The following is a 41,157-nucleotide window of genomic DNA, read 5'->3' as shown; positions in this document are numbered from 1 at the left end:
GGTTTGGATCGTCTCCAGATCGCCCAGCATCCGGCCCAGCAGGCGCGTCAGGGTGGGCGTCCGCTCGGGAGAGAAGGCGACGCCCAGGGCCTCGTCGAACGCATGGGGGGCGGCGGGGGTCTCGATCTCGTTGTCGGCGCGGGCCTGGGCCCAGCGCGGGCTGTCCTTGAGGGCGCGGGTGGCGCGATAGACGGCGATGTCGTCCTGGTCGCGCAGGGAGCCGGGCTGGGGCGGCGGCGGCAGGAAGGCGGCGGCGTTCGGCGCGGCGTCCTTGGCCAGATAGCCGTGCGGATGGTCGCGGAATCCGGTCCAGAAGGTCGGGGCCGAAACAGGGGCGGTCGCGCAGCCGGCGACGGCGAGCGCCAGGGCGGCGGCCGTCAGGCGACGGCTGCGGGAGAAGACAGGCATGAGACTTTGAACCTTGGAGTTTTCAGGCGAGCTGGGCGCCCGGACGGCCGTCCTCGACGACCCAGGTATTGAGGGTGGACAGGGTCGCCCTGGGGTCGCGGACGTCGCTGATGGCCTGGTAACGGGTGGTCATCCGGTCAGGCGTAACGTCCATCGACACATAGCCCCGCACGCGGCTGTCGAAGAATTTGATGTGCGGGTTGGACGGCATCGACGCCATCAGGGCTTCGTAAGGCGGGCCGCCCGAGGTGATCGACGTGCCGACGAATTCGGTGGCGACCGTGGGCGACGACTCGTCCTGGCTGTCCAGCTTGACGTCATTGGCCCAGAACGAATGATAGTCGCCGCTCAGCACCACGGGATTGCGCGGCTTTAGCGTCGTCAGGGCCTGGGTCATCCGGTCGCGCGCGACGGGATAGCCGTCCCAGGTGTCGGTCCAGTAGCGGGTCTCGGCGTCGCCGTTGCCGAACCGCAGCCCGGCCATGACCAGGTCCTGGCCCAGGATGTTCCAGCGCGCCTGCGATCGCGCCAGGCCGTCGTACAGCCAGCGTTCCTGTTCGAAGCCCAGGAAGATGCGCGCCGGGTCCAGCCGGTCGGGACAGGCGGCGTCCGTGACCACCTGGCCCTTGCCGCCGTTCGGGCCGTCGCTGCAGGCCTGTTTCGACCGGTACTGACGACCGTCCAGCATGAAGAACTCGGCCAGCCTGCCATAGCGGACGCTACGATGGATCGGCATCTGCAGCCGGGCGTCCAGACGCGTGCGGCGAATGGGCATGGCCTCGTAGAAGGCCTTGTAGCCGGCCGCGCGGCGACGCAGGAAATCGTTCGGCGTGACGCCGGGGGTCTTGGACCAGACGCCGGAATAGTCGTCCTGAATCTCGTGATCGTCCCACACCGCCAGACAGGGAGCGACGGCGTGCAGCCGCTGCAGGTCCGCGTCGGTCCGGTGCAGGGCGTAGCGGTTGCGATAGCCCGCCAGGGTCGTCGCCTCTTCCAGCCCATAGGGCCGCACGACATTGGCCGCCTGGGCGCCGGTGCGGGTGTATTCGTAGATATAGTCGCCCAGGAACAGGGTCAGGTCCGGCGTCTCGTCCGCCATATGGCCATAGGCGCTGAAATAGCCTGACTCCCAGTTCGAGCAGGAGGCGACAGCCAGACGCAGCCGGTCGACCTCGGCGTCGGGCGCCGGGGCGGTGAGGGCGCGGCCGACGGCGCTTTGCTGGCCCTGGGCGGTGAACCGGTACCAGTAGGGTCGGCCGGGCCTCAGCCCCTCGACCTCGACATGCAGGCTGTGGGCGTCGGCCCCGTCAGCCACGACGTCGCCCGCCGCGACGATGCGGCGGAAACTCTCGTCCGTTGCGATCTCCCAGCGGACCGCTACCGGTCCTCCCATCCCGCCCAGACCGTCCGGCGCCACCGGATCGACGGCCAGACGGGTCCAGATGACGAAACCGTCCGGCGCCGGATCGCCGCTGGCGACGCCCAGTGGGAACAGATAGGCGCCGCCCGCCTGGGCCTGGCCGAAACGCAGCACCAGGGGCGCGGCGACCAGACCGCCCAACAGCAGGCGGCGGTTCATCGAAAGGGCGGCATGTCGCATGACGGCGGGCTTTCTGGAGAAGGCGAAGGTGCGACGGACCGGCCTGGGCCGGTCCGTCCTTTCTCTCGGTCTTAGAAGTCCATCGTCAGGCGCGCGCCGATCGTGCGGCCCTGATTAGGCGAGGTGGTCGGACGCGCGGAGCCGTTGAAGCCGTTGCGGGTCTCTTCGTAGTAGGTGTTGAACAGGTTGCGGCCCCACAGGCCGACCCGCCAGTTGGCGTTCTCCGGGCCTACGCTCAGATTGGCGTTCCACAGCCAGTAGCCGGGAAGCACCGAGCTCGAAGCCGCGTTGTAGATGGCGTCGCGCTGATTGTAGTTGGTCTCGGCCCGCAGGGCCAAGCCGGCCATCGACCAGTCATAGGCGATCGAACCGCCGTAGTTGAACTCGGGGAACTGGAGCGGTTCGCCCGAGCGGTCGTTGGTGATGATCACGTCCCACGGGCCGTTGGCCGGGTTGGCCGCATCGGTCGCCGCGCCGTCGATGGCGTAGTATTCGGTGTATTCGCCGGTCTTGTAGCCGAAGTTCTGGCTGATCGTCAGACCCGTGATCGGCGTCCACACCAGCTCGATCTCGCCGCCGTAGATTTCCGACTTGGGCACATTGGTGATCTTGCCCAGGCGGCCGGCTTCGCGATCATACTCCAGGCCCTGAACCTGCTGATCCTCATAATCGTAGAAGAACAGGGCGCCGTTCACCCGCAACATCTTGTCGAACAGGTCGGATTTGACGCCGGTCTCGTAGGCGATGACGATCTCGGGCTTGAACGGCGTGGCCGAGGTGGCGTTGTAGGTGGTGAAGCCGCCCGATTTCACCCCGCGCGCCACATTGGCGTAGAACAGGGCGTTGTCGGTGAGGTCGTATTCCATGCCCAGACGGCCGGTCACTTCCGACAGGTCGGTGTCGTAGGTGATTTTCGGACCTTCGGGGACGTTGATCCGCCGGGTGCCCGAGGTGGTCAGGCTGCGTTCCTCGTACTCGTAACGCAGGCCCGCGATCAGGCTGAGCCGGTCGGTCAGGGCGTAGCTGTTGTGGGTGAACAGGCCGATCGCCTCGACGCTCTGTTCGTACGGCGTGTTGATCAGGGTGCGGTTGGCGCCGCGGAACTGGGTGTAGAAGCCGCCGTCGATGCTCTCGTCCGCATAGTGGGCGCCGACCATCCAGTTCAGACGACCGCCGTCGTTCGAGGACAGACGGACCTCCTGCGAGAAGGCGTCGATGTCATTGTAGAAATAGACGTCGGATTCATTGAAGCGCGTGCCGTCCCAGTCGTTGTATTCCGACCGTTCGAAGTTCTGGTAGGCGGTGACGGTGTTCAGCACGGCCCAACCCAGGTCGGCCTTAACGCGGGCGCTGAGATCCAGGCCATTGTTGTCGCGTCCCGGCTTGGAACCCAGGGCGCGGCCGGAAACGGCAGCCATCTCCGGCGACAGCTCCCATCCCGTGATGCGCCAGGCGGTGTCGGCCGGATAGGTGACGCTGCCGTCGGCGACCGTGTACGGGCCGCGCAGGCGGAAGCCCAGGCCGTCCGACTTGTCGACCGAATAGGTGGCGGCGAGATCGACGGTCACGTCCTGCGAGGCGTCCCAGGTCAGGCGGCCGCGGATGGCGGTCTTGTCGAGGTCGCCCAGCTTCTGGCGCGTGTCGCGGCTATACTGCCAGGCGCCGCCCTGTTCGGTGACGGCGGCGAGGCGGCCCAGCAGGCCGGGGACGACCTGGCCGGAGACATAACCCTCGACCTTGTAGCGGTCATACGAACCATATTCGGCGGTCAGGCCGGCGTGCGAGGCCGCAGTCGGGGCGTTGGTGATGATGTTGATCGCGCCGCCGGTCGTGTTGCGGCCGTACAGGGTGCCCTGCGGCCCGCGCAGGACTTCCAGACGCGAGATGTCGAACATCGCGCCCTGGGTGGTGATCGTATAGGGGTGCGCCACCTCGTCGACGTAGACGCCGACGGTCGCGGCGTTGTTGCTGGAGTATTCGCGGGTGCCGATGCCCCGGATGCGGAAGCTCGGCTGGCCGCTGCCGAACTGGCTGTCGACCTCCAGGTTAGGCACGACATTCTCGATGTCGTTGATGACGTTGACGCCCTTTTCGTTGAGGTCGCCGCCATCGACGACGCTCAGTGCGATGCCGACATCCTGGCTGGACTGTTCGCGACGCTGGGCGGTGACGACGATGTCCTGCAACGTCGATGCGCGGGTCTCGGAATGCGTTTGGGCCGAGGCGGGCATGGCCGCCAGGGCGAGGACGGCGCCGGAGGCGCCGAGGAGAAGACGTTTCATTTTTTGACCATCCTTCGGGCGACGCGCGGGGACACCCCCTCCCTCGCGCGCCGAAGCGTTGCGGGATGTCATCGAACAATCGCTTCCTCCGGTCGTGGACGAGGCGGCGGCAAGCGTCGGGGAGGGAGGCCGAAGCCGCCTCGCTGCACCAGAAAAACAACTGTTCGACAACGACGCGGCAGATAAACCGGACAGGCTATGCTTTTGTGACGCTTTGCTGAAGTGTTTCTATACGGACATGCTGGAATGAGGTGTCCGCCCGGATAACGCGTGTTCTATCTCGTGGGACGTGCGACCAGCTGGGTCGCCGCCGTCAGAAGGTCCTCCGCCGACAGCGGTATCCCCGTCGCCGAGGACACCAGGGCGCTGCCCTTGATCCAGAGGGCGAAACGGGTCGCCGCGAGGCGGGTCAGGGCGAACTCGGCGGGCCAGACGCCGGTGCTGTTGTAATAGGTGCCGCCGCCCTCTGGACCCCGCAACAGCATGGCCAGATCCCGCAGCGACGGGTCGCGCCGCGCCTCCACACAGACGCTGGCGATCAGGCGGGCGTACCGGACATAGAAGCCCTCGTCGTCCGGCCGGATGGAAACCGTCGGCGCCATCAGCCGCGTCCAGTTGTCGGGATCCGCCGTCGCCGCGTCTGCGTCGGGCCTCTGTCCGGCGAGGTAGCGAGGCATGTCGCGGAACACGCTGTGCCACACCGCATCGAGAACGAAACGCCGCATGTCGGGCCAGTGGTAGGCGATGGTGGAGGTCGAGGTGCCCGCCACCGCGCTGACCGACCGATTGGTTATGGCGGTGATCCCGCCCGCCAGGATCTGGTCCGCGGCTATGTCCAGCAGCTTGCACCGCATCGAGTCCGGCTCCAGCCCGTCGGCGGGGGCCTGGGGCAGGACCAGGTTCTCGCGATACCAGAAGGTCGCCGTCGCCGGCCGCTCGGGACGGTCCAGCATGTGGTCGATCAGAGCCCCCAGGCTCTCGGCGGCGATCACCTCGTAGTCGGTCCGTCCCGCCAGGGCGCCGGCGTAGAATTGTTCGATGGTCAGATAGGCGACCAGCGGCGTGGCCAGATCGGCCAGTCTCGGGTCGGCGCTCAGATAACCCCGCCATGCGTCGCGTCGCGCGGCGGTCCATCGCTTCATCAGGTCGCGCCGCTCCGGGCCGACCTCCGCATCCAGCAGCAGAGCCTCCCATATCCGCACGAAGCCGGCGTCGCTCCCGGCGCGGAGACGAAGATAGTGTTGCGCCAGCGCCAGCAGATTGTCGCGCTCCAGGGGCAGGCCCGCGACCGCCGCGAAGAAGTCGGCGTGAAAGGCGACGTCCTGCCGCAAGGCCTCTTCCCCGACCGCCTGAAGCAGGCCCGACTTGGCGCCGAACAGGTTGACGATGACAGTGGTGCTCTTGCCCACGGCCTGCGCCAGATCGCGCAGGGTCAGGCTCCGCACGCCTTCGGCCGATGCCCGATCGATGGCGACATCGATGATCTGTTTGGCGTCGACGGCGCCGCCGGAGGGGAGGGAGCTGGACATAAGCCCCCAATGGAGCGTGGATCGGGACGTGTCGAGCCGGGTCTTGCGCGGATCCTGGATCAGGCGTCGAGCAGCGCCGCGATCGAAACCGCCTTCACCTTGCGGTCCGCCACTTCGCTGAACTGAAGTCCCGTGGTTCCGAAATACTCGCCCTGATTGGCGGCGCACCAGTCGGTCGTCACGATCCGAACCCTGTCGTCCTCGATGGCCGCCGTCATTGGGGCGCTCGCAGCGGCCCCATAGAGAAAGTCCCCGCTGCGCTCTTCCAGCGGCATCGGCCGATCCTGATTGGCCCGGGCCATGAACCCTTCGACCTGGGCGCGGGGCGCGTCGGCGACCATCAGACTGCCGTCGAAACGGACGATGGAATCGAACACATATCGGGAGACCGCCCCCGCCGGCGCGCCCATGCCCAGGGTAGTGTGGCCGATGAAGCCGACGTCGGCGCCCGCCGCATCCGCCAGGCCCGTCGCCACCCGGCGTCCGGTGTCGCCCAGCGACAGGGCGCGCGGGCTGGCGCCCAGAACGACCCGATCCTCGTCGGTCAGATGGGCGGCCAGCGTCTCGGCGATCAGGTTCCGCAGCCGGGGCGAGGCGGCGGCCTCGGTCGCGACAGGCCGCGACGCGACCGTCACCGTCCCGTCTTCGAGATATTCAGCGACCGTATAGGCATTGGTCCACGAGCCGGTGTGGGCATAGGCGCTGCGTCCCTGGCGGTGCTGGAACAGCAGATGATTGTGGCCGCCGATCATCAGGCTTCCATCCGGCAGAAGCGGCAGAATGGTCTTGTCGGCTGCGACGCCCGCGTGGCTCAGCACCAGGCGCAGATCGGCGCCGTCGAGCAGCCCCGGCAGACGGGCGCCGGCCCATTCGGCGGGGTCCGGTATGGACAGCTGCGCGCGCGACGCCTGGGGATAGGTGTTCAGGGCGTTGGTCGCCATGCCGACGACCCGCAGCGAGCGTGAGCCGAACGCCACGTTCGCGACCGGCTCGGCGTAGCCCGCCTGAGTGCGTGTATCGACGATGTTGCTGACGACGACGACGCCGATGCTCCGCATACGGCCGACCACCTCCGCCAGGTCCGGCGTCAGATCATTGTCGTGATTGCCGATATTGACCACGGTGGGCGCCAGGCGCGCCGCCTCCGCCAGGAAGGCCCAGTCGATCGCGCCGCCCGAGCGCACGGCCACGACATCGCCGTGCTCGAAGATATCGCCGTCGATCGCGATCACATGCGGAACGGCCTGGGACCGAACCTCGCCCTCGAATGCGGCCAGCAACTGGCCGATCCGCTCATAGGCCGAATGCATGTCCGAGACCGCCAGCACTCGGCCGACGACGCCATGTCGTCTCAGGGCGGACAGTCCCGGCGCCAGAGCCGAAGCCCCGGCGATTTGAAGCAGCCGACGGCGTGAGGGCGTGACGAAGGACATGGTCGATCCAAACAATGTCGGGAAATGCGGAACCGGGCCACGCAAGCTTTCAAAATCGCATTATCACCGAAGCTGCACAATACCGGTCTCGGTCGGCTCGTCGTGCCGGCATACGATTCTGACCCCCCTGTGTCCGCGTCTTCAAAGGTTCAAGTTTTCCGCGCGGTCTCCGCTGGCGACTCGCCGCGAGAGGTCCTACGGGCTCGCGCGACATCTCCTCCCCATGTCGCCAAGGATACATTTTCATGCTTCGCTCAGTCTTCCTCGTCGCCACCGTCAGCGGGATCGCCCTGCTGAGCGCTGGCGCGGCCAGCGCCCAAACCGCCTCTCCCGCAACAGAGACGACCGGCGTCGACGACATCGTCGTCACGGCTCAGCGCCGCAGCGAGAACATCCGCGAGGTGCCCTTCGCCGTCACCGCCCTGAACACTCAGACCCTGAAAGAGATCTCGGCCGGCGGCGCCGACATCCTGTCGCTGTCGGCCCGCGTGCCCAGCCTCCAGGTCGAGAGCTCGAACGGCCGTTATGCGCCGCGCTTCTACATCCGCGGCCTCGGCAATGTGGACTTCGACTTCACCGCCTCGCAGCCGGTTTCGGTGGTGCTGGACGACGTCGTGCTGGAAAGCGTCTATCTGAAGGGCTTCCCTCTGTTCGACGTGCAGCAGCTTGAAGTGCTGCGCGGTCCGCAGGGCACCCTGTTCGGCCGCAACACCCCGGCCGGCGTCATCAAGATCGACTCGGTCAAGCCTTCGGACGACTTCACCGGCTTCGGCTCGCTGACCTACGGCAACCTGGGTTCGGTGCGCGCCGAGACCGGCGTGACCATGCCGCTGACGGACACGCTGTCGATGCGCGTGTCGGGTCTGTGGAACCACCGCGACGACTGGGTCGACAACGCCTATAATGCGTCCTTCGCCGACGCCGACGGCGACGACCTGGGCAATTTCGACGACGTCGCCGCACGCGTCCACGTGGCCTGGACGCCGACCGACCGCCTGTCGACCCTGCTGACCCTGCAGGCGCGCGACTATGACGGCACCGGCACGATGAACCGCGCCAACTCCCTGACCAAGGGTTCGAACGAGCTGAACGGCAATTTCGACCGCGAGACCGTCTATTACGACGGCGGTCGCAACAACTTCCAGAAGCAGAAGACGACGTCGCAGTCGCTGCGCGTCGCCTATGATTTCGGCGCCGCCACCCTGACCGGCATCGTCGGCGCCTATCAGGGTTCATCGTCGGGCGACGGCGACATCGACGGCGGCGTGGCCAGCGCTTCGGCGACCGCCTCGTACAAGACGCCGTTCAACTCCGAGAGCGGCACCCTTTCCAGCGATCTGAGGCAGAACACCTACGAGCTGCGCCTGGCCTCGAACGGCGACGCCCGCCTCGGCTGGCAGGTCGGCGCCTTCTACTGGGACGAGCGGATCAACCTGGTCACCGGCACCTTCAACGGCGTCGGCGGGCTCCAGCCGACCAAGGTCACCGACATCACGCAGAAGTCCGACAGCTGGTCGGTCTTCGGTCAGACCAGCTATCGGGTGACCGAGGCCCTGAAGCTGACGGCGGGCGTTCGCTACACCGACGACAGCCGCGACTATAACGGCCGGATCGTCACCGGCACGCCGGTGGGCGGCCAGGGCGCCACTTCGGTCGGCGACGAGCAGGTCAGCTGGGACGTCAGCGCCCTGTATGAAGTCAACGACGGCCTCAATCTGTTCGCGCGCGTGGCCAAGGGCTATCGCGGCCCGTCGATCCAGGGCCGCAACCTGCCGGTCCTGACCACCGCCGACTCGGAAACGGTCATGTCCTACGAGACCGGCTTCAAGGCCCGTCTGTGGGACGGTCGCGCCCGCCTGAACGGCACGGCCTACATCTATGAAGTCGACGACATGCAGTTCACCGCCATCGGCGGCGCGGACAACACCAACCGCCTGATCAACGCCGACAAGGGCGAGGGCCACGGCGTGGAGCTGGACGGCGACATCTATCTGGGCGCGGGCTTCAGCCTTTCGGCCGGCGCCGCCTGGAACCACACCGAGATCAAGGACAGCGATCTGCTGGTCGCCGTCTGCGGTTCCAACTGCACCGTCACCGACCCGATCGTGATGGTTGGGACCACCCGTCGCGCCAAGATCGACGGCAACCCCTTCCCGCAGGCGCCGGAATACACCGCCAACCTGACGCTGAACTATGTTCTGCCGCTGGGGGACGACACCGAGTTCTTCGCCTCGACCGACTGGGTCATGCAGAAGGACTTTAACCTCTTCCTCTATGAATCGGTCGAGTTCATGCAGGACACCGCGTTCGAAGGCGGCCTGCGCGCCGGGTGGCGTGACCTGAACCGGGGGCTGGAAGCGGCCGCCTATGTTCGCAACGTCACCGACGAAGAGAATGTCATCGGCGCCATCGACTTCAACAACCTGACCACCTTCGTCAACGAGCCCCGCACCTACGGCGTTCAACTGACCAAGCGTTTCTAAGCGCCGAGGCGCGCCGCCGGCCCCGGCCGACGGCGCGCCCGTGCGTTCCTGATGAACTAAAGGCCACGCTGCGGGTTGGATTCGGAGTCGCTGTCGTCTGCGAATCCGGAGGAGACCCCATGCATGCCGCATCCGCCTTCCGCGCGAAAATCGAACCGTTGCGCGGAATCCTGATGGCCTTTCCCATCGCCCTCTTCACCTCGGCGGTCGTCAGCGACATCGCCTATCTGCAGTCCGCCCAGATGCAGTGGTCGAACTTCTCGGCCTGGCTGATCGTGGGCGCCCTGGTGTTCGGCGGTCTCGCTGGCCTGTGGGCCATCGTCGATCTGGCCCTGGCGTGGCGCGGGCCGACGCGGAACGCCGCTCTGATCCATTTGGCCGCCTTGGCCCTCGCCTGGATCTTCGGCCTGATCAACGCCTTCAAGCATAGCCAGGACGCCTGGAGCTCCGTCGGCGCCTTCGGCCTGACCCTGTCGATCCTGTCCGCCGTCCTGGCGCTGGTGGCCGGCTGGTTCGCTTACTCGACCACCACCGTGCGGGAGATCGCGTGATGATCAGGACGCTTTTCTGCACCACCGCCATGGTGCTGGCACTCGCCGGCTGCAGCGGGTCGGATTCAGACCTGAACCAGACCGGCGCCAATCCCGATCTTCCGGGTCAGGACGAAACCCTCGTGCCGCCGATGAAGATCGCCACGCCGACGGGCTGGAACGGCGAGACCCCGGTGGTTCCCGACGGCTTCGCGGTCACGGCCATGGCGACCGACCTGAAGATTCCGCGTCAGATCCTGGTCCTGCCCAACGGCGACATCCTGGTCGCCGAGGGATCGGGCGGCCATGCGCCCAAGCTGCGACCCAAGGACTTCATCGCCGGGGTGATCAAGGCCAAGGGCAAGACCAGCGTGAAGGGCGGCGACCGCATCACCCTGCTGCGCGACGCCAACGGCGACGGCCAGCCCGAGGTCCGCAGCACCTTTATCGACAATCTGGACGCGCCCTACGGCATGGCCTTCGTCGATGGCGCTCTTTATGTCGCCGAACAGGGGGCGCTGCTGCGCTTCCCCTATCAGGACGGCCAGACCCGGATCACGGCGCCTCGACAGGAGCTGACCGAACTGCCGTCGGCCATCAACCACCACTGGACCAAGTCCCTGACCGCCAGCGCCGACGGCCTGACCCTGTATGTCGGCATCGGCTCGAACAGTAATGTGGGCGAGCGCGGCATGGCCGTGGAGGAGAACCGGGCGGTGATCTGGGCCATTGATCGCGAGACCGGCGCCCACCGCACCTTCGTGACCGGGATTCGCAATCCGACCGCCCTGGCCATCGAACCGAACACCAGCGCCCTGTGGGCCGTGGTCAATGAGCGCGACGAACTGGGTCCGCAACTAGTGCCGGATTATCTGACGTCGGTGCAGGAGGGCGCCTTCTACGGCTGGCCCTATTCCTACTGGGGTCAGAACACCGATCCGCGGGTCCATCCGCAGAAGCCCGACCTGGTGCAGACGGCGATCAAGCCGGATTACGCGCTTGGCTCGCACGTGGCGGCCTTGGGGCTGAGCTTCGCCCGTGACGGGGGCTTCGGCGGCCGTTTCAGCCAGGGCGCCTTCATCGGCGAGCACGGCAGCTGGAACCGTCAGGATCTGGCCGGCTACAAGGTGGTCTGGGTGCCGTTTGCTGGTGGTCGTCCCGCCGGTCCTCCGGTCGATTTCCTGACCGGTTTCATCAAGGACGGCGAGGCGCGGGGTCGTCCGGTCGGCGTGACCTTCGATCCTCAGCGCCGCATCCTGCTGGTGGCCGACGACCTGTCGAACACCGTGTGGCGGATCGCGCCGCGTCCGTAAGCGGCGATGGGCGAGGGCGGCATGGCGGACGGTCTGGACACCTACAGGGCCAAGCGGGACTTCAGCCGCACGCCCGAGCCTGCGGGCAAGGCCAAGGCGGGGCGCAAGGGTCGGCTGACCTATCTGATCCAGCGCCACGCCGCCACCCGGCTCCACTACGACTTCCGCATCGAGCACGAGGGGGTGCTGAAATCCTGGGCCGTGACCAAGGCCCCGTCGCGCGACCCGGCGGTGAAGCGGCTGGCGGTCGAGGTCGAGGATCACCCGCTGGATTACGGCACGTTCGAAGGGACCATCCCTTCGGGCAACTACGGCGCGGGCACGGTCCAGCTGTGGGACCGCGGCGAATGGGAACCGCAGGAGCCGGATATCGACGCCGCCCTTAAGCGAGGCTCGCTGAAGATGATCCTGCACGGCGAGCGGCTGAGCGGCGGCTGGGCTCTGGTGCGGCTGAAGTCTGACCGGGGCAAGCCGTCGAAACGCAACAACTGGCTGCTGATCAAGGAGAAGGACGAGGCCGCCGTGCCGGGCGAGGGCGACGCCAATATGGAGATCGACGCCTCCGTCGCCACGGGCCGCAGCCTGGCCGAGATCGCCGAGGGCAAGACCCAGTGGACCGCCTCGCGGCCCGTGGCGCGAAAGGGGCCGAAGAAGCCCAGGGCGAAATCGGGCGAGGCGACATTGGACGCGCCCCCGGCCTTCGTCCCGATCCAGCTGTGCAAGATCGTCGATCATCCGCCCGGCGGCGCCGGCTGGGTGCACGAGATCAAGTTCGACGGCTACCGCATCCAGATCGCCACCGGCGGCGGGCGGGCCCGGCTCTATACCCGGCGGGGCCATGACTGGACTGACCGTTTCCCGCAGTTGGCGGCCGACGCGGCGGCCTGGCCAGACGGGGTGGTGGACGGCGAGTTGTGCGCCCTCAGCGACGACCACACGCCGGACTTCTCGGCCCTTCAGGCCGCCATCGCCGACGGCAAGACCCAGGACCTGGTCTATTTCGCCTTCGATCTGCTGAGCGAGGGGGAGGACGATCTTCGGGACCTGCCCCTGTCGCATCGCAAGGCGCGGCTTCAGGCCCATGTCGATCGGGTCCCGGCCAAGGCCCGGACGCGGCTTCGTTATGTCGACCACTTCGCCTCGACGGGTCAGGCGGTGCTGGAAAGCGCCTGCCGGATGGATCTGGAAGGCGTGATCTCCAAGAAACTGGACGCCCCCTATCAGACCGGCCGATCCTCGACCTGGGTCAAGTCCAAATGCCGGGGCCGCGATGAGGTGGTGATCGGCGGCTGGTCGTCGGAGGGTGGGACCCGGTTCCGGTCCCTTTTGGTCGGCGTCGCCGAGGACCAAGGCTTGCGTTATCTCGGCCGTGTCGGGACGGGTTACGCCGCACCCCTTTTGAAGACCCTGCTGCCGGCCCTGAAGGAAGCGGCGGCGGACGCCTCGCCCTTTGTCGGCAAGGGCGCGCCGCGCGGCGGCAAGGACATCCATTGGGTCAGGCCGGTCCTGGTCGCCGAACTGGAGCATGGCGGGCTGACCGAGGGCGGTTCGCTGCGGCACGCGGCCTACAAAGGACTGCGCGAGGACAAGGCGCCTGCTGAGGTGACTGCCGATCCGCAGCCGCCTTCGCCTAAAAAGTCCGCGCCCGGCAAGCCTTCGCCGACGCGGTCCGGCAAGGAAAAAGTCGTCGTCGCCGGGGTGACCCTGTCCAGTCCCGACAAGATCCTGTGGCCGGCCGTTGATGGAAGGCCAGCCATCACCAAGACGGACCTGGCCCGCTATTACGAAGTGGCGGCGGAGCGCATTCTGCCACACGTCGCCGACCGGCCGGTTTCGATCATCCGGGCGCCGGACGGGATAGGCGGCGAGACCTTCTTCCAGCGCCACGCCATGCCGGGGTCGAACCCGCGCCTGAAGCTGATCGACGTGCACGAGCGCAAACCCTATGTCGCCGTCGTCGATGTCGGCGGCCTGGTCGCCGTCGCCCAGTCGGGCGGGCTCGAGCTGCACCCCTGGGGCTGTCGGCCGGGCGATCCGGAAACGCCGGAACAGGTCACTTTCGACCTCGACCCCGACGAGGGACTGGATTTCGCGGCGGTCATTGCGGCGGCCAAGACGGTGCGGGCGACGCTTGAGGCCAAGGGGATGCATCCCTTCGTCAAGACGACCGGCGGCAAGGGGCTGCATGTGGTGGTCCCGATCCGGGCGGACGGCCGCAGCCGCATCGAATGGGATCAGTGCAAGGCCTTCGCCAAGGCTGTTGCGGAAGAGGTTCGCCGCGCCGATCCGGATAAATTCACCACCACCCTGGCCAAGAAGGCGCGGGGCGGGAAGATCTTCATCGACTATCTGAGGAACGGGCGCATGGCGACGGCGGTCGCCCCCTGGTCGGTGCGGGCGCGGCCTGGCGCGGGGATCGCCTTCCCCCTGTCCTGGGGCCAGGTGAAGACGGGCCTGGACCCGCGCGCCTTCACCCTGCACGACGCCCCGGCCCTGCTGAAGAAGGCCGATCCGTGGAAGGATTTCCGCGCTGGAGAGGTCAGTCTGCGGCCGGTGCTGAAGGCGATGGGGCTCTAGATCACGCCGCCTTCTTGCGCGTCGCCGGCTTCTTCTTGGCCGGGGTCTTGGCCTTCTGGGCGGGCTTCTTCGTCGGCTTGGCGCCGGTCGCCGACCCTTTCAGACTGTTGCGCAGGGCCTCCATCAGGTCGACCACATTGGTGTCGTCGGGCTCCGGCGCCTCGACCACGCCCTTGCCGCCCTTCTGCTTGGCCTTGATCATGTCGCGCAGGGCGTCGTCGTAGCGGTCCTTGAAGACGGCAGGATCGAACTCCGTCTCTTTCTGGGCGATGATCCGGCTGGCGATCTCAACCATGTCCTTGTCCGCCTTCACCGCCGGTATGTCGTCGAAATAGTCGTCCGCGGCCCGCACCTCGTCATGGGCGCGCAGAGAATAAGCCACCAGCCCCTTGTCGCGCACTTCCAGGGCCAGTTGTCGCTCGCGCCCCCGCAGCACCAGGGTGCCGATGGCGATCTTGCCGGCGGACTTCATCGCGTCCCGGATGACGGCGAAGGCTTCGACGCCGACCCCCTTTTCCGGCACCACATAGAAGGGATCGTCCCAGTACAGACGGTCGATCTCGGCCTCGTCGACGAAGCTGTCGATACAGATGGTCCGCGTCGTCTCCAGCTTGACCTTGTCGAAGTCGGCGTCGTCGAACAGGACATATTCGTCCTTGGACACCTCATAGCCCTTGACCAGGTCCGAGCGCTCGATCGGGCCTGTGTCCGGGTCGGTCGGGACCATGCGGATCCGGTTGTTGGTGTCCGGATTGATCAGGTGGAAACTGACATGGGCGCTGGACGAGGTGGCGGTGTAGAGGGCGACCGGACAGGTCACCAGCGACAGTTTCAGATGCCCCTGCCAGGTGGGTCTTGCGGCCATGGTCGTCTCTCCCTGCGTCGTTCGATCCCCTAACGTCGCGCCGGCGAGACGGTTTCTTCAGCGCAGGGTGCGGACGGCGAGCCGGCCCTGGCGATGGTGGGGGATGACCACGGCCTGCCCGTCCACATGCCGGATGTTCAGGTCCACCACCGCCTCGCCGATCTCCAGCCGGGTGATCTTCAGCCGCTCCAGCCCGGCGGGCAGGACCGGATCGGCCATGTCGATGGTTCCGGTCCAGGCGTCGATGGACAGGCCCAGCGTCGCCTGCAGCATCAGGAAGACCGATCCTGCGGCCCAGGCCTGGGGCAGGCAGGCGACCGGATAGGCGATGGGCGGCTCGCCCGGGGCGCGGGGGAAGCCGCAGAAGAGCTCGGGCAGCCGCAGGTGGAAATGGGCGGCGGCGGCGTAGATCTCGGCAAGGATCTCGGCGACGGCTTCCCGCTCGCCGTAGTTGGCCATGCCTGCGGCGGCCATGGCCGTGTCATGGGGCCAGACCGAGCCGTTGTGATAGCTCATCGGATTGAACCGCGCCTGACCCAGCTCGAGCGTGCGGATGCCCCAGCCGGTGCGGAACTCGGCCGACAGCAGACGTTTGGTCACCCGGCGGGCGCGTTCGACCGACGGCAGGCCGGTGAACAGCAGGTGGCCGGCGTTCGAGGCGACCGCGCGACACTGTTCGCCGTCGCCGTCCAGGGCGACGGCGTAGAAGCCCTCGTCCTCCATCCAGTATTTGTCCTCGACCAGGGCGCGGACCTGTTCGGCCCGCATCCGCCATTCGGGCGCACGGCTGTCGTATAGCCGCTCGCCCAGATCGCCCAGGGCACGCCAGGCGGCGAAGGCGTAGCCCTGGACCTCCAGCAAGGCGATGGGTCCCTTGGGGAAACGGCCGTCGGCATGGAAGATCGCGTCCTCGGAATCCTTCCAGCCCTGGTTCGACAGGCCCGTGTCGGCCCCGCGCTGATAGTCGATCAGACCGTCGCCGTTGCTGTCGCCATAGTCGCGCATCCAGTCGGCGGCCGCGATCAGATTGGGCCAGAGCTTGCGGATCAGGTCCAGATCGCCCGTGCGGCTGGCGTAGGCGCCGGCCAGGGCGATGAACAGACAGGTGGTGTCCACGCCGCCGTAATAGAGGCCGAAAGGCACCTCACCCAGGGCGCTCATCTCGCCTCCCCGGGTCTCGTGCATGATCTTGCCGGGCTGGCTGTCCTGGAACAACGAGGTCTCGGTCGCCTGACGCGAGGCCAGATAGGTCAGCACCCCCTTGGCCAGGGATGGGTCCAGCCACAGCATCTGCCAGGCGGCGATGATCCCGTCTCGCCCGAACGGGGTCGAGAACCAAGGGGTGCCAGCGTAAGGATAGGGGCCGGTCGGCAGGTCGGTGGTCAACAGGGCCATGTCGGCCCGCGACTGATCCAGCCAGTCGTTGAACCGGGGACTGCGAGGCCCGCGCAGCGAGGCGCCGCGCCGACGCTTGGCCCGCATGGCCACCCGCGCCTGGATGGCGTTCTGGCGCCAGCGCCGCGTATCCGGCGCCTCGCACGAATCCACGCCGCATTCGATGAACAGGTCCATCGACCGCCCCTTGGGCAGGCTGAACATGAACTCGGCCCGCTGTGCGGTCAGCCGCGCCGGGGGTTCTGAAAAGGCCAGGCAACTTGATCGCTCGATCCCGTCCAGGCCGGTGTAGCGGAAGGTGACGCGGCGCCCGTCCATCGTCGGCGCATGCAGGTTGCCGGTCTTTGCCCTGTGCGTCCCTCGCACCTGGAAGATGTCCGCGAAGTCGGCGCCGAAGTCGAAGGCTAGGGGCAGCAGTATGTCCTCGACCCCGTGGTTGACCATCTGGATGCGTTCGAACATCCGCCGATCCCACAGGAAGCGCCGGCGCTCGATATGCATGACCCCGGCGGGGGCCGACCGGCCGCCCATCGGCGGCAGCGGACGATTGGTCGTGTGGCAGGAGAAGAAGACATTGTCCTGGCTGACGCCGGACGACAGGCGCGACGGCTTCAGCAGCCCGACCGTCATGACCCAACGCGACAGCACGCGGGTGTCGCCGGCGAACAGGCCGTCCGCCCCGCCTTTCATGTCGCCCCAGCCGTCGGCCACGAGGAAGGCGTCGCCCGCCTTCAGCGCCATCAGCTGCTCAAGGCCGGACGCCTCGACGGTCTCGCCGGCGCTCAACAGAGTGGAATAGGCGTCGTCCATGCGGTCTCTCTATGTCTTTTGAGGCCAGTTCGAACGTCTCATCCTATTGCGGCGCTCAGAGGCCGCTTGGATGATCAAATGAAACAGGCGGCGGAGGGTTCACCCCCGCCGCCTGAATTTCTTGGGAAATCGGATCGCTTCAGGCGATGGCCGCGAAACTGCGGTCTTCGTCCCGCGCCCGCAGACTGGTCACGACATCCTTGACCGGCGGTTCGGCGAAGGGTCGGCGAGCCAGCAGATCGCCATAGACGTCCAGGTAGCGGCGGGCCATGGCCGTGGCGGAGAACCGCAGGTCGAACCGGGCGCGTACGGCCTCGCGGTCCAGCAGGTGCACGCGCCCGGCAGCGGCGACCGCCTGTTCCATCGTGTCGACCAGGAAGCCCGTCGCCCCGTCCTCGACGATCTCGGGCGTCGAGCCGCACCGGAAGGCGACCACGGGGGTCCCGCAAGCCATGGCCTCGATCATCACCAGACCGAAGGGCTCGGGCCAGTCGATCGGGAACAGCAGGGCGTCGGCGCCGCCCAGGAAGGCGGATTTCTGATGGTCGCCGATCTCGCCAATGAATTCGATCAGCGGATTGCCTTCCACCATCGGGCGGATGGTCTCTTCCCAATAGCGTTTGTCAGCCGCATCCACCTTGGCGGCCATCTTCAGCCGACGGCCCAGTTTGGTGGCGATTTCAATGGCGCGGTCCGGCCGCTTCTCGGGCGAGATACGGCCCAGGAAGGCCAGATAACCCTCGGACTGGGGCGAGAACAGATACTGCTCGCCCGGCATCCCGTGATGCACGGTGGCCTTCCAGCTGGCGAAGGGAAGAGGCTTGCGCTGATCGTCCGAAATCGACACCAGGCCGAACTCGCCCCAGCGCGCATAGACGCCGGGCAGATCCTTCATGTCCAGCCGCCCGTGCAGGGTGGTGATCGTCTTGTCCGCATACTGCCGAAACAGCGGGAAGTGGACCATGTCGGTATGGAAGTGGATGACGTCGAAGTCGCCGGCCCGGTCCAGAACCTCGCCCAGCATGGACAAGTGGGCGGCCAGGTCTGATTTCAGCGGGGCGGGATCCAGCCGGATGGCCTGGTCGCGAACCGGAACCAATCGGGCCCGCGTCTGGGCGTCGGCGCTGGCGAACAGGGTCACGTCGTGGCCCAGATCGACGAGGGCGTCGGTCAGATGAGCGACGACGCGCTCCGTGCCCCCATAGAGCTTGGGAGGAACGGCCTCGTAAAGCGGAGTGACCTGCGCGATCTTCATGATGTCTGTGCTCCGACCCGTCGAGCCGGGCCGTACGCATCAATGTTTCTGGTCGGGCGAAGTTCCGATGCGAGACGGATTTCTTTAATGGTTCCGGTAGCTTAAGCGTATTCAGAAGGCGATTTTATGTACGAATTCGCGCAGATGGCGATTGACTCCGCTCCCCTCCTGATCCCCCGCGCCAAGGCGCAGCGTGGCAGACGGCTGCCTGGGCTGTCGAGGGCGGCGATGGGTTCGCGCCTGGCGACATCCGCCGGACGCTATGAACCGTAGAGCTTTTTGCGTGTTGTGAGGAATGTCTGCGCCGTCAATCAAAGCAGCGCAGGGGGAGACGAAGGCGATTGACTGAATCTGCAGCTTACGATCGGCGAGGGTCGGACCAGGTGAAACTGGACGCCCAACGCATCGAGGCGGAAGTGCTTGGACTGGACGGCAGCACCGATCCCTTCGTTTCGGCAGTCCGCGCGACCCGCATGCCGATGATCATCACCAATCCGCGTCACCCCGACAATCCCGTGGTGTTCGCAAACGATTCATTCTGTCGTCTGACCGGCTATCCCCGCGAGGAGATCGTGGGCCGCAATTGCCGTTTTCTGCAGGGGCCGGAAACGGACCCGGCGACCGTCCGTCGTATCCGCGAGGCGGTGGACGCGGTCCAGCCTATCGAAGTCGACATTCGCAATCACCGCAAGGACGGTCGCCCCTTCTGGAACCGCCTGCTGATGGCGCCCGTGTTCGACGCGAACGGCGCGCTCACCTACTTCTTCGCCAGTCAGGTCGATGTCACGATCGAACGTGAGCGTCTCGTTGGTCTGCAGACCGACAAGGCGGCGCTCGAGGCGGAACTGACCGCACGGCTGAGGGTGGATCGCGAGCGTGACCGGGAGTTGGACCTGGCGATGCGGGCAGGCGGCCTCGGCGCCTGGAGCGTGGATGTGCAGACACGCACCCTGGTCGCCTCCGAAGCCTACAAGACCCTGATGGGCTGGCCCATCGAGAAGCCCTTTACCTACGAAGACCGTCAGAACCTGATCCACCCCGAGGATCGCGACGCCGTCCGCGCCCAGAGCGAGGCGACGATCAGAGAGGGCGCGGACTATCATATCACCCACCGCGTCATCACTCCGCTCGGCGGCGTGCGCTGGATGGAGGCGCGCGGGATACTGGTCTTCGGAGACGATGACACGCCTCTGCGGATCGCCGGCGTGACCACCGACATCACGGATCGGGTGCGGTCCGAACGCCTGAGCTCCGCCATGGTCGAGCTGTCGGACATCCTGCGCGATCTCGAGGATCCCGAGGACATCATCTATGCCGCGGCCGAGATCCTGGGCCGTACCCTCGAGGTCAGCCGCGCGGGATTCGGCATCGTTGACCGGGACCGCGAAACCATCACCATCGCGCGCGACTGGAACGCGCCGGGGGCCGAGACCCTCTCCGGCGTGCTGAATTTCCGCGACTACGGATCCTATATCGAAGACCTGAAACGCGGGGTCACCGTCTCCTTCTCCGACGCCCGGGAGGACCCTCGCACCAGGGAGACGGCGGCCACGCTGGAAGCCATCAAGGCGCGCGCCGTCGTGAACATGCCGCTTAAGGACCAGGGCGACATGGTCGCTCTCGTCTTCCTGAACCACGCCACCGTCCGCGTCTGGCAGGAAGACGAGCTCCGGTTTCTCAGCGACGTCGGCGAACGGACACTGGCGGCGCGGGAAAGGCGTCGGGCCGAACGTCATCTCGCCAAGCTGGCGGCCTCGCTGGAACGGAAAGTCGAGCAGAGGACCGCCGAACTGATGGCCAGCGAGGCGGCCCTGCGGCAGTCGCAGAAGATGGAGGCCGTCGGCCAGCTGACGGGCGGCATAGCTCATGATTTCAACAATCTTCTGACCGGCGTCACAGGAAGTCTGGAGATCGTAGCCAAACGCATCGCCGAAGGCCGGGTGTCCGAAACCGGCCGGTTCATCGCGGCGGCGCAGGCGGCGGCCCAGCGAGCCACGGCCCTGACCCATCGCCTGCTCGCCTTCTCGCGCCGCCAGACCCTTGAGCCCAAGGGTACGAACGTCGAGGTCCTGGCCCGTGGCATGGAGGATCTGATCCGTCAGACCATCGGCCCGGCCATCCAGTTCGAGACCCTCTATCACGCGGGGCTCTGGCCCGTCCTCGTGGATCCAGGACAGCTGGAAAACGCTCTCCTCAACCTGTGCATCAACGCCCGCGACGCCATGCCCGACGGCGGACAGCTGACGATCGAGGTTTCCAACCGCGTGATGAATCCCGCCGAGGACGCGGACTTCCATCTGCAGGCAGGGGAATATGTCCGCATCTGCGTGATGGATACAGGCGTCGGAATGACCGAGGACGTGATTGCGCGCGCCTTCGACCCCTTCTTCACCACCAAGCCGATCGGCCAGGGCACTGGGCTGGGGCTTTCGATGATCTATGGCTTCGTTCAGCAGTCGGGCGGCCAGGTCCAGATATGCTCCAGCCCCGGCGAGGGCGCCGCGGTTTGCCTCTATCTGCCGCGCCACCACGGCGTCGTGGACATTGGCGCAGGTCCGGATGAGTCTCCGGCGCCGGCCAGGTCGGGGAATCGGCGGACCGTACTGGTCGTGGACGACGAGGCCACGATCCGCATGCTCGTGTCGGAGGGGCTTACCGAACTCGGCTATGATTTCCTTGAGGCCGAGGACGGGCGGGCGGGGCTGGCGACCTTGAACTCGGATCGGCCGATAGATCTTCTCGTCACCGACGTGGGGCTGCCGGGTGGAATGAACGGCCGACAGTTGGCCGACGCGGCGCGGGTGGGACGGCCGGGTCTGAAAGTGCTCTTCATCACCGGATATGCCGAGACTTCCGTCCTGAGCGGCGGCGATCTCGATCCTGGCATGCACATCCTGACCAAGCCGTTCGAACTCAAGTCTCTGGTACGCCGGGTGGAGGCTATTCTGGGAGATGACTGAGGACGATGGGGAGCTTTCGGTAGTCGTCGGGGCGGGAGGCGGTGTCGGCGCGGCGCTTTTGCGGGTCCTGGCGGCTCGGCGCCCCCGCGACAGATTGGTCGGCATCGGGCGCCGCAAGCCTGCCGACTGGCCGGGCGGATCGGTGGACCGGGCGTGGACTTTCCTGGAAGCCGACATCACCGACGAAGGCCAGATCGCCCGTGCCGCAGAGAGCGCCGCTGAACTGGGGCGGCCGGTTCGCGTCATCGTCGCGACCGGTCTGCTCCATGGCCAGGGCGTCGTTCCGGAAAAGACGATGCGCGCGCTCGACGCCGAGGTTTTGCACCAGTTGTTCGCCGTCAACGCCATAGGCCCCGCCATGGTGGCCAAACATTTCCTGCCCCTCACGCCGCGCGACCGGCCCAGCCTCTTTGCGGCGCTTTCGGCCCGCGTGGGCAGCCTGTCCGACAATCGGCTGGGCGGCTGGTATGGTTATCGCGCCTCAAAGGCCGCACTGAATATGTTCGTGGCGACCCTGGCGGTGGAATACCGGCGCACTCATCCTCTCGGCGTCTGCGTAGCCCTGCACCCCGGCACGGTCGAGACCCCGCTCAGCGCACCCTTTCCCGCTCAGTCAACCGCCAAGGCAAGGCTGTCGCCGGACCAATCGGCTGAGGCGCTTGTCGGCGTGATGGACGGACTTCGGCCTTCGGACAGCGGACGGTTCTTCGCCTGGGACGGCCGGCCGATATCCTGGTGAGAGCGAAGAAACCACTCCCGCAGGTTAAGCGGTCAGGACCTCAGAATTCTTCCCATTCGCTGGCCACGGGCGCCGCAGCCAGGGCGGCGGAGCCCACCTGACGCAAGACTGGCCGCGCGGTTGGCCGGCCCTGCGTCAGGCGGGCCGGGGCGCGGGGGCTTTGGAAGGCCGGCTGGACGACCCCCTGCCCGGTGACCTGGAACCGGGCGACGAGCGAGGCCAGGCGCTGGCCTTCCTGTGTCAGGTTGTGGCTGGCCGCGGTGGATTGCTCGACCATAGCCGCATTCTGTTGCGTGACCTGGTCCATCTGATTGACCGCCGTATTGACCTCGTGAAGCGCGGTGGACTGTTCCTGGGTGGAGGCGGTGATTTCGGACATCAGCTGATCGATCTCCATGACGCGCGTGACGATGGCCGCCAAGGCGTCGCCCGTTTCGCCGACCAGGCTCACGCCGGACTTCACCTGGACCGACGAGGCGGTGATCAGCGACTTGATCTCCCGCGCCGCCTCGGCCGAGCGCTGAGCCAAGGCGCGAACCTCGGAGGCCACGACCGCGAAACCGCGACCGGCCTCGCCGGCGCGCGCCGCCTCGACCCCGGCGTTCAGGGCCAGGAGGTTGGTCTGGAAGGCGATCTCGTCGATGACGCCGATGATCAGGCCGATCTTGTCCGCCGAGGTCTCGATCGCGCTCATGGCTTCGACGGCGCTATGGACGATTTCTCTCGACTGCTCCGCCGCGACCCGCGAGGTCTCGACGACGGACGCCGCGCGCAGGGCCCCTTCGGCCGTCTTCTTCACCGTGACGGTGATCTCGTCCAGAGCGGCGGCGGTTTCTTCCAGCGTGGCGGCCTGCTGTTCGGTACGGCGCGACAGGTCGTCGGCGGCTTCGCTGATCTCGCTCGCGCCGGCCTGCATGGCTTCGGTATTGCCGGAAATCTCCGCCATGGCCACGTCGAGCTGGGCCATTGCAGCGTTGAAATCGTCCTTCAGCCGCGCGTAGCTGCCGGGAAAGTCCGTGTGTATGCGCGTCGTCAAATCGCCCTGCGCGAGCGCGGTCAGAGCCTCCGCCGTGGCGGCGACGACCCGGCTTTGTTCGGCCTCGCTCTGGGCGCGTTTCTCGTCGGCGTCTCTGCGCGCGCTTTCAGCGGTCTCGAGGTAGACGGAGATGGCGAAATCCATGTCCAGCATGGCCGCCCTGACCACGCTCGAGATGGCCTCGCCCAAGGCTTCCCCATTGTCCTTGCGGCCGAACAACTTGCGTTTGCCGGCGTCGGTCTTGACGATGGCCTTGACCAGGCCGTCCAGGACCACTGCATAGCCGCCGATATACCATCGCGGCTCCAGCCCGATCCGGGCATGGGTCATGCCGATGCGACGCACGCCGTCGACATAGGCGGGAGTGAAATCTCCAGAGGCGATCAGGGACCAATGTCCGGCCTGTGCGTTCTTGGCCCCCGAAATCTGGGCTTCCGAACTGAAGAAACGAGCGGCCTCGGGCGTGGCGCGGATCTGATCGTAGAAGGTGTCCAGTATCTGGGGAAGGGCCGCTTGGATAACGGGGCGGGTTTGCGCGAGCGCTGACCTGGCCGTGTCGTCGAATTTCAGAAAATCCAGCCGCTGCTGGATATCCATGTTCTTAGACATCTCGTTCTTCCGATGATTAATGGCTGGTTTTCCCGCCCTGAATCATCTCTGAACATTAACGACTTGTGAAACGGGGGCAGGACAAAAGGTCCAAGGGTGCATTATAGATCCCAGGAAGCACTGATACTTCCGGGTCTTATCGATCTTATCTACTCCCACGCCTGCACCACTCAATAGTGGTGATCGCCTGGGCGACATGCAGAAATCGATCATACCTAGGGTGGGTTTGATTCGGCATCGCCAGACGTCGCAAGCGAAGGAGCTGTTTCCATCGATGGAACGACTGATCGCCGTTCAACGAAATCTGTGCATCTACTGGTTTGGATTTCCTGATCCAAGGGTTGTGGCCTAGGCCGACCGTCTATGTCGGCCGGTGGCGACCAATGGTCGGTTGGCCGGCTTCGACCGGACCATCTTGGCAAGGTGGCGATCGTTGACAGGGCGGAGCCGTCGCCCCGCTCCGCCCGACGAGTCGAGGCCGTCGCTTTGGGCGTTGAGCGTAAAGGCGAAGGCGGCGCCGCCCAGGGCGCTGGGCACCAGATCGATGTCGCCGCCGTGCGCCTGCACGATCGTGCGACAGATCGACAGTCCTAGCCCCATTCCACCGGGCTTGCTGCTGGCCAGGGGCTGGAAAAGCCTGTCGGCCATATCCGACGGCACGCCCGGCCCATTGTCGCTGATCGTCATTCGATACCCCTGGAGCGTCTGCGACCCGGAGATTTCGACCCTGCGTTGGACGCCGTTCGCCGGGGCGTCCATGGCGTTCCTGACCAGATTGATGACGAGTTGCTGAAGCTGCACCCGGTCGCAGTGTGCGAAATCGGCTGGATCCAGCACTGCCGATATCTTCGCATTCGTCTCGCGGGCATGCAGCTTCAGGATCGGCATGATCTCGCCGACCACTTCCGAAATATTCTCGCGCGTTTGAAAACCCTTCTCGTGCGTCATCAAGGAACGGATGCCTCGAATGATGTCGGCGGCGCGGTCGATCTGGCCCCGCGCCGAAGACACCAGTCCTTCCAAGTCCGTCCTGTTCGGTTCGGGTCGACCGAGGGCGCTGTTCGCCGCCGCAAGGAAGTTGGTCGCGGCGGAAAGCGGTTGGCTGAGTTCGTGGGCCACCATCGACGCCACTTCACCGAGCGAGTTGAGGCGCCAGTTGTAGGTGATCTGAAGCCTCAGATCCTGAAGCGCGACTTCCGCGGCGACATGGGCCGTCATATCCCGGATGAAGAGGGTGATAAAGCGTCGGCCGTCGTTGAAGAACTGTGCGGCTTGAAGATCGACGTGGGCGCGGCCGCCCTCCACACGCGGGACTCGCCAGTGAAATTCACTGCCGAGGTTGCGGCTCAACGCATTGACCTTTGCGATGCCGGACGGCGACTTGAGCGCCGCCACGTCGAAATCCTCGATCAGTTCGGCGATGTCGACCCCCTCCAGGGGGCGACCGAAAAACCGGTCCGCCTTCGCGTTGGAACAACAGACCAGGCCCGATTCATCAATGCCGACGATGGCCATCGGCGCATCCATAAGAATGCTGTTTGCAAAGGCCTCCACCTGAACCTCTCCCAATCAACCGCATGACGCCCTTCCGCTATCGGGAAGTTCGCGACACTAGTCCAAGTTGAATTCTGTACCTCAATTGTGGCGTTCTGGAAAGAAAGCCTCCGTGCAATTCCTTACATAGCGATGATAATCAGTAGCAAAAACTGCAACTCGTCTTCGTGTTGAGCGGATGAGGGACGAACAACGAAGGCGGTTGTTATTCTTATCTGAATTTGAGCGTCGGCCACCTGTTTACGGATGAGGCCGTCATCGAGACGTCGCAGATTTTCTAGGACCTTCTTTTCCACCTTTTGGGCTGCAAGAGGCCGATCTTGCCTGCTATGACGGTCGCAACAGCAATAACCTCATAGGGAATCTCAGGTATGGTGCGCGACATTCGCCATTTCATCGACGGCGCGGCCTTCGACGGCGCGTCGGGCCGTTTCGGCGACGTTTTCGATCCCAATACCGGCGAAGTACAGGCCCGGGTGCAGCTTGCCAGCGTCGGCGAGGTCGATCGCGCGGTCCAGGCGGCGCAGAACGCCTTCGACGGCTGGGCCAGCACCAATCCCCAGCGCCGCGCCCGCGTCATGTTCGACTTCAAACGCCTGGTCGAGGCGCGGATGGATGAACTGGCCGAGCTGCTGTCCAGCGAACACGGCAAGGTCATCGCCGACTCCAAGGGCGACATCCAGCGCGGGCTGGAAGTCATCGAGTTCGCCTGCGGCGTCCCCCACGCCCTGAAGGGTGAATACACCCAAGGCGCCGGCCCCGGCATCGACGTCTATTCGATGCGCCAGCCTCTGGGCGTGGTCGCGGGCATCACCCCGTTCAACTTCCCCGGCATGATCCCGATGTGGATGTTCGGCGTCGCCATCGCGGTCGGCAACACCTTCGTGCTGAAGCCGTCGGAGCGGGATCCCTCCCTGCCGGTGCGTCTGGGCGAGCTGATGCTGGAGGCCGGGGCGCCGAACGGCGTGCTGAACGTGGTGCACGGGGACAAGACGGCGGTCGACGCCATCCTGACCCATCCGCTGGTCCACGCCGTCAGCTTCGTCGGCTCGTCCGACATCGCCCACTATGTCTATCAGACCGGGGCCGCCAACCATAAGCGGGTCCAGGCCATGGGCGGGGCCAAGAACCACGGCATCGTCCTGCCTGACGCCGACATGGATCAGGTGATCAAGGACCTGGCCGGCGCGGCCTACGGTTCGGCCGGCGAGCGCTGCATGGCCCTGCCGGTCGTGGTGCCGGTCGGCAAGAAGACCGCAGACGAACTGCGCGAGCGGATGGTCGCGGAAATCCCCAGTCTTCGCGTCGGCGTCTCGACCGATGCGGGCGCCCACTATGGCCCCGTCGTAACGGCCCAGCACCGCGACCGTGTCGCCGGCTGGATCGAGAAGGGGGTCCAGGAAGGCGCCGAACTGGTCGTCGACGGTCGCGACTTCAGCCTTCAGGGGCATGAGAAGGGCTATTTCATCGGCCCGTCGCTGTTCGACCATGTGAAGCCCGAGATGTCGTCCTATCAGGAGGAAATTTTCGGCCCGGTGCTGCAGATCGTCCGTGCCGAGACCTTCGAAGAGGCCCTGGCCCTGCCGTCGAACCACCAGTACGGCAACGGCGTCGCCATCTTCACCCAGAACGGCCGTGCGGCCCGCGACTTCGCCGCCCGGGTCAATGTCGGCATGGTGGGGATAAACGTGCCGATCCCGGTGCCGGTCGCCTATCACAGCTTCGGCGGCTGGAAGCGTTCGGCCTTCGGCGACATCAACCAGCACGGTATGGAGGGCGTCCGTTTCTGGACCAAGACCAAGACCGTGACGGCGCGGTGGCCCGACAGCGCGCTGGAGCATTCGGACAGTTCGTTCGTCATTCCGACGATGCGCTGAGGCCGGTATGAATTTCGCCCTTACCGACGACCAGCGCGCCATCCAGGACGCGGCCCGCGCCTTCGCCGACGCCGAGCTGGCGCCCCATTCGGCCCGCTGGGACGAGGACAAGCATTTCCCCGTCAATGTGATGAAACAGGCGGCCGAAATGGGCTTCTGCGGCATCTACACAGGCGAGGAGCACGGCGGCATGGCCCTGGGCCGGGTCGAGGCGGCGCTGATCTTCGAGGAGCTGTCGCGCGGCGACGTGGCGACGGCGGCCTTCATTTCGATCCACAATATGGCGACCTGGATGATCGACCGGTTCGGGTCGGACGATCTGCGCGGACGGTTCGTCCCCGCCTTGGTGGGAATGGAGAAGATCGCCAGCTACTGCCTGACCGAGCCGGGCTCCGGCTCCGACGCGGCGGCGCTGCGGACGACGGCGGTGCGGGACGGCGACCATTATGTGCTGAACGGCTCCAAGGCCTTCATCTCGGGCGCGGGGACGTCGGACGTCTATGTCGTCATGGTCCGCACGGGCGTCGAGGGGCCGAAAGGCGTCAGCGCCGTCGTCGTCGAGGCCGGGACGCCCGGCCTGTCGTTCGGGGCTCAGGAGCGGAAGATGGGCTGGAACGCCCAACCGACCGCCATCGTCCAGTTCGACGACTGCCGCGTGCCCGTCGCCAATCTGTTGGGCGAGGAGGGGGCGGGCTTCCGCTACGCCATGGCCGGTCTGGACGGCGGCCGGCTGAACATCGCCGCCTGCTCGCTGGGCGGAGCGCGGCTGGCGCTGGAGACGGCCCAGGAATACGTCACGACTCGCAAACAGTTCGGCCAGCCGCTGGGCCAGTTCCAGGCGCTGCAGTTCCGCCTGGCCGACATGGCGACCGATCTGGAGGCGGCCCGGCTGATGGTGCTGCGCGGCGCCTGGGCCATCGACGTGGACCACCCGGAAAAGACCAAATGGTGCGCCATGGCCAAACGTCTGGCTACCGACGCCTGTTTCCAGATCGCCGACGAGGCCCTGCAACTGCACGGCGGCTACGGCTATCTGAAGGACTATCCGCTGGAACGGATCGTCCGCGATCTGCGGGTCCACCGCATCCTGGAAGGAACCAACGAGATCATGCGGGTGATCATTGCGCGGGAAATGGGACGATGAGCGAAGCCCCCGTGGCCACTGAAGAGGTCATCGCCCGGATCGACAACGGCGTCGGCCGGATCACTCTGAACCGGCCCAAGGCGATCCATGCGCTGAACCGGTCGATGTGCGAGGCGATGACCGAGGCGCTGGTGGGCTGGCGCGACGACGCGGCGGTGAAGTCCGTCCTGATCGACCATGCGGGCGAGCGCGGCTTCTGCGCCGGGGGCGACATCCGCATGATCGCCGAGAGCGGGGCGGGGGATGCATCGGAGGCCAGGGCCTTCTTCCTGGCCGAATACCGACTGAACCACCTGATGTTCGACTATCCCAAGACGATCACGGCCATCGTGGACGGGATCGTCATGGGCGGCGGGGTCGGGATTTCGGAGCCTGCGGCCATCCGCATCGCCACCGAGCGGACGACCTACGCCATGCCGGAGACGGGCATCGGCCTGTTCCCTGACGTGGGCGGCGGCTGGTTCCTGCCGCGCCTGCCGGGGCAGACAGGCGTGTGGCTGGCGCTGACGGGGGCGCGGCTGAAAGCGGCGGATACGGTGGAACTCGGGATACACACCCACTTCGTTCCGGCCATCGACATCGAAGGTTTCAAGGCCGCGTTGCTGGCGAACCAGGGGGACCCGCTGGAGGAAGCGAACCGCTGGGTCTGTCCGACCGAGCCGGAAGAGTCGCCGCTGAACCCCCATCGCGAGGCCATTGATCGGCTGTTCGCCTTCGACACGGTCGAAGAGATTTTCGCGGCGCTGGAGGCGGACGGGTCCGACTGGGCCATGGTCCAGCTGGCGACACTGAAGACCAAGTCGCCGCAGTCGCTGAAGGTCACGCTGCGCCAGTTGCGAACCGGAGCGACCCTGACGGCCTTCGCCGACAATATGGCGATGGAGTACGCCCTGGGCGGTCGGGTGGTGCGCACCCACGACTTCCAGGAAGGCGTGCGGGCCGTGATCGTGGACAAGGACAACACGCCCCGATGGTCCCCGGCGGACCTGTCGGGCGTTACGGAGGCGACGCTGGACGCGCTGTTCGCGCCGCTGCCGGACAACGAGAAATGGACGCCGCTGCCCTGACAGCGACGCCGACCAAGGGAGAGAGACCATGACCAAGATCGCCTTCATCGGCCTGGGCAATATGGGCGGCGGCATGGCCGCCAACCAGGCTAAGGCGGGCCACGCCGTCGCCGCCTTCGACCTCAGCGCCGCGGCGCTGGACCGGGCCGGATCCGCCGGATGCACGCCCGTCGCCTCGGTCGCCGAGGCGGTCCGCGACGCCGAAGTGGTCATCACCATGCTGCCCGCCGGCCCCCATGTGCTGAAGGTCTATTCGGAACAGATCATCGGCGCCGCGCCCTCCAGCGCCCTTCTGCTGGACTGTTCCACCATCGACGTCGAGACGGCGCGCAAGGTGGCGAATCTGGCCAAGGCCGCCGGCTACGCCTTCGCCGACGCGCCGGTGTCGGGCGGAACGGCGGCGGCCGACGCCGGAACCCTTGCCTTCATGGTCGGCTGCGACGAAGGCGATTTCGCCCGCGTCGAGGCGGCGCTGGAGCCGATGAGCCGGATCACGATCCGCGCCGGTGATCACGGCGCCGGCCAGGCGGCCAAGATCTGCAACAACATGCTGCTGGGCGTATCCATGCTGGGCACATGCGAGGCGATCGCCCTGGCCGAGAAGCTGGGTCTGGACCCCGAGCGGTTCTTCGAGATCGCCTCCAAGTCGTCGGGTCAGTGCTGGAGCGTGACCAGCTATTATCCCTGGCCCGGCCCGGTCCCGACCGCACCGTCGAACCGCGACTATCAGGGTGGGTTCGCCACGGCCATGATGTTGAAGGATCTGAAACTGGCCCAGGATGCGGCGGCAAAGTCGGGCGCCTCGACCCCGCTGGGCGCCCAGGCCGAGGCGATGTACGCCCTGTTCGACGGGCTGGGTCACGGTGGGCGGGACTTCTCGGCCATGTTGCAGATGCTGCGGGGCCGGCTGGCGGATCTGGACGCCGGGTGATCTGATCCGGATGCGCCTGCGTAAATCGTGGCGTCCACGGCCGGACCTGCCCTATTAGACGCCTCTTGCCCGGATTGGACCGCCTCGTTTCATGACCATATCGCCGCCCCGGATCGGAGGCCTTGACGTCCAGGGTTGGGGCGATCCCGAGGATCCGGTCGTCCTGATGATCGGCCCGCCCGAGCGGTTGTCGCCGGGCTGGCGACAGTGGGTTCGCGCAATGGTCGAGGCGGGTCGCCATGTGCTGATCGCGCCGGTGCTCGAACCGGGAGAGGAGGCGGCCGCCCTACGGGGGCTGTTGATCGACATATCTTCGCGGCCCGCCATTCTGTGTTCGGCCGAGACGCTGGCGCGTGTCGCCCCGGCCTTGGTGGTCACCGGCCCCGCCCTGGCCAGCTGCCTGATCGTGGTCGGGGACACGCCCGGCGAGGCGGCTGCGATCCTGGACAATCTGCCGCTGCTCACGCTGGACCCCGCCGCCCTGCACGAACCGGGCGAGACGGACGAGGCCGCCATACTGGGTTTTCTGGAACGCCAGGCGCCGCGCGAAGCCCTGTATTATCAGTCCGGCTCCGACCCCCGCACCCTGCGCGACGCCCTGGGCTGTTTCGCGACCGGGGTGACGGTGGTGACGACCCTGGACGAGACGGGCCAGCCGGTGGGCCTGACCGCCAACTCTTTCTCGTCGGTGTCGCTGGATCCGCCGCTGATCCTGTTCTGCCTGGCGCGCAGTTCGTCCAATCTGGAGCGGTTCCAGCGGGCGGAGCATTTCGCCATCAATGTGCTGCATATCGGCCAGCAGCCGATGTCGGGCGCCTTCGCCCGATCGACCGCCGAACGGTTCGACGGCGTGGCCTGGGAGACCTGGGAAACCGGCGCCCCCATCCTGTCCGGCTCCCTGGCCAGTTTCGAATGCGCGACCCATCAGGTGGTCGAGGCCGGGGATCATCTGGTCTTCATCGGCCGGGTGACCCGCGCCCGGTTCGAGCCGCGTCGCGATCCGCTGCTGTATTTCCGGGGGCGCTACCGGCGACTGCATTTCGCCTGATCCCGCGCCGGGCCGGTTCACATCCGACGGCCGGATCGCTATCTCAGACGCCGAACAAGAGGAAAGCCTGCCCATGTCCGCCGATCCCGTCGTCATTGTCTCCTACGCCCGCACCCCGATGGGCGGTTTCCAGGGCGTGCTGTCGGACGCCAAGTCGACCGACCTGGGCGCCGCTGCGGTGAAGGCGGCGCTGGAGCGGGCCGGGCTGGCGCCGGACAAGGTCGAGCAGATCATCATGGGCTGCGTCCTGCCGGCCGGTCTGGGTCAGGCCCCGGCGCGTCAGGCGGGCATGGGCGCGGGCCTGCCCATCTCCACCGAGGCGACCACCATCAACAAGATGTGCGGCTCGGGCATGCAGGCGGCGATGATGGCGCATGACGCCCTGCTCGCCGGTTCGGCCGAGGTCGTCGTCGCGGGCGGCATGGAGTCGATGACCAATGCGCCGTATCTGATGCAGAAGCACCGGGGCGGCGCCCGCATCGGCCACGACGTCATTTCCGACAGCATGTATCTGGACGGGCTGGAAGACGCCTACGAACCCGGCAAGCTGATGGGCCAGTTCGCCGAGGACACGGCCAAGGCCTATCAGTTCACCCGCGAACAGCAGGACGCCTATGCGACCGAAAGCGCCGGCCGGGCCAAGCGCGCCCAGGACAGCGGCGACTTCGACGCCGAAATCACCCCGGTCGAGGTCAAGACCCGCAAGGGCGTAGTGACGGTCGACCGCGACGAACAGCCGACCAAGTCCGATCCCTCCAAGATCCCCAATCTGAAGCCCGCCTTCGGCAAGGACGGCACCATCACCGCCGCCTCGGCCGCCTCGATCTCGGACGGCGCCGCCGCCCTGGTGATGATGCGCCAATCGACGGCCCAGGCCCTGGGCCTGACGCCGGTCGCCCGTGTGGTCAGCCAGGCCGCCCACGCCCACGAGCCCAGCCTGTTCACCACCGCGCCTGTCTTCGCCCTGAAGAAGGCCCTGGCCAAGGCCGGATGGAGCGCCGACGACGTCGACCTGTGGGAGGTCAACGAGGCCTTCGCCATCGTGCCGATGATCGCCATGCAGGAGCTGGGCGTCCCGCACGACAAGATCAACGTCAACGGCGGCGCCTGCGCCCTGGGCCACCCGCTGGGCGCCTCGGGCGCTCGCGTCCTGACCACCCTGCTGTCGGCCCTGAAAGCTCGCGGCAAGACCAAGGGCATGGCCGCCCTGTGCATCGGCGGTGGCGAGGCCACCGCCATGGGCGTTGAACTGATCTAGACGTCGACCGCCGCGTCCAGGGCGTTTTCCTGGATGAATTCGCGGCGGGGTTCGACCACGTCGCCCATCAGTTTGGCGAACAGGTCGTTGGCGTCTTCCTCGTGCTCGACCGAGACTTGCAGCAGGGTGCGGGCGTTGGAGTCCAGCGTGGTCTCCCACAGCTGTTCCGGGTTCATCTCGCCCAGACCCTTGTAGCGCTGGATGGCCAGGCCCTTCTTGCCGGCGTCCAGCACCGCGTTCAGCAGGTCGAGCGGACCGCGGATGGTGGTGGACTTATCCTTGCGGCGATAGACGGCCGGGGCGGCGAAGACGCCGTCGAAGGCGGCTGCCCGTTCGGCCAGACGGCGGGCGTCCAGCGACCGCAGCAGGGTCTCTTCCAGCACGATGGTCTCCTGCACCGCGCGACGGGTGCGTGTGAAGACGACCGCGCCCTGTTCGCCCGGCGCGCCGGTCCAGTCGCCGTCGCCCTCTTCGGCGTACAGGTTCAGACGCACAGCCGCCGCCGCTGCGGCCTGGGCCGTATCGGCGTGCTCGTTGAACAGGCCGGCCAGGGCGGCCTGTTCGATGGCGAAGGCGGGGGCGCGCTGGCTGAGGCGATCCACGCCGGCCTTGAAGGCCTTGGCCTCGCGCACCAGGGCCTGCAGGTCCAGACCCAGGCGACGCTCGCCGGTAGACAGGTCCAGCTCGGCCTCGGACGAGCCCTCCTCGATCAGATAGGCGTCCATCTCGGCCTGATCCTTGAGGTAGCGCGACTGCTTGCCCTTGGAGACCTTATAGAGGGGCGGCTGGGCGATATAGACGTGGCCCCGCGTGATCAGCTCCGGCATCTGCCGATAGAAGAAGGTCAGCAGCAGGGTGCGGATGTGGGCGCCGTCGACGTCGGCGTCCGCCATCAGGATGATCTTGTGGTAGCGCAGCTTGTCGGCGTTGAAGTCGTCGCGGCCGATGCCGGTGCCCAGGGCCAGGATCAGGGTGCCGATCAGGTCCGACGACAGCATCCGGTCGAACCGCGCGCGTTCGACGTTCAGGATCTTGCCGCGCAGGGGCAGGACGGCCTGGTTCTCGCGGTTGCGCGCCTGTTTGGCCGAGCCGCCGGCGCTGTCGCCCTCGACGATGAACAGTTCGGACTTGGCGGGATCGCGCTCCTGGCAGTCGGCCAGCTTGCCGGGGAGGCTGCTGATTTCCAGCGCCGACTTGCGGCGGGTCAGATCGCGAGCCTTGCGGGCGGCTTCACGCGCGGACGCCGCCTCGATGATCTTGGCCACGATCTGTTTGGCCTCGACCGGGTGTTCCTCGAACCATTGGGCCAGACCTTCGGAACACAGGTTCTCGACGGCGGGACGCACCTCGGACGAGACCAGCTTGTCCTTGGTTTGGCTAGAGAATTTGGGATCCGGCACCTTGACCGACAGGACGCAGGTCAGACCCTCGCGGGCGTCCTCTCCGGTGACGGAGACCTTCTCCTTCTTGCCGGCGCCGGAGCTCTCGATATAGCCGCCCATGACGCGGGTCAGGCTGGCGCGGAAGGCCGACAGGTGGGTGCCTCCATCCCGCTGGGGGATGTTGTTGGTGAAGCACAGCATGGTCTCGTGGTAGGAGTCGTTCCACCACAGGGCGAGATCCAGCTCGATCCCTTCCTTCTTGCCGCGAATGACGATGACGTCCTTCAGGATCGGCGTCTTGGACTTGTCCAGGTGGCGCACGAAGGCCTCGACACCGCCCTCGTAGTGCAGGACCATTTCGACCGGTTCAGCCCCGCGCTGGTCGGCCAGCTTGATGACCACGCCCGAGTTCAGGAAGGCCAGTTCCCGCAGCCGGTGCTCCAGCGTCTTCAGGTCGAAGTCGATGTGGCTGAAGGTGGTGACCGACGGATAGAAGGTGACTTCGGTGCCGCTCAGCGGCTTGCCGGTGTCCTCGCGGATCGGGGCGTCGCCGGTGATCTCCAGCGACTTGACCGTGTCGCCGCGCTCGAACCGCATCTGGTGCGCCTTGCCGTCGCGATAGATCTTCAGCTCCAGCCAGTCGGACAGGGCGTTGACGACGGACACGCCGACGCCGTGCAGGCCGCCGGAGACCTTGTAGGAGTTCTGGTCGAACTTACCGCCCGCGTGCAGCTGGGTCATGATGACCTCGGCCGCCGAGACGCCTTCACCCTCGTGGATGCCGGTCGGAATGCCGCGCCCGTTGTCGGTCACGGTGACGGAACCGTCGGTGTTCAGGATGACCTGGACCAGGTCGGCGTGGCCGGCCAGGGCCTCGTCGATGGCGTTGTCGACCACCTCATAGACCATGTGGTGCAGGCCCGACCCGTCGTCGGTATCGCCGATATACATGCCGGGACGTTTGCGCACCGCGTCCAGGCCTTTGAGAACCTTGATGGAATCGGCGCCGTATTCGGGCAGGTCGGCAATCGGATCGGTCATGAAATCGTTGGCTCTGAAGTCCCGACCGGGACGGGGATGGAGCGTCGCTAAAGACACTCGAATCGACGACGGGATCGCACCGCGTCGAAGCTCGCAACATATAGGAATTTCCGACGAAAAAGCGAGGATTTCCGTCGCCGGATCCTAGTCGTTTTCGAGGGCGCCGCCGGCCACGCGCACGAACTGGGCGCGGCCCTCCAGACCGGCGAAAAGATCGCGTTCGGTGCCGGTCATGAAGGCCTGGAGGTTCAGGGCGACGATCTCGTCGAACAGAGCCGCGCGGCGGCGTTGGTCGAGGTGGGCCGGGGCCTCGTCCAACAGCAGGATCGGCCGGGCGGAACCGGTTCCGGACGGGGCTGCAAGCCGGGCGATCTGGGCCAGGATCAGGTTCAACACCAGAGCCTTCTGTTCGCCGGAAGACCCCTCGGCGGCGGGGCGGTTCTTCTCGCGGTGCAGGGCCGTCAGATCGGTCCGGTGGGGGCCGAACAGGGACCGGCCGGCGGCGCCGTCGCGAGCGCGCGCCCTGGCCAGGCCGTCGCGGATCGCGGCGGCGATCTCGTCCTCTTCCGCGCCCGCCTCGACCATCTGTTCGGCGGGACCGTCCAGACCCAGGTCGGCCTGGGGGAAGGGACGGTCGCCCCGGGCGTCGATGGCGGCCTGGAGCGCGTGCAGGGCGGCGACGCGGGCGACGGCGGCGCGGGCCCCCGCCTCGCCCAGCCGGGCCTCCAGCGCGTCCAGCCAGACCGGGTCGGCCTCGCGTCCGTCGGCCGCATCGGTCAACAGCCGCAGCCGCTCGCGCAGGGCCTTCTCATAGGTCGAAACGCTGGCGGCGTGATCGGGATCGGCGGCGAACACCAACCGGTCGAAGAATTTCAATCGCTCGGCCCGGGCGTCCGAGAACAGCCGATCCTGCTCGGGCGTCGCCCAGACCGGCCGCAGATAGTCCAGCAGCCGCCCCGGCTGGGCCGTCTCGCCGTCGATTCGCACGATCCGCCGCGCCGCCCCCGCCGTCTGGACGCCGGTGCCCAGCCGCGTCTCGTCGTCCAGCTCGACCATGACGGCCCAGGCCCGGCCGACCGCCTCGCCCGGCTCACGCCGCCCCATCTCGGCGGCGGTCGCGCCGCGCAGCCCCTTGCCGGGTGTCAGCAGGCTGACGGCCTCCAGCAGATTGGTCTTTCCCGCACCGTTCGGGCCGTGAAGCACCACGGGGCCGGAGGTCATCTCCAGCCGTGCGCCCTCATAGGAACGGAAGTCGGTGAGGGTGAGGGAAATCAGGCTCAAATGACGGCCGCTCGCGAACCCATCAAAGGACGACGGTGTAACGGGTTGCTTGAGCCGCCAAGTCAGAGATCAAGGCGTTTCCGAAATCCTTGATGACCAGAAATCCGGCACGGCCGACATCCGTGACATCGACACCGCGCGCCGCCGTTAGGCCGTTCCGGCTGGCGATCGCCGCCCCCGTTATGGTGCGGCCCTTCATCTCTGAAAAGTCAATGAACCGATGGGCGGCAAGGTCGCTATCCATCAGGGCGACGCGGATATCTGCAGCTCCAGACGGAGCGTCATATCGCGCGGTCAAGAGAACCTGATCGTCATGCGCTCCATGGAGGGCCAAGTTTTTTGCACCCAATGCCATGAAGGGTGAAGGATCGGCGGTGCCGCTCGGTCCTAGCAGGAAGACGCGCTGAAAGCCGTTGGCCTCGTCAATCTTTGTAGTATCGAACGGATCGAACCCTGGAGTTCCATTCACGACCAGTGTTCCATCGGAACGGTAGGCCATGCGTTGAATGGACTGAAACGGTACCGGAGAATATTGCGTAACCGTCCCGTCGGCCAAATGCCTTTCGTACACACATAGACTGGTCCCGCCATTGCTGCGGCTGGCGAAGGCCAATTTGTGGCCCATCGGAGAGATAGTGGGGACGCGATTAAAGTCGTAGCCGGTATGAATGGGCTGCGCGCCGGGCCTTGCGAGGTTTAGCCGGTATACGCGGATGCTCGTGTCGAACCCGCCGAACTCCGGCGCCCCCGCCGAAAACAAAATGTGGTCGGCATCCTCGCCGAATGACACATCCCGCACCCAGAAATTTTTCTCAGGTAAAGAGAGAAGCGTCGCGTCGGAAAAGTCGCTGCGCATCACCAGAATGGTGTTGATGCCGCTGGTCGTCGATTGAATAACGCAACGACTTCCATCCGGGGCCAAGGCGATTTCGGAGGAGGTATCAACGACTGCGTATGTGTTGTCGGCCGACGCTGACCTAGAGCAGCCAGCAATCGCAATCGCAGGTACCAGCGAGATGAGGCTGCGCCGATGCAGTCCAGGCTGACTTGCCTGTGTCACACCCGCAGCGGCATCAGTACGTACTGGACGCCCGGATCGCCCGGATCGAGCACCAGCGTCGGCGAGGCCGGGTCGGCGAAGCGGAAGGCGGCGTTTTCGCCGGTGATCTGGCCGGCGACGTCCAGCAGATAGCGGGCGTTGAAGCCGATCTCGAACGGTTCGTCGGAATAGCCGATCTCGACCTCTTCCTCGGCCTGTCCGGCCTCCATGTTGCGGACGGTCAGCTTCACCCGGTCGTTGTCGAAGGCCAGTTTCACCGACCGGCTCTTCTCGGCCGAGATGGTGGCGACGCGGTCGACGGCCTTGGCGAACAGGGCGTTGTCGATGTCGGCCTGTTTGTCATTGCCCTTGGGAATGACGCGCAGATAGTCGGGGAAGGCGCCGTCGATGACCTTGGAGGTCAGGCTGGCCTCGCCCATCTGGAAGCGGATCTTCTGGGCCGAGACCGTGACCTCGACCGGGCCGCCGGCGTCGTCCAGCAGGCGGCGGACCTGGTCCACGGTCTTGCGCGGCACGATGACGCCGGGGCCGCCGGCCGCGCCCTCGGGCGCCGGGGTCTCGGCCAGGGCCAGACGGTGGCCGTCGGTGGCCACGGCGCGCAGCAGGGGCACGCCGGCCTCGGCGACCGTGTGCAGATACAGGCCGTTCAGATAATAGCGGGTCTCTTCGGTCGAGACGGCGAACCGGGTCTTGTCGATCAGTCGCGCCAGGTCTTCCTTGGGCATGACGTAGGAGGCGCCGGCGCTGTCGGTCGACATGACCGGGAAGTCGCCCGCCGGCAGGACCGGCAGGTTGAAGCGCGACCGCCCGGCCGAGACCACCAGGCGGGGATCGTCGCCCGAATAGAGCAGCGAGACCTCGGCGCCTTCCGGCAGCTTGCGCACGATCTCGTACAGGGTGTGGGCGGGGGCGGTGATCTGGCCCTCGACGTTCACCGTCGCCTCGGCCTCGTCCACCATCTCCATGTCCAGGTCGGTGGCCGCGAAGGCCAGACGGTCTCGCCCGGCGCTCAGCAGGACGTTGGACAGGATGGGAATGGTGTTTCGACGTTCGACCACGCTCTGCACATGGCCCAGGGCCTTCAGGAGCGCGGATCGTTCGATGGTCAGTTGCATGTCGTCTCGCCCGGCGCGGCCCGACTCGAAGGGTCGCGGTTAAGTGGCCTAGGACACTAGCGGATTAGGCGGGCGGGGCAAGGAAGGCGGTTCGAGCCGTTCACAGATTTCTCCCTCCCCCGCAGGGGAGGGAGGATTTCAGCCCCGCAGCTTGCGGGTCAGGGCCTCGACGTCGCGGGCGATCTGGTCGTCCTGAGCCATCAGTTCCTCGATCTTGCGCACGCCGTGCAGGACCGTGGTGTGGTCGCGTCCGCCGAAGCGACGGCCGATGTCAGGATAGGAACGGGTCGTGTGCTGCTTGCACAGATACATGGCGATCTGGCGCGGACGGGCGACCGAACGGGTGCGGCGCTCGCTGAGCAGGTCGGCCTGCTTCAGGTTGAAGTGGTCCGCGACCGTTTTCTGGATCTCGTCCACCGTGATGCGGCGCTCGGGACCGCCGCGCAGGGCGGCGCCCAGCAGGACCGAGGCCTCGTCGACCGAGACGGTGGACAGGCGCGATCCGGCGGCGGCGGCCAGGGTGTTCACGGCGCCCTCCAGCTCGCGCATCGAGCCGGGGGTGCGATCGACCAGCTGGGCCAGGACCTCCGGCGCCGCCTCGCCCTGGACCACGCCCAGGGCCGACAGGGCCTTCAGACGGTTCTGGGCCACGGCGATCTTCAGCTCGCGGTCGCCCGCCTCGACCGGGCAGGTCAGGCCGGCGGCTAAGTGGCTGCGCAGGCGGGGCTCGACCTCGGTCAGGGCCATCGGCGCGCGGTCGGCCGAGAAGACGATCCGTTTGCCGTCCTCGATCAGGGCGGTCAGGGTCGACAGCAGTTCTTCCTGGGTGCTCGTCTTGCCCCCGACGAACTGGACGTCGTCCAGCAGCAGCATGTCGGCCGAACGCAGGCTTTCCTTGAAGGCGGCGGTCGAACGGTCCTGCATCGCCTTGACGAAGGTCGACAGGAAGCGCTCGGCGGTCAGATAGACCACCTTGGCCTCCGGCCGCAGGCGCTGGGCTTCCCACGCAATGGCGTTCAGCAGGTGGGTCTTGCCGTAGCCGTAAGGGCCGCAGAAGAAGACCGGATTAAAATGGCCGTCGGCCCAGCTGGCCACCTGTTTGGCGATGGCCAGGGCGAAGGCGTTGCCCTGGCCCTCGACGAAACTGTCGAAGGTCAGGCGTTCCTGCAGGCCGGCGGCGCGCACGGCGCGGGCGCCGTCGGCGACCGGGGCGATCGTGGGAGCGGCGGTCAGGCTGGAAGACGACAGGGCGGCGAGCCGGGGGGTGGCGTCCACGATATTGCCGGCGCGTATGGCCGAGGCGGGCGGGGCGGAGCCGACTTCGGCGCGGCAGCGGACGTCCAGGCGGCGGTTCAGGCCGTCCAGCCCCAGCCACAGCTCGTTCATCCGGCGCAGGGCGTTCTTGCGGACCCAGTCACGTGCATAGGCGGTGGGGGTGACCAGGATCAGCTGGCCGGCCGAATCCACCCGCACGGCGGAAGGCGCGATATAGGACGAAAAGGGACCGTCGCCGATCTCCGCCCGCAACCGCCCTGAGGCCTCAGTCCAGATGCGGTCCGGATCTGTCATGTTCGATCCGTTGGCGCCGCCCACCATCGCCGTCGCACCTCCAACCATCGTTCCGCCACCCACTAAAAACCATTCCGACCTTCGGCGCTTCAGGGCGATGGTTCAGGGACGACTTCTCCTGCGCCGAAAAGCGATGCTTTTCGGACGGGGCCGAGCTCCTGGACAGACATCTCCCGCCGACGCGAAACTATCGTCCCGCGCCGTCTTCATCCGTGTTGGGATGGAAGTGCGTTAGAGGCCAAAACTTACGCTCAGAGCCGGTCCGGTCAACGCTGATTCGTTGGTCGATTCGCAGTTAAATTGTTTGACTCCGTCAAACGCTAATCCTGCTTGGGAATTTCGCGGTTTCCCCTGCGTGGAGTCCGTATTCGTGCTTAAGGAGAGTTAACGGGAAAACACAAAACGGCGAAGGAGCACTTGCCCCTTCGCCGTTGAAAACACGATAAAACCCCGTAACGAAACGACGACAGCCGTTCCGTGGTCGGGAAATCCCTGAAGGGCTTAGGCGGCCGAAAGCTTCTTCAGCTGGGCGGCCAGACGCGACACCTTGCGAGAGCCGGTGTTCTTGTGGACGACGCCCTTGGAGACGGCGCGCATCAGCTCGGACTGGGCTTCCACGAATGCGGTCTTGGCGACGGCGGCGTCGCCACCGGCCAGAGCTTCCTGGAACTTGCGCAGATAGGTGCGGACCCGCGAGCGGCGCGCCTTGTTAACTTCGGTCCGCGCTTCGATCTTGCGGATCGCCTTGCGGGCGCCGGGGTTGTTAGCCATTTCAAACCTTCGAACGGAAAACGCCGCGGAGCACACGTCCACGGCGCGGAAATCTCAAGAGGGCGGGCCTATAGCCGAAAGCCCGGGGGCGGTCAACGCGGAGTCTGCCGCAGACCGCAGAAGGATCGCCATCGATACGTCGATAAGGCTTATTCAACGAACCGCGTGTCAGTCTCCGACCAAATCGGAAGCCGCATGCTCAGACCCGTCATCCTTCTCATCCTCGCCGTCGTCT

28 protein-coding genes and 1 pseudogene (1 of these 29 cut by a window edge) are annotated in these 41,157 nt (G+C 66.4%); 13 read left to right on the top strand and 16 right to left on the bottom strand.

Annotated elements, in window-relative coordinates:
• From H2037_RS10670 to H2037_RS10650, 5 genes and pseudogenes are all read right to left on the bottom strand, one after another.
• Window positions 1-408 (bottom strand): annotated as a pseudogene (locus H2037_RS10670) (phosphatase PAP2 family protein); the annotation flags it as partial.
• Between the two features lie 22 nt (window positions 409-430).
• Window positions 431-2,008 carry an alkaline phosphatase D family protein gene (locus tag H2037_RS10665; protein WP_292121418.1) on the bottom strand — a complete coding sequence of 526 codons (1,578 nt, stop codon included), beginning with the start codon at window positions 2,006-2,008 and terminating at the stop codon, window positions 431-433.
• 71 nt (window positions 2,009-2,079) lie between these two features.
• The gene (locus H2037_RS10660) at window positions 2,080-4,290 is read right to left on the bottom strand and encodes a TonB-dependent receptor (RefSeq protein ID WP_292121415.1); all 2,211 of its coding nucleotides are present in this window, start codon (window positions 4,288-4,290) and stop codon (window positions 2,080-2,082) included.
• 275 nt (window positions 4,291-4,565) lie between these two features.
• Window positions 4,566-5,819: a TetR/AcrR family transcriptional regulator gene (locus H2037_RS10655; RefSeq protein ID WP_292121412.1), complete on the bottom strand. Its 1,254-nt coding sequence runs from the start codon at window positions 5,817-5,819 to the stop codon at window positions 4,566-4,568.
• Between the two features lie 59 nt (window positions 5,820-5,878).
• Window positions 5,879-7,252: a metallophosphoesterase gene (locus H2037_RS10650; protein ID WP_292121408.1), complete on the bottom strand. Its 1,374-nt coding sequence runs from the start codon at window positions 7,250-7,252 to the stop codon at window positions 5,879-5,881.
• A gap of 245 nt (window positions 7,253-7,497) precedes the next feature.
• Between H2037_RS10650 and H2037_RS10645 the strand changes: the two genes are divergently transcribed.
• The 4 genes from H2037_RS10645 (at window position 7,498) to ligD (ending at window position 14,155) form a co-directional block, all read left to right on the top strand.
• Window positions 7,498-9,735 carry a TonB-dependent receptor gene (locus H2037_RS10645; protein WP_292121406.1) on the top strand — a complete coding sequence of 746 codons (2,238 nt, stop codon included), beginning with the start codon at window positions 7,498-7,500 and terminating at the stop codon, window positions 9,733-9,735.
• Window positions 9,736-9,854: 119 nt separating this feature from the next.
• Window positions 9,855-10,286 carry a DUF2231 domain-containing protein gene (locus tag H2037_RS10640; protein ID WP_292121403.1) on the top strand — a complete coding sequence of 144 codons (432 nt, stop codon included), beginning with the start codon at window positions 9,855-9,857 and terminating at the stop codon, window positions 10,284-10,286.
• On the top strand, window positions 10,286-11,578 hold the full coding sequence (locus tag H2037_RS10635; RefSeq protein WP_292121400.1) for a sorbosone dehydrogenase family protein: 1,293 nt from the start codon (window positions 10,286-10,288) through the stop codon (window positions 11,576-11,578). The genes H2037_RS10640 and H2037_RS10635 overlap by 1 nt, the downstream gene beginning before the upstream one ends.
• Before the next feature lie 21 nt (window positions 11,579-11,599).
• Window positions 11,600-14,155: a DNA ligase D gene (gene ligD / locus H2037_RS10630; protein WP_292121397.1), complete on the top strand. Its 2,556-nt coding sequence runs from the start codon at window positions 11,600-11,602 to the stop codon at window positions 14,153-14,155.
• Between the two features lies 1 nt (window position 14,156).
• Here ligD and H2037_RS10625 read toward each other — a convergent pair whose 3' ends face one another.
• The 3 genes from H2037_RS10625 to H2037_RS10615 form a co-directional block, all read right to left on the bottom strand.
• Window positions 14,157-15,020 (bottom strand): Ku protein, encoded by an 864-nt coding sequence (locus H2037_RS10625; protein ID WP_292121394.1) that lies wholly within the window; start codon window positions 15,018-15,020, stop codon window positions 14,157-14,159.
• A gap of 57 nt (window positions 15,021-15,077) precedes the next feature.
• Complete coding sequence (locus tag H2037_RS10620; RefSeq protein ID WP_292121391.1) at window positions 15,078-17,225, bottom strand: amylo-alpha-1,6-glucosidase; 2,148 nt, start codon at window positions 17,223-17,225, stop codon at window positions 15,078-15,080.
• 139 nt (window positions 17,226-17,364) lie between these two features.
• Complete coding sequence (locus H2037_RS10615; protein WP_292121388.1) at window positions 17,365-18,480, bottom strand: glycosyltransferase family 4 protein; 1,116 nt, start codon at window positions 18,478-18,480, stop codon at window positions 17,365-17,367.
• A 383-nt stretch (window positions 18,481-18,863) separates the two neighbouring features.
• On the opposite strand from H2037_RS10615, the gene H2037_RS10610 reads away from it, so the two are divergent.
• Window positions 18,864-21,440 (top strand): PAS domain-containing protein, encoded by a 2,577-nt coding sequence (locus tag H2037_RS10610; protein WP_292121385.1) that lies wholly within the window; start codon window positions 18,864-18,866, stop codon window positions 21,438-21,440.
• Entirely contained in the window at window positions 21,433-22,179 is a 747-nt protein-coding gene (locus H2037_RS10605; protein ID WP_292121383.1) for an SDR family NAD(P)-dependent oxidoreductase, read from the top strand. The genes H2037_RS10610 and H2037_RS10605 overlap by 8 nt, the downstream gene beginning before the upstream one ends.
• A gap of 40 nt (window positions 22,180-22,219) precedes the next feature.
• Here H2037_RS10605 and H2037_RS10600 read toward each other — a convergent pair whose 3' ends face one another.
• A complete protein-coding gene (locus tag H2037_RS10600) occupies window positions 22,220-23,824 on the bottom strand; it encodes a globin-coupled sensor protein (protein ID WP_292121380.1) in 1,605 nt (534 codons plus the stop codon).
• A gap of 348 nt (window positions 23,825-24,172) precedes the next feature.
• On the bottom strand, window positions 24,173-25,339 hold the full coding sequence (locus H2037_RS10595) for a HAMP domain-containing sensor histidine kinase (protein ID WP_292121378.1): 1,167 nt from the start codon (window positions 25,337-25,339) through the stop codon (window positions 24,173-24,175).
• A gap of 410 nt (window positions 25,340-25,749) precedes the next feature.
• Here H2037_RS10595 and H2037_RS10590 point away from each other — a divergent pair, with 410 nt between their 5' ends.
• The 6 genes from H2037_RS10590 to H2037_RS10565 all read left to right on the top strand — a co-directional run bounded on the left by H2037_RS10590 (window position 25,750) and on the right by H2037_RS10565 (window position 32,703).
• On the top strand, window positions 25,750-27,255 hold the full coding sequence (locus H2037_RS10590) for a CoA-acylating methylmalonate-semialdehyde dehydrogenase (protein WP_292121375.1): 1,506 nt from the start codon (window positions 25,750-25,752) through the stop codon (window positions 27,253-27,255).
• A gap of 7 nt (window positions 27,256-27,262) precedes the next feature.
• Window positions 27,263-28,399 (top strand): isobutyryl-CoA dehydrogenase, encoded by a 1,137-nt coding sequence (locus H2037_RS10585; protein ID WP_292121372.1) that lies wholly within the window; start codon window positions 27,263-27,265, stop codon window positions 28,397-28,399.
• Window positions 28,396-29,466 carry an enoyl-CoA hydratase/isomerase family protein gene (locus H2037_RS10580; protein WP_292121370.1) on the top strand — a complete coding sequence of 357 codons (1,071 nt, stop codon included), beginning with the start codon at window positions 28,396-28,398 and terminating at the stop codon, window positions 29,464-29,466. Before H2037_RS10585 ends, H2037_RS10580 begins: the two co-directional genes overlap by 4 nt.
• A 28-nt stretch (window positions 29,467-29,494) precedes the next feature.
• Window positions 29,495-30,397: a 3-hydroxyisobutyrate dehydrogenase gene (gene mmsB, locus H2037_RS10575; RefSeq protein WP_292121368.1), complete on the top strand. Its 903-nt coding sequence runs from the start codon at window positions 29,495-29,497 to the stop codon at window positions 30,395-30,397.
• 91 nt (window positions 30,398-30,488) lie between these two features.
• Entirely contained in the window at window positions 30,489-31,445 is a 957-nt protein-coding gene (locus tag H2037_RS10570) for a flavin reductase family protein (RefSeq protein WP_292121365.1), read from the top strand.
• A gap of 73 nt (window positions 31,446-31,518) precedes the next feature.
• Complete coding sequence (locus H2037_RS10565; protein WP_292121362.1) at window positions 31,519-32,703, top strand: acetyl-CoA C-acyltransferase; 1,185 nt, start codon at window positions 31,519-31,521, stop codon at window positions 32,701-32,703.
• On the opposite strand, the gene gyrB is transcribed toward H2037_RS10565, so the two are convergent.
• From gyrB to rpsT, 6 genes are all read right to left on the bottom strand, one after another.
• Window positions 32,700-35,126, bottom strand: a complete 2,427-nt coding sequence (gene gyrB / locus H2037_RS10560) for a DNA topoisomerase (ATP-hydrolyzing) subunit B (protein ID WP_292121359.1) — start codon at window positions 35,124-35,126, stop codon at window positions 32,700-32,702. The genes H2037_RS10565 and gyrB overlap by 4 nt on opposite strands.
• 144 nt (window positions 35,127-35,270) lie before the next feature.
• Entirely contained in the window at window positions 35,271-36,407 is a 1,137-nt protein-coding gene (recF, locus tag H2037_RS10555) for a DNA replication/repair protein RecF (protein WP_292121357.1), read from the bottom strand.
• A gap of 22 nt (window positions 36,408-36,429) precedes the next feature.
• On the bottom strand, window positions 36,430-37,329 hold the full coding sequence (locus H2037_RS10550; RefSeq protein WP_292121354.1) for a hypothetical protein: 900 nt from the start codon (window positions 37,327-37,329) through the stop codon (window positions 36,430-36,432).
• Between the two features lie 134 nt (window positions 37,330-37,463).
• The gene (gene dnaN / locus H2037_RS10545) at window positions 37,464-38,582 is read right to left on the bottom strand and encodes a DNA polymerase III subunit beta (RefSeq protein WP_292121351.1); all 1,119 of its coding nucleotides are present in this window, start codon (window positions 38,580-38,582) and stop codon (window positions 37,464-37,466) included.
• Window positions 38,583-38,720: 138 nt separating this feature from the next.
• Window positions 38,721-40,151 (bottom strand): chromosomal replication initiator protein DnaA, encoded by a 1,431-nt coding sequence (gene dnaA / locus H2037_RS10540; protein WP_292121348.1) that lies wholly within the window; start codon window positions 40,149-40,151, stop codon window positions 38,721-38,723.
• Window positions 40,152-40,652: 501 nt separating this feature from the next.
• The gene (rpsT, locus tag H2037_RS10535; RefSeq protein ID WP_135194610.1) at window positions 40,653-40,922 is read right to left on the bottom strand and encodes a 30S ribosomal protein S20; all 270 of its coding nucleotides are present in this window, start codon (window positions 40,920-40,922) and stop codon (window positions 40,653-40,655) included.
• 195 nt (window positions 40,923-41,117) lie between these two features.
• Between rpsT and H2037_RS10530 the strand changes: the two genes are divergently transcribed.
• Window positions 41,118-41,157: the beginning of an ATP-binding protein gene (locus H2037_RS10530; RefSeq protein ID WP_292121346.1), read on the top strand. Its footprint extends 2,465 nt past the window's final position; only the first 40 of its 2,505 coding nucleotides appear in the window; its start codon is at window positions 41,118-41,120; its stop codon lies off the right edge, out of view.

The sequence above is a fragment of the Brevundimonas sp. genome (assembly GCF_013912065.1).
Taxonomy (GTDB): domain Bacteria; phylum Pseudomonadota; class Alphaproteobacteria; order Caulobacterales; family Caulobacteraceae; genus Brevundimonas.
Note: the sequence above shows the minus strand (reverse complement) of the source record. Positions and strands in the feature narration are given on the sequence as shown.

Excerpts from the sequence above, each read along its gene's own strand:
- H2037_RS10665 (WP_292121418.1), bottom strand. The coding sequence starts at position 2,008 with ATGCGACATGCCGCCCTTTCGATGAACCGCCGCCTGCTGTTGGGCGGT.
- H2037_RS10660 (WP_292121415.1), bottom strand. The coding sequence starts at position 4,290 with ATGAAACGTCTTCTCCTCGGCGCCTCCGGCGCCGTCCTCGCCCTGGCG.
- H2037_RS10655 (WP_292121412.1), bottom strand. The coding sequence starts at position 5,819 with ATGTCCAGCTCCCTCCCCTCCGGCGGCGCCGTCGACGCCAAACAGATC.
- H2037_RS10650 (WP_292121408.1), bottom strand. The coding sequence starts at position 7,252 with ATGTCCTTCGTCACGCCCTCACGCCGTCGGCTGCTTCAAATCGCCGGG.
- H2037_RS10645 (WP_292121406.1), top strand. The coding sequence starts at position 7,498 with ATGCTTCGCTCAGTCTTCCTCGTCGCCACCGTCAGCGGGATCGCCCTG.
- H2037_RS10640 (WP_292121403.1), top strand. The coding sequence starts at position 9,855 with ATGCATGCCGCATCCGCCTTCCGCGCGAAAATCGAACCGTTGCGCGGA.
- H2037_RS10635 (WP_292121400.1), top strand. The coding sequence starts at position 10,286 with ATGATCAGGACGCTTTTCTGCACCACCGCCATGGTGCTGGCACTCGCC.
- ligD (WP_292121397.1), top strand. The coding sequence starts at position 11,600 with ATGGCGGACGGTCTGGACACCTACAGGGCCAAGCGGGACTTCAGCCGC.
- H2037_RS10625 (WP_292121394.1), bottom strand. The coding sequence starts at position 15,020 with ATGGCCGCAAGACCCACCTGGCAGGGGCATCTGAAACTGTCGCTGGTG.
- H2037_RS10620 (WP_292121391.1), bottom strand. The coding sequence starts at position 17,225 with ATGGACGACGCCTATTCCACTCTGTTGAGCGCCGGCGAGACCGTCGAG.
- H2037_RS10615 (WP_292121388.1), bottom strand. The coding sequence starts at position 18,480 with ATGAAGATCGCGCAGGTCACTCCGCTTTACGAGGCCGTTCCTCCCAAG.
- H2037_RS10605 (WP_292121383.1), top strand. The coding sequence starts at position 21,433 with ATGACTGAGGACGATGGGGAGCTTTCGGTAGTCGTCGGGGCGGGAGGC.
- H2037_RS10600 (WP_292121380.1), bottom strand. The coding sequence starts at position 23,824 with ATGTCTAAGAACATGGATATCCAGCAGCGGCTGGATTTTCTGAAATTC.
- H2037_RS10595 (WP_292121378.1), bottom strand. The coding sequence starts at position 25,339 with ATGGCCATCGTCGGCATTGATGAATCGGGCCTGGTCTGTTGTTCCAAC.
- H2037_RS10590 (WP_292121375.1), top strand. The coding sequence starts at position 25,750 with ATGGTGCGCGACATTCGCCATTTCATCGACGGCGCGGCCTTCGACGGC.
- H2037_RS10585 (WP_292121372.1), top strand. The coding sequence starts at position 27,263 with ATGAATTTCGCCCTTACCGACGACCAGCGCGCCATCCAGGACGCGGCC.
- H2037_RS10580 (WP_292121370.1), top strand. The coding sequence starts at position 28,396 with ATGAGCGAAGCCCCCGTGGCCACTGAAGAGGTCATCGCCCGGATCGAC.
- mmsB (WP_292121368.1), top strand. The coding sequence starts at position 29,495 with ATGACCAAGATCGCCTTCATCGGCCTGGGCAATATGGGCGGCGGCATG.
- H2037_RS10570 (WP_292121365.1), top strand. The coding sequence starts at position 30,489 with ATGACCATATCGCCGCCCCGGATCGGAGGCCTTGACGTCCAGGGTTGG.
- H2037_RS10565 (WP_292121362.1), top strand. The coding sequence starts at position 31,519 with ATGTCCGCCGATCCCGTCGTCATTGTCTCCTACGCCCGCACCCCGATG.
- gyrB (WP_292121359.1), bottom strand. The coding sequence starts at position 35,126 with ATGACCGATCCGATTGCCGACCTGCCCGAATACGGCGCCGATTCCATC.
- dnaN (WP_292121351.1), bottom strand. The coding sequence starts at position 38,582 with ATGCAACTGACCATCGAACGATCCGCGCTCCTGAAGGCCCTGGGCCAT.
- dnaA (WP_292121348.1), bottom strand. The coding sequence starts at position 40,151 with ATGACAGATCCGGACCGCATCTGGACTGAGGCCTCAGGGCGGTTGCGG.
- rpsT (WP_135194610.1), bottom strand. The coding sequence starts at position 40,922 with ATGGCTAACAACCCCGGCGCCCGCAAGGCGATCCGCAAGATCGAAGCG.